Genomic DNA, 57,671 nt, shown 5'->3' with positions numbered 1-57,671 from the left:
ACGTTTGGGCTTTCCTTTTTTCTATGGTTATTCCAAACCTACCGGATTGTTGACGTCCCGCTTCAAGACGACCTTACGCTTGCCGCACTCTTCGCCGGCGTTTTTATCGGGACAGGTTTGGGAATGGTCTTCCGATACGGGGGGACGACCGGCGGTGCCGACATTATCGCCAAACTTATGTTTAACTATTCTGGTGTAAGTATGGGTCGGACGCTCTTCATCATCGATGCGATGGTCATTGTTTCCTCGCTCGTCTATTTAAATTACCGAGAAGCGATGTATACACTTGTTGCCGTATTTGTGGCGTCCAGGGTTGTAGATTTCATCCAGCAAGGTGCCTATTCCGGAAAGGCTGCCTTTATTATATCAGAAAACAGCGCGGCTATTGCAGATGCAATCCTGCTCGAAATGAATCGAGGGGCAACGCTCCTTAGCGGACGCGGTTCTTTCACCGGTACGAATAAGGAAATTCTTTATTGTGTCGTCAGCCGTCATGAAATCACCCGTTTAAAAAACATTATCGACAAAGTCGATCCTTTAGCGTTCGTATCCATCTCCAACGTTCAAGATATTGCCGGGGAAGGATTTACATTCGATGACGAACAAAAGCCGTTGCAATAACATAAAGGACTACAGGCTTTTTCTACTTTATCAGCCGAAATCGTTAAATTATCAGCCAAACGGAAATGACCCAGCTAACACACCCTCATTGTTACGCATAACAAAAAGCGCCGGGGCCGTGGGGCTCCCTGGCGCATGGTTTACAATTAATTAGTCGTTGTTCATCATCACATACATGAGGACGAAGCGAACAAGTTCCAATACGGCGACGAGCGCACCCGCCACGTACGTAAGAGCAGCGGCGTTCAATACCTTTTTTGATTCTTTTTCTTCGTCGTTGCGAATGATGCCGCTTGAGACCATCTGTGTCATCGCCCGGCTGCTTGCGTTAAATTCAACCGGCAAGGTAACGAGTTGGAACACGACCGCCGCGGCCATCGCGAAAATCCCGACGAGCATCAAACCGCTGAATTGCAGGAGCATCCCGCCAATAATCAAAAAGATTGCCGCGTTCGAACCGAAACTCGCTACGGGAACGAGCGAAGAACGAAGGCGCATAAAACTGTAATCTTCCGCATCCTGAATGACGTGTCCTACTTCGTGTGCCGCGACGGATGTGCCGGCAATTGAAGTTCCATAATAGTTATCTTCCGATAACCGCACCGTTTTCGAACGGGGATCATAATGGTCTGTAAGTTTTCCTTTGACTGGTTCAACATTGACATCATAAATACCATTATCTTGCATGATTTTCATCGCCACTTGTGCGCCTGTCATCCCCGAACTGTTACTTAGTTGCGAATATTTGCTGTACGTGGATTTCACACGCATTTGCGCATAAATAGGGATAATCATAATCAGGGCAAAATAAATCAAAAGCGTCATTAAATCCATGCTTTCACCTCCACACTTCTCTCCAACCCTACTTTTATTTTAATGAAAGTGCGTGTTTACGTCAACGATCACGCCTTCTCCGGTTCCGGCTTGCTTCACCCCGATATTTTTTCCATCCGGTATACGAGAGCGAAAGCAAAATCGCTCCGCTAATGATAGCAATGACCGCGATTAATGATGGATCATTTTCCTCGATGTCGCCTTCATATAAACGAATCATTTGCGCTTCCAGCGCATCAAAAAACGGCTGCGCTTCCTTTTCATCTTTCAAACGGTGGCTATGTTCTTCCATGAATGTAACGAGCGAACGCACTTCTTCGCGTTCGGACGGCGACAAACGCAACGTCGCCGCTGGATAAATCATTTCAAATGTTTTCCTCCAATCATTCCACGCATGTTGAAAAGAACTCCCGCCTTCTGACACTGCATCCCGTAACTGGGCCAATTGCTCTTCGACATCACGCCTTGTTTCTTTCCACTTCGGATTTTCCGGATGAAGGACGGCATCAACGGCATAATGAAAACCCAAAGCCTGCGCAAGTCGTTCATCCCGAGCAAGTGACACTTCCGTAAGCGCCCCTTGTAGGCGTTCATAACTCATTATAATCGTGCCCATATCGTGAACATCCAATGCCATTGTCTCATAATCTGCTTCTGTTAACTCATCGGCAAGTGCCTGCACCCGGGCCCGCCCTTCTTCATTATTTTCGGATTGAACGAGTGCAACGATTTCTTCGGCTTCGGCATCGATGTATGCCCATTCTTCATGTCCTTGTTCTTCCTGCTCCGCGCCGATACCTACAAGAAAGATCACCGCCGCAAGCATGATTAACCAGCCGCGCACCGAACAGCCCCCTCCCTTGTCCTCTTACCAAGAGCATATGAAAAAAAGGACAAGAGTAGACCAGGTGAACCTCTCCTCCTAAATCAAAGATTTTGATGGAGCTTCCCTTTTCATAGACGATAGCTTTGTTCTATGTGAACCGCGTCTTACATCATCTTCCGGGGCTTTGTTTTATACTGCTCGGACAGGGCCTTGGCCTACAGTCGAAACCATTTATTTAGGGATTGCTGAACAACTTGCAGCTATCAGCTGAAGCCGGGGGATGTCGCTTCCATGGCTGTGCTTTCCGCGGACGAAGGTCAAGCCTCCTCGCACAAAACCGGCGCTGCAGGGGCTTGACGCGTCCGTTTTAATGTCTATGCCATTGCAGCGTCATCCCTCCATACGTTGCCAGAAGTGCAAGGATTTTTATTTTTACGTAAAAATAAAAAGAGCCGATTCATCCCCCACCAAATCAAAGATTTGAAAGGGAAGAATCAGCAAATACGTTAACGGGGCAAAGAAAGACGATACCGATGGTGGCGCACATTGAAAATGTAAACAATAGCGATCGCTGCCAACCCAAGCCAAAAGGTAAAATAGCCGATATGATCGATATAGGGCATCAAAGCCGGGCTTACCCAAGGATGCATTCCAAAAACGTAGTCAATGATATCGTTATGGACGGTCCAAATTCCTACCACAACAAGATGCCAGAGTTTAATGCGGTAATAGGGCAAAAACAACACAGCTTGCAACGCCATCCCAAAGTGGGAGGCGATCAACATGTAATTTTGCCAATTCACCGGTCCTCCCATGAGATCGGCACCCAAATTCATGACTACTGCCCAAATGCCATATTTCATGAGCGTGACTGCCGCGAATGCTTCCAATAGCCCGATATGTTTACGCAAAAGAAATGCCGCCAACACCCCGGTAAAAAACAAGCTGGCGGTTGGGCTATCAGGAACGAAAGGCAGAAAATAAGCAGGCGTTTGCGCCAGCTGCCCTTCATACCAATAAAATCCATATAGCGTACCCCCGCCGTTGATGAATAACAACACCCATAGCATGGACGGACGGGCTAAAAAACCAATGACTATTCGCAAACCGGCCACTCCCCATTTGATATGCTGAAATGCTGCTGAGCAGGATGAAAAAAGCTGACATTGGTCAGCTTTTTTCTAACGTCACTATGCTTCCTCTTCTGCGTCTTCTTCACCGTTATCTTCATCATCGCCATTTTCGTCGTCTTCATCTTCTTCTGCGTCATCTCCGTCGGCGTCACCTTCATCCAGGTATTCCAGTTCTTCGTTCGTGCCACCGCCGTCAACAACGTATTCGGATAGAATTTGCAATTCTTCTTCCGTTCCATCAAACATATCCGCCGGCATTTCTCCGATCCCTTCTTGGGAAATTTCGGCAACGCCTTCCGCGTCATAAGGAAGGTCATATAGGGGAGGTCCATTGACACCGGGGTTCCCTTCCATGTTTTCCCCGTGACAAGAAATACACCCCTGCGCCTGATAGATATCGTAACCCTCGATATCTTGATCGACTTCCTGAATGTCTTCATCATCCATGGCGGCCTGTTCTGCATCTGCTTCCCAGTCATGTTGATCGACCGATTCCCAGGTTAGATAAATGACAGCCATAACCCCGAGCGTCATCATCCCGGTTGCAATCGGCCGCTTGGACAACCTTCGTTCCGGTCCATTATCGAGCCACGGCGCCAATATTAATGCGCCAAAAGCAAGTGCGGGAAGGATGACCGTACCCAGGACAACGTAATCGCCGGATGCATATTGATATTTAAGCAGTTGATACAAAAACAGGAAAAACCAGTCCGGTAATGGGATATAACTCGAATCCATAGGATCAGCTTCCCGTTCAAGCGGCGCAGGATGAGCGGCCGTTAAACAGAGAAAGCCGATGAGGAATACAGCGCCGACAAGCCATTCCTTCAGCAAATAGTTCGGGAAAAAAGCCTCTGTCTTGCCGGGGTATTCCGAATAATCTTTAGGTATGTTTTCCATGCGATGTTCGCGTTCCGGAATTCTGGAGTCCGTAACGAACTTCATTCCTTTTCCTCGATGCATCGGTTCCCCTCCTCAGAGTTTAGGAAAACCCGGAACTCGCCTTTAATGGCAAGCACCATAGGGTTTACCTCATTTCAACTTATTGGGGGCAATTTCCTATAGTGGTCCGGATATGCCCTGTTTGCGAATCATAATAAAATGAATGGCAATGAGCCCGAGCAATGCTCCCGGCAAGAAGAAAACGTGGATGGCAAAGAAACGCGTAAGCGTCTGTGCTCCGATGAACTCTCCTCCGGCCAACAAGTTGCTTATCAAGTCCCCGACAACGGGAACGCTTTCGGCAATCTCCAAGCCGACTTGGGTGGCAAAGTAAGCCTTCATATCCCACGGGAGTAAATAGCCGGTGAACCCAAGGCCTAAAATAATGAAAAATAGCAGCACACCTACAACCCAGTTAATTTCACGGGGTTTTTTGTATGAGCCTGTGAAAAATACCCGTAACGTATGTAGAAACACCATGACAATAACAACACTGGCTCCCCAATGGTGCATCCCGCGCACAATCATCCCAAACGCCACATCAGTCTGCAAATACTCCACAGACGCGTGTGCGTTCACAATATCGGGTACGTAATACATCGTCAAAAACATGCCGGATAGAATTTGGATAACGACCGTAAAAAACGTCAATCCCCCGAAGCAATATACAAATGCCGAGAAATGGTACCCGGGGTTTACGTGTTCGGGCACCTCGTGATCAGCCACGTCCCGCCATAGTGGGGTGACATCTATACGATCATCAATCCAATCGTAGATACGTTGTAACATTATCAATGCCCCTCCTAGACTTGTGGTGATGGATTACCCAGTAATACTCTGCCGTCGCGGACGTCGTGATCATAACGGTGTAGCGGTTCCGTCGGTGGCGTTCCAGGAACGTTCGTTCCGTCTCTTTCGAACCTTCCGAAGTGGCAGGGGCAAAAGAACTGTTCCGGATTATCCGCATCTGTCCCCCAGCTCACTGTACAACCTAAGTGCGTACAGGTCGGCGATAGTGCGACAACCTCTTCACCGTCCAAAAACATCCATACCGTTTCCGTCACCTGCTCCACATGCCATCCGTGATCCTGTTCATATTCCATATCAAAGGCTTGGGGCACATCCGTCAATTCATCTACTCCCGCTACGTCAATCATGTCCTCTTCTGCATCGGCTTGCAATATGGGATCCACGCCAAACCGAACCATAGGCATGATCAATCCAGCGGCCATAAAACCGCCCGTACCTAATAACGCATAGGTTAAAAATTGTCGTCTTGATACGTTGTGATTTTTCTCCATTTTACTCCCCCTACGTTCTTGAAAACTTTTCACGAAAGTTTCGCTCTCTATGATGCCGGGATATTATTGAACGGTGGTGCGATATTTGTACCTTTTCGCCGTTGCCGCTCGAATAAACGGACAAGATTAAGACATATACATAATAGCCTAGCGGCTCAGAGCATGTCAATCTTTTGCACAAAGGTACTTCCATAGGGACTGCTGAATAACGAAAAAAGACTGGCACATAAGCATTTTCCGTTGCTGTTGTCAAAACTGGATGCAAGGAAATCCATCCTATAAGCAAAAAACCCTTGCACTTCTGCAATGGCGAGACTCCAGCGGAAAAACGGACGCGTCAAGCCCCCGCAGCGCCGGTTTTGCGCGAGGAGGCTTGACCGTTCGTCCGCGGAAAGCGCAGCCATGGAAGCGACTTCCCCCCGGCTTCAGCTGATAGCTGCAAGTTGTTCAGCAATCCCTACATATGTTTTTATATGCCGTTTTCCTTTTGCCATTCCTTCATTACTTGCGGCAGAATTTCTTTCATTTGCTCGTTCATCGTCTTTTGTTGTAACTTCTTGTCCATGTGCTCGATGGGCAAATGCGGGAACCATAGCAAAAGACCGGGGAGGTCATTTTCATCATTTTTCCACGCAGGGTCTGACGTTATCCAGATCACGTGATTTTTTCCATTCGCTTTCAATTCATCGACCCAAACGCCCACGTGCCGAAGCAGCTCTTCCCGGGGTTCATTCTGCGGGTAGACGAGCGGAGGCAGTTGCAATAATCTCCCGCGAAACTGCTTTTCCATTTCCATCGCAATCAAAGATATATATTCCCCCATCGCTACGTGGTTCTTCATCTCCTCCCCTAGGGAAACGGATAAAAGAGGAACGAGAGCCGTGTCCACATAGGATTGGGATTGTTGATACGTATCAATATCTGCCGTTTGCCATCGCATTGCGGGAACTCCTTTTTCAACATCTGCATACAATTATAACGGATTTGCGTGAAAAAAAGCCAGTCCATAAAGAAAAAACATGCTATTGTTCACGGGATTGTAACTCTTCCACAAACATTGCCAATTCATGATTATCAGGCTGGTACTGCAGCGCATCGACGAGAACGGAAAGGGCTTCTTTTTGTCTGCCGTTTTCCAACAAAAGGTTTCCATACTCTTCCAATGCTTCTCCATTTGTTCCCAAATATGCAGCGGCTCGTTCATAGAACGGCAATGCTTCTTCGATTTCATCATCGATATAATGGGCTTTCCCCTCGTAATAAGTAAGCATTGGGTCATCTTCGCCTGCTTCCCGCAACTCTTCAATGGTTTTTTTTATATCATCGCTTCGTTCCATATCAGCATATATTTCCAACAATTTGGCGCTTGCATCCACATTCCCGGGATTAAGCGCAAGCGCTTGCCGCAAATGATCCTCCGCTTTTTCCAGCTCTCCGAAGGCATGTTGAAAGCGTCCCGCTTCTGCATAGAGATGTTCATTGTATTCGTCCGCTTCCAAACCAGCTTCAGCGGTTTTCAAAGCTTTTTCATACTGCCGCTCCGCCTCGTACGCCTCGATTAGCGGAGCATACAAGCTAGTGTATTCGGGATCGGCCTCCCGTAAAGCTTCGAGTTGTTCCATCGCTGTTTTATAGTCACCGAGTTGCAATGCAGTAAACCCGAACCCAAACAATGCGCGCGGTTCTTTTTGATCTTCGGTAGCTTGATCGTAATAAGTCATTGCCGTTTCAAATGCTCCCGTATTGCTGTAGGACTCGGCCAAAAGCAAGTGCAGATTCGATTCTTTCGGATCAAACCCTTCTTGAAGCGCTTGTTTTAAGTATGGAATGGCGCTTTGGTAACTCCCTTGTTCAACGTAGTAACTCCCGATGCCCGCCAATAAAACCGGTTCCTCCGGCGCTTGCTCAAGTGCCAAAAACAATTTCCTTTCCGCTACTTCCTCAAGCCCTTGGAGATGATACAAATCAGCGAGCAACATCTGCGCTTCCACAAAGGCATCATCAGCCGTATCAATCGATTCCAGCAAATCAATCGCTTCTTCTTCCCGGTCCAAGTCAATGGCCGCTTCCGCTTTCAGCGTCAACAGGCTTCCTTCAAACGGATACGTGGCCAATAGTTTGTCGGCAATTCGGAGCCCTTCCTGCGGATGGCCGAGCGATTGATAAAGCGTGGCAATTTCAAACAGTTGATCATCGTCGGCGTTTTTCTCGATCCCGCTTATTTTTTGCAGGCCGCCTTGCACATCCCCTTGCTCAATAAGGCCAAGCGCCCGTTCCATTTCTGTCTGCAAAAAAATCTCCCTCTCTGCGATAGGCTCCTATTCATTTAATGTCTAATCCCTCTCAAGTATAGCAAACGAAACGCATAAAAAAAACCTGAATGCATTGCGAGTAAACGCTTACATTTCAGGTCGAGCCAAAATTGCTCTAAGATTATGGATAGGAGTGGAGAGAAACCATACGCTGATTATTATTATAAAAGCACCCCGGGGCATTGTCAATGATTTTTTAGCAGGGTTATAAATTAACTTGCAAGGAAATCCATCCTATAAGCAAAAAAACCCTTGCACTTCTGGCAACGTACGGAGGGACGGTGCTGCAATGGCGAGCCTCCAGCGGAAAAACGGACGCGTCAAGACCCTGCAGTGCCGGTTTTGCGCGAGGAGGCTTGCCCGTTCGTCCGCGGAAAGCGAAGCCATGGAAGCGGCATCCCGGCTTCAGCTGATAGCTGCAAGTTGTTCAACAATCCCTAAATATTTTTCCCCGGGCGAAGGGTTTCGCCGTAAAAGCACCCTCTCATTTTTAATCATTTAGCAAACGTAACGTTGTATAAAATTTCGGGAAAGAGACGGCAGCCGCCCGAGCGCCATGGATCGTCGTTTCACCTTTTGCAATTAAACCGGCGATCGTAAACGCCATTCCGATCCGGTGATCATTGTAACTGCTGATTTCCGCACCGGTGAGGGGGGTCGGCCCCTCGATGATGAAGCCGTCTTCCGTTGCTTGTATTTGCGCCCCCAGTTGACGCAATTGCTTAGCCGTCGTATCAATTCGATTAGTCTCTTTAAACTTTAACTCCGCAGCATCCTTAATGACAGTACGTCCTTTTGCCTGCGTCGCAATAACCGCTAGAACGGGAAGTTCATCAATTAAACGCGGAATCAGCGACCCGGAGATTGTAGCGCCATGCAACGTTTTTTCCCGGACCATAATGTCAGCAACAGGTTCACCGCTGAGGGTGCGCTCATTTTCGAACGTCACATCTCCTCCCATCGCAACAAGGGCTTCAATGATGCCTGTACGCGTAGGATTTACACCGACGTTTTTAATGCGTAAACAGCTGTCTTTCACGATCGATGCGGCTGCGAGCAAAAAGGCAGCGGAAGAAATATCCCCGGGGATCTCCACGTCACGGGCTTGTAACGTCTGCCCGCCGGAGACGGAAACCTCGTTACCGGAAACATCAACCCTGGCTCCGAACGCTTGTAGCATACGCTCAGTATGGTCTCGCGAACGATATTCCTCCCGGACGGTTGTCTTTCCCTCTGCCTGTAATCCGGCCAATAATATCGCGCTCTTTACTTGTGCACTCGCAACCGGAAGGCTGTATTCGATCCCCGTTAATTTATTTCCCCCACCGGGAATCGCGATTGGCGTATACGTTCCGTTTCGCCGCCCATGAATTTGTGCTCCCATCGACCGTAATGGTTCGGTTATTCTCGCCATTGGCCGTTTTGCGATTGATTCATCACCGGCCACAACAGAAAAATATGGCCGCCCTGCCAAAATCCCGAGCATAAGTCGGATCGTCGTTCCGGAATTACCGACATCCAGCAGCTCCGAAGGTTCATTTAATCCTTCCATTCCTCGTCCGTCAATGACAACCGTCCCAAGGGTTTGATCATATTGAATGGCTACGCCCATTTTTTGAAAACAAGCAATGGTTCGCCGGCAATCTTCTCCGTCTAAAAACCCGCTCACAGTCGTACGGCCGTGAGCGATCGCTCCGAACATCACTGCGCGATGGGAAATGGATTTATCACCGGGTACCGTTGTGCTTCCGCGCAAGGCTTTTGAAGCAGTAATCGTTTCCTTGTCCATATACAACCCTCCGATCATTCACTGATGTAGACACTGAATTGTTCAGCTTCCAGGCAATCCATGCCTTTTTGCCGATCTGCCTCTTTTCGGAAACTCAATCGCAGCACCCCCATGATATCCTCGCGAGCTTCCATGATGCGGATATTCGTGATACTTATGCCTTTGTCCGCGAGTATTCCCGTTACTTCCGAGATAACGCCCGGGTGGTCCGCAACATCCACAAACAAATCATAAAAAGAAGGGATGGCCCCTTTCTTTTTGGACGGCAAACCGTCACGATGTTGCTTAGCTACTGAAAAAAATTGTTGTAATCCCGTATCGTTTTCTTCTTCGATCAAGTTTTGAATCGTTTGCATATCCGACTGCCAACGCTCCATCATTGGTAGGAGCACATGTTTGTTATGCATTAAAATATCTCGCCACATGACCGGGTTCGCCGAAGCAATGCGGGTGATATCTTTAAATCCGCCAGCGGCAAGATCTCCGAGTACCGGGTGGTCCTGTTGCAATTCTGCCAATTGATGGACGAGCGAGGCCGCAACGATATGTGGCAGGTGGCTTACGCTGCCTGCGAACAAGTCATGAAGATTGGGATCCAATTCGATAAAGTGCGCATTTGTCCCGTTTAACCACCGTTTCAAACGCTCGACCTCTGATGCATCTGCGTTTTTACCGGGGGTTAAACAATAAAATGCATTTTCGAACAAATCGCCCCTGGAACCTTGCACCCCACTTTTATGAGAGCCTGCCATCGGATGACCGCCGATAAATGTGGCTTCTTTCGTGTGAAACAGACGCTCACTTTCTGCCATCACCGTTCCTTTGGTACTGCCCACATCTGTAATGATCACGCCATCCTTCAAAGGAAGGCTGGCAATTTCATCTATCATTTCCAATGTCTTTGAGACCGGAGTGGCGATAATGATGACATCTGCATGTTGAACGCTTTCTTCCATCGTTGTATGCCCTTCATCGATGATTTCCAACGCTTTTGCCATGCGCAAAGAGGCTTCATGCACATCAACGCCGGTAATATGTACTTGATGGCGAGCGCGAATGGCGAGAGCCACCGAGCCGCCGATCAGGCCCAGACCAATAACTACAGCTTTTGGGCATTCATGCGGATGCGCAGGTGTATCATTTTCCATACCATTCACCTATTCCTTTCGTTAGCCGAGCCGCATGCACGTTTAGTTTGGATGAAGAAATCGGTTCTTTTCACCGATTTCGCCCAATCCAATTTCTTTCTTTATGCATTTTGCAAGTTTATCCATTCCGAGAAACTCGCCATAAATTGTTCGTTTTCTTTTTCCGTTCCGATTGAGACGCGAATGCAATTCGGAAAACCGAGCGCTTCCCCGGAACGCACAATGATCCCCCGGTGCAGAAGGGCGTCAAAAACACGATCCCCGTTTACTCCTACGTCCACGAGAAGAAAATTCGTTTCACTGGGATAAGGAGAACAACCAATTTCCCGGAAAAAGGTTTGCAGCTTGTTTTTTTCGCGCATATTCTTTTCCCGGCAGTCTTGCACAAACGCCTGGTCATTAAGGGCGGCGATGGCTGCTTTCTGGGCCAATGTCGTTGTATTAAAAGGCGGCCTTAACGGTTCCAATTTCGAAATCAAAGCTTGAGCACCGACCGCATACCCGACTCTTAACCCGGCAAGGCCATACATTTTCGAAAACGTGCGCAAAATTAACAAGTTCTCATACGTATCCAGCATCGCAAGCGTATCCGGGTAATCATCCGCCTCTACATATTCTCCATACGCCTCATCACTGACGACAAGCACATCGCTCGGCACCCGTTCCATAAAAGCGGAAAACGTAGCAGTGCTCACATACGTGCCGGAGGGGTTATTCGGATTGCAAATCCACACAATGCGGGTCTCATCATCGATGGCATCCGCCATCGCATCTAAATCGTGCACTCCGTCTTTTAAGGGAACCTCAACAATCTTCGCCCCTTCAACCGCTGCATTTTGTTTATACTGGGAAAACGTCGGTGCCGCCATCACGGTGTTCGTCTGTGCTGTTAACATTGCCCGGCAAAGGAGTAAAATCACTTCATCGGAACCGGCGCCAAATAACAATTGGCCTTCTTTTACTTGCAGATGGTCGGCAACGGCTAGCCGCAGTTCTCGCGCATGCCCGTCCGGATACAGGTTTGGCATCTCTGCATCTTGTAACTGTTTTTGCACGGTTCGGGAAGAGCCGTGGGGGTTTTCATTGGAAGCAAGCTTGATCACCGACTCAAGCCCTAACTCCTCTTTCACTACTTCTATCGGTTTCCCCGGTTCATATGGTTTTAAATCGTCGACAATGGGCTTCATTTTGAGATTCATAGTTTCGCTCACCTTTTCTTTTTCTTGCAATCATCTTACGACGAAACGAGCGTTTCCACAAATGATTGGATATTTTTCAATGCTTGCGGGCGCAAATCCGCTTGTCGCAAAGCTTCTTTATGTTTGCCGATTTCCCGTACAATCGCGCTTCCGACGATCACCCCGTATCCTTCTCCGTGAATCGCCATTACTTGCTCATTGCTGGAAACGCCAAAGCCAATGGCGAGCGGCACGTTGCTGTATCGTTTGGCTTCTTGCAAAAATGCGTCTAATCGACCGTCAAATGTTTTCCGAACGCCGGTGACTCCCAAACTTGATACGCAGTATAAAAAACCTTCCGCTTGCATAGCTATTTTTTGTATGCGTTCCCATGAAGTCGGGGCAACTAGGGAGACGAGCGCCAATTCATTTTGGTGACAACGACGGCGCACTTCTTCATTTTCCTCATACGGGAGATCCGGGATCAACCAACCGTCTGCGCCTGCATTAGCCGCTGCATCGACACCGCCGTCAATTCCATACCTTAATAAAGGATTAATATAACAAAAAAGAACAATCGGGATCGTTACACCCCGATCACGAATGGCGCGTACGAGTGAAAATGTTTTCGAAAGGGTCATCTCTTCTTCAAGCGCTCGCATACTGGCTTCTTGAATCACCGGACCGTCAGCGAGCGGATCCGTATACGGAACACCTAATTCCAAAATATGGGCACCACTCTCCTGTAGGGTGAAGGCGATCTCAACGGAAGCGTCAAAGGAGGGGTCCCCAGCCATCATGTAGGGGATAAACAACTGGTCGTTTGCTGCGCGAGCAGCTTGTTCAACGCTATTCATCTTCGTGGGCTTCCTTTCCTTTTTGCACATTGCTTATCGTTTCTACGTCTTTATCGCCTCGTCCGGACAAACAAACGAGCATTTGCTCCGTCGATGGCATCTCCTTCGCCTTTTTCATCGCTAATGCAAGCGCGTGCGCGCTTTCAAGGGCAGGCAAAATTCCTTCCGTTTTTGTAAGCAGCACGAGGGCATCCATCGCTTCTTCGTCGCTAATTGCTTCATAGCTTACACGCCCCGACTCGGACAGGTAGGCGTGTTCCGGTCCGATCCCGGGATAATCCAGCCCCGCCGAGATCGAGTAAGGTTCGCTAATTTGGCCTGCTTCATCTTGCAGCAAATACGTGAGTGCGCCGTGAATCACGCCCGGGCTTCCTTTGCTAAGGCTCGCGGCATGATCGTTTGTGTCAATGCCATGCCCCGCAGCTTCCGCCCCGTATAGCCGCACATGTTCATCAGCAAGAAACGCGCTGAATATTCCCATTGCATTACTCCCGCCGCCGACACAGGCAACGACGGCTGCAGGCGTTTCTTCCAGCTGAGCTTTCGCCTCGTCTCCGATGACACGCTGGAATTCACGGACGATTTGCGGGTATGGATGGGGGCCGACAACAGAGCCGATCAAGTACATCGTATCATCAACATTGGCGACCCAGTAGCGAATCGCTTCATTTGTCGCATCTTTTAATGTTTGGCTTCCGCTTGTTGCCGATACAACTTCGGCGCCTAATAATTCCATGCGAAAAACGTTGAGGCGTTGCCGTTCCATATCTTTCGCACCCATAAAAATCTTGCATTCCAATCCGTATTTAGCGGCGGCGGTGGCGGTGGCGACGCCGTGCTGTCCGGCGCCCGTTTCCGCGACAATTTTTTTCTTTCCCATCCGCACCGCCAAGAGCGCCTGCCCAATGGCATTATTGATTTTATGGGCTCCGGTGTGCAACAAATCTTCTCTTTTTAAATAGATTTTTGCACCGCCGACATGCTTCGATAGACGACTCGCATGCGTGAGTGGCGTACTTCTTCCTGCGTACGATTGCAACACCTCATGATAGTTTTCCATAAACGTCGGATCCGCCAGTGCCTCTTGAAAGCCGGTTTCCAGTTCCTCAAGCGCGGCCATCACCGTTTCAGGCACATATTTTCCGCCAAACTCTCCATATCGGCCGCGTATATCAGGATACGACATAGCCATCTTCTCTCACCTGCTTTGTGATGGTTTCCATTTTATTACGATCTTTTTGCTGTTCGGTTTCGATCCCACTGGATACGTCAATGCCATCGGGCTGAAAAGATAATAGTTCCGGCACATTTTCCGGCGAGACACCCCCCGCGATCCATAGAGGCCGATGCAATTGCCTCGCAAAGTGTACATATACAGGGACGGCTCTCCAGTCAAAACGTTTGCCGGTTCCCCCCTTTTGAATCTTTGTTCCGGCGTCCACGATAAATCCATCCGCAACAGGGGCAAAAGCGCTAAACAAGTCAAGCGTCTTTTTCTGATGGCGAAACGCCTTGATCACTTGTTTGCCTGTGCTTTTTTTGATTTCCCTTAAAAATTCCGGAGATTCATCCCCATGAAATTGCAATACGTCTACGGAAACCTTTTCCAGCATCGTCTTTATTTCTGTAGCATCCGGGTCCACAAAAACGGCCACCGTTTTTTGTTCAAGCAAATGAACCGAAGCAAGCCACTCGTTGACAGCTTCCGGTGCCACTTGGCGTTTGCTGGTTGCAAACACGAAGCCAAGAGCAGTCGCTCCCGCGGCAACCGCGTTTTCTACATCTTTCTTTGATTGCAGTCCGCAAAATTTAATGCCTGTCACCCGAGCAACGCCCCTTTCTTTAGATCCGGGATCGTTTTTTCGGGGTCGCCATCGGATACAAGCCTTTCTCCGATTAACATCGCTTTGGCACCTGCTTTTGCTACAAAAGTAACATCTCCGGCGCTGTGAATACCGCTTTCGCTTATGATAAAACTGCCTGCCGGAACAGAAGCGGAAAGCGCCCGAGTCTGTTCCGTGTCTGTTGCAAATGTTTGCAAATTGCGATTGTTAATCCCGATCATTGAAGGACCATACACATCGAGCAAACGTTCAAGTTCATCTTTGGTATGCACTTCCACGAGCGTTTCCAAACCTATCGCCTGGGCCATCTCGGCCATGTCTTTTAAATGGTCGGGCTCAAGGACCGATGCGATCAACAAAATCGCGTCGGCACCGATGCGTGCACTTTCTTCAATTTGCCGTTCATCAACGATAAAGTCTTTGCGCAACACCGGCACATTCACCGCTCGTTTTACCGCGACTAAATCCATGATGGAGCCTTGGAAATAAGGGCCATCCGTGAGCACGGAGATGGCATCGGCACCTCCCGCTTCGTACGCTTTTGCTCTTTCGACGACATCAAGGTCTTCTGCCAGTACGCCTTTTGATGGAGACGCACGTTTAATTTCCGCGATTAGACCGATCCCGTCACGATTGGCAGCATAAGCGAGGGCTTGCTTGAACGAATGACGCTTTATTTCTTCCCGGCGAGGGAGCTGGAAAAATTTTAAGTCTTCTTTTTTTCGGTCGACGATTTTCTCAAGCATGAATTTTCCCTGCCTTTCTTTGCAATTGCCTAAGATGGGCAAGAATCGCACCGTCCGTCAACGCATGACGCGCGCGTTTGTAAGCGTCCTCCCAGCTTTTTTCAATCTCGCTCACATACAGCCCGGCAGCCATATTAAGCAAAAATACTTCCGTGGCGCTCTCCGATGCACGATTGCTAAAAATATCCCGGATAAGCGTAGCGCTTTCGGCGACGGAAGACACTTGGATATCGGAAAGGGCGCCTCTTTGCACTCCGAACATCTCCGGTTCGATCGTATACGAACGTATACGGCCTCCATCTAATTCAGTCACATACGTTTTCCCGCTGATCGTAATCTCATCAATGCCGTCCTCGCCGGTGACAAACAACGCCCGTTCCGTCCCCAAGCGTTTTAACACCTCTGCCATCATTTTACCATAATCCTTATCAAACACGCCGACGACTTGCACGTCGGCATTGGCAGGGTTCGTCAAAGGGCCGACAAGATTAAAAATCGTACGGAATCCCAACGATTTCCGCGCTTTTGCCACATGTTTCATCGCTTGATGATACAAGGGGGCATACAAAAAAGAGAGTCCTTTTTCATTAATCGCCGTTTCCAAATCGGACGGATCGGTGTCAATGGGGACATTTAACTGCTCCAGCACATCAGCACTGCCGCTTTTTGAGGAAACAAAACGATTCCCGTGTTTTGCGACAGCGACCCCGCATGCGCTAACCCCAATGGCCGTCGCCGTCGAAATGTTAAAGGTGGAACGTCCGTCTCCTCCTGTTCCACACGTATCAAGCAAGCGTGTATGGAGCGGCCTGGAAACGGGAACGGCGTTTTTGCGCATCGCTCGCGCAAATCCCGTTAACTCCTCAACGGTTTCATTTCGATAGCGAAGAACGGTTAATAAGCTCCCGATTTGGCTCTCTTCCACCTCTCCACTCATCATTTCAGTCATGACCGACTCAGCCGTTTCTTCCGAAAGAGTTTCTCCCTCGAGGAGGGACTGTAAAACACGCGTTGTCATCATTTGCTCATCTCCCCTATACTCATCTCTTCTGCAATTTCAATGGCACTAAAAAGCGCCGCTGCTTTATTCATCGTTTCCTCGTACTCTTCTTCCGGCACCGAGTCGGCAACGACTCCGGCTCCGGCTTGGATGCGAACGCGATTGTTCTGTACCACCATGGTTCGAATTGCGATGCAGGAATCGACATAGCCGTTATAAGCGATGTAGGCAATTCCCCCGGCATAAATGCCGCGGTTTGTCGGTTCTAACTCCTGGAGAATTTCCATTGCCCGCACCTTCGGAGCACCTGACACAGTCCCGGCCGGAAATCCGGCAAGCAAAGCCGTCAGCGGATGAACATCCGCATGCAATTCGCCTCTAACCTTTGAAAGAATATGCATCACATGGGAAAATTTCCCGACTTCCATAAAAACCGGTGTCCGCACTGTCCCGTAGCGTGCCACACGTCCAACATCATTTCTTGCCAAATCAACCAACATTTGGTGTTCTGCCCGCTCTTTCGGCGACGCGAGCATTTCTTCGGCAAGCACGTCATCTTCTTGTTTACTTTTGCCTCGTTTTCTCGTACCGGCAATTGGGTGGATTTCCACTTCGCCTTTCTTTACTTCCACAAGACGTTCCGGTGAACTCCCGACAATTTCTTTCTCTCCCAGTTTCAGAAAAAACATATACGGAGAAGGATTTAATTGGCGCAATACCCGATAGATCGTAAACGCCGATGTGTGAATATCACACTCAAACCGTTGGGAAAGGACGGTCTGAAACACATCACCTTGTGCAATATACGCTTTAATTTTTTCCACGGCTTCCAAAAAAGCTTCGCGGGTAAAATTCGTTGCCACTCTTTCAAAAGAAGGAGCGCTTTTCTCCGGCAATTTACCGGAAAAACTGGATTGATTGCTTTCTTGCATACGCTTCACAAGCGCATCAACATAATCCTTTCCTTCCCGGTAAACATCCTCCGCCACTCTTCCCTCGCAATCTTTGTAATGGACGATCGTAATGGTTGCATGATCATGATCAAAGGCGATCATCGTCTCACAAAACAGAAAGTGTACCGATTCGATTGCCTCTTCTTTCGGTTTGTCAATCGTTTTTTCCTCATGCACGATCGCATCATAAGGAAGGGCGCCAACGGCTCCCCCCGGAAAAGGGACATCACTATCAGCAGCCGGGGATGGCCTCAAAGCTTGAAAAGCCTGTTGGAACGCTGTTTGCATATCCGATTCCGTGACAAGCACTGTTCCGTCCGCTTTTGTGAGTTGAAATCCTTGTTTGTTTTCCATCATCTGATAAGCAGCGTGTAAACCGACAAATGAATAGTGCGACCACTCGGACGTACGGTCATTGCTTTCCAATAAACAGACGGCGCTATCCTGCAATTGCCGGAACATTTGAATCGGCGTCGTCGTATCAGCAAACATGCGCTCAATGATGGGAACAAGTCGGTAATCTTCGCATTCTTTTACAAAGGAATCAAAGGATGTGACCATGCATCGATACACCTCTCTCCTGAAAAAGAGAAACGCGGGAAGGCACCGGAAGATGGCAATCGGAGGTTTTCATAGTTTCGTTATTAATAAACACTCATCCCGGGGTAACGGGATGAGTGGCTGAAGGACACACTAAACCTCAACTGGTCTCAACTCTTCTCGACGCTTGCTCTTCTCCACTCATCTCATTTTCATTCTATATTTCTCGACTATCCTTTACTCTTTTTTAGCATAATCCCCGCCGGCTTGTTTTGTCAAATCCGGCCTTAGTTTAATGGCATCTTCCTGAAAGACATGCCGGATCCCTCGCGGGGAAACTTTCGTATTTGCCGTTACCATCACACGAATGCATCGCGGCAAGCTGTCCGGCACCGGAATTTCCGTCGCACACATCACGGGCACATATGACCAGTCTCCCGGAAGCATGCGGACGGCTTTCGCAGGGAAGGCTGCATCAATGTCGGATGTTACGGTAAACCACATGTGAACCACTTGGTCGGGACGGACATTGTTTGCCTCGATCATTTCCGCGAGTAACCTTCTCGTCCGTGTCCATATATGTTCTGCTTCATTATAATCAACCGTTGTTGCTCCGCGAATGCCTCTCATGTAACCTCCATCTCCTTCTTGAAAGCATCCATGTATGTTAAAAGTTGTTCATCGTCAAGCGTAACGATGATCGGTTGTTGGGCATCAGCGAGCACCACATAGCGAACGCTGCCTCCGCGATTTTTTTTGTCATGCTTCATTGCTTGCAAGATTCGAGCGGAATCCATTTGCTTCAAAGGCGTAAATGAATATCCGAATGCGCGCAACCACCGCAGTTCCTCAGCAGCATCAGGGCCGTCATATCCGAGTCGGCGGCCGACATACAAGGCAAAAACCATGCCGTTCACAACCGCTTCTCCATGGGTCAGCATCCCATAACCTGCTGTTTGTTCCAAAGCGTGGGCAAGGGTGTGCCCAAAATTCAAATACGCGCGGATGCCTTGCTCCCGTTCGTCTTCGTGAACGATCTCTTTTTTTACGGCTATCGAGGAGGCCAGCAGTTTATCACTGATTGTAAGGGCAGCGCATTGATTCAATTGTTTAAGTTGTTCAAGCAACTGTGGATCTGCGATGTACCCATGCTTAATCATTTCACCAAACCCGCATAGCCATTCCTTTTTCGGCAAGGTATCAAGCATCTCTATGTCATAGATCACGGCCTCGGGCTGGTGAAAAGCGCCGATCAAATTTTTGCCCTCCGGATGATTGATTCCGGTCTTCCCGCCGATGCTGCTGTCGTGGGCAAGCAACGTCGTCGGCATTTGCACAAGAGAAATGCCGCGCATATAAGTGGCAGCCACAAATCCTGCCAAATCACCAATCACACCGCCACCGAGGGCAATGATCGCACTCTCGCGATCCAATCCCGTTTGCAAACAGGCGCTTAATAATTCCTCATATCCGGAAAATGATTTCATCTCTTCACCCACGGGAAGCACGTACGTATGCACAGGCAGCTTTTCTGCGTATGCCGTGCGCACATCTTCCAAATAATAGGAAGCAACCGTTTCATCGGCAAGAATGAGAAGCCGATTTTTTTTTCGGGGGAAATTGTCCGGCAAATACTTGTACGGGGACAATCTCAATTGCTTTCCAACCGTAATCGTATACGTGTGCGAAGAAGAAGCCACATCAATCGTTTGCATTAAAACTCACTCGCTTCACCGCGATGGCGATCAACCGCTTCTTGGATGCGATCAAAACGATCATGGCCGAACATATCCACGATGGCATCCGCAAGTTCAAACGCAATGACATTTTCACAAACGACTGCTGCCGCAGGAACAGCACAGCTGTCCGAACGCTCAATAGACGCGGAAAAAGGTTCCTTTGAAGCAATATCCACACTTTGCAACGGTTTATAAAGCGTAGGGATCGGCTTCATCACCCCGTTGATCTTAATCGGCATGCCATTTGTCATCCCGCCTTCAAAACCGCCGAGACGATTGCTTTTGCGGTGATAGCCTTTCCCTTCGTCCCAAGCAATTTCATCGTGGACTTGACTGCCGGGAAGATTTGCTGCTTCGAAACCGATACCGACCTCGACGCCTTTAAAGGCATTGATGCTCATTACCGCACCTGCAAGTTTTCCGTCCAGCTTGCGGTCATAATGAACATGGCTCCCGACACCGATAGGAACTCCTTCCGCCACAACTTGGACGACGCCACCGATGGAATCGCCATTTTTTTTGGCTTCATCAATCGCTTCTTTCATTTTTTCGCTTGCCGCTTCATCGACACAGCGGACATCGGAGTTTTCAGCTCGCCGGATTAAATCGTGGACATCACTGTAATTTGCGTCCGCTTTGACCCCGCCAATGTTGAGCACATGGACGCCGACGGTAATGCCCAGAGCTTTTAACAGCTTTTTCGCCACGCTTCCGGCTGCCACGCGCATCGTCGTTTCACGTGCCGAAGAACGTTCAAGCACATTGCGCATGTCACGGTGGTTGTACTTGATTGCCCCATTCAAGTCCGCGTGCCCCGGGCGGGGGTGCGAGATTGTTTTATTTCTGACCATTTTTTCATCTTCGGGATGCAAGGCATCTACACCCATCACCTTTGACCAGTGCACAAAGTCATCGTTTGTCACCGAAAGTGCTATGGGCGCGCCCGTCGTTTTCCCGTGGCGTACGCCGCTCGTAATTTCCACGAGGTCTTTTTCGATTTTCATGCGCCGGCCGCGGCCATATCCGCCCTGGCGTCTCTTTAGTTCATCGTTGATGTCGCTTTGGGCAAGCGGAAGATGTGCCGGCACCCCTTCTATAATCGTTGTCAGTCCCGGACCATGAGATTCACCGGCCGTTAAATAGCGCATGTTCTTCCTCCTGTCTCTATGTATATATAAAGTGAAACTTCCATCAGAGGGGTTTTTCCCCTGATGGTTTTAAGGAACGCCGGCTAAAACCGCCACGTCTTGTGGCAACGCCGACACTAGCACATCCTGTGCGTCGCAATAGGGGTTTAGCGCCCGCTTTTCCGATCATTCCTCGTTTCCGGAAAAGGTCTTTTCTGACTTCTGAGATTACGGGCGCTTACCACCGGGATAAATATTCTTTAACGCTTTTATGCAGTAAATTATATCATAAACAGCCTCATCAAGAAAGGGTTACAGATTCTTTCGTTTGCGGTAAAAAAAGTTTCCAACATGCTCAAATCCATAGGTTTCGGGTGAAAAAATTTGCTCTGTGTTCCCGACGAAAAGAAAGCCGCCATCCTTAAGCGCATCGTTAAAACCGCGAAGAATTTGATCTTTGGCGGGAGTGGTGAAATAGATGAGAATGTTTCGGCAGATGATTAAGTCATTGCCGCAAGGATAAGGATCCGCCAACAGGTTGTGGTTTTGGAATCGAACCGCTTCCTTAAACATTGGTTTGATGCGGTAACCGTTTGCTTCTTGGTCGAAAGCACGCCTCATCTCCTCCGTTGGCACTTCCCGTAACGAGGTTTCTTTATAAAAACCGGCATCTGCCTTTTTCAAAGCCTCCGCGTCTATATCTGTCGCTTTGATTGAAACACCCGAGAGACCACGATGTTTATTCGCGATGATGGCCGCCGTATACGCTTCTTCCCCCGAGGAACAGGCTGCCGACCAAAACTTCAACTGTTGTCGCGTCTTCAGCAACTCAGCCAAAATCACTTCTTCAAAGAAATCCCAACGGCTTTTATTTCGGTAAAATTCTGACACGTTGATCGTCATTTTATCGAGAAAAGCTTGCAAAAGAGCGGGGTCATTTAGCATCCCTTCATGGAAAAAAACACGAAAAGACGAAAAACGATGCCGTTTATACAGCGATTCAAGCCTCCGCTTCATTTGCCGTTCTTTGTACAACGCTAAATCAATTCCTGTCCGTTCCAAAACCGCAGATTTGAAATAATTGTAATCTTCTTCCATGTCCCTCTCCTCACATAACAAAGCGACCGGCCATAATGGCCGGCTATATCGAATCAGAAAAATAAACCAATCTCTCTTTCAGCACTTTCCGTTGAATCTGACCCATGGATAATATTTTGGCCAACGTTCACTGCGTAATCTCCCCGGATGGATCCCGGTGCCGCATCTTTCGGATTTGTAGCTCCCATCATCGTCCGAGCATTCTCCACTACGTTTTCGCCTTCCCAAATCATTGCAAAAACAGGTCCGGAGGTAATAAAGTCTACCAACTCTCCGAAAAAGGGTTTATCGCTATGTTCACCGTAATGGTTTTCTGCTGTTTCGCGGCTGATCGTCATTATTTTTGCATCCGTTAACAGATAGCCCCGTTTTTCAAAACGGCTGACGATCTCCCCAATTAATTGTCGCTTCACGCCATCCGGTTTCACCATTATAAATGTTTTTTCCATGAAATTTTCCACTCCTCTTTCATCCATCATTTTTTTGGCAGGTAAGAAAGTATACATCAACTTTCTTATCTGCATAAGTGCAACTAAGGCTTTCGCCATTGAAGCTGGGCGAAAAGCCAAGTTTACTAAAACACTTGTCCGCACCCTAGTATACCATCTCTTTTCCCTGAATTGAAACTTCTCGTTAATGTTCGCGGGAACTAATAAAGTTAGCGATATCATAAAGGGATCGGCGAGCGGGGATATCCGGCAATGCTTCCAGGGATTCATACGCTTTTTGCAAATAGCGCTCGTTTATTTGCCTGGAATGTTCAATCCCGCCGCTTTCAATGATTTGTTCAAGCAATTCGCCCATTTTCTCCCTCGAAGGTAGCCCACCCGCAAATGACCGGATCAGTTCATTTTTAAAAGAAGGGCGCTTCTCCATGGCAAAAAGAACCGGAAGCGTAATATTCCCTTGTAACAAGTCGCCGCCGGCCGGTTTCCCGAGTTTTTCCTCCGAGCTCGTAAAATCCAAAATATCGTCGGTGATCTGATAAGCCATCCCCACTTGATGCCCAAAGTGGGCAAGTGTTCGTTGCTCCCGGCGGGAAACGCCGGCAGCTTGGGCTCCTATTTTGCAACTGCTCGCGATCAATACAGCTGTTTTGCGCTTAATTCTACGGAAATACGTTCTCACATTCTGGTTCCATTCATATTTAAAACGAATTTGTTCGATTTCGCCGAGCACCATTTCATGCATCGACTGGGACATAGCTTCGTGAATGCCTTGCTCTTTGAATAGAGAAACGCGGCTGATGGCTTTCCCGAACAAATAGTCACCGGCATACATAGCCACACGGTTATCCCATTTTGCCTTCACCGTTTCTTTGCCGCGGCGAAGATCGGAATCATCAATGACATCATCGTGTACGAGCGACGCCATATGAATGAACTCCAAAGCGACACCGGCATCTTTAAGTTTTTGAATGTCATAATTTCCGAATTTGGCACACAGCAGCATAAATACAGGCCGAATTCGTTTTCCTCCTGCTTCGAGCAATTGCAACGTCGCTTCTTCAAGAACGGGAGAAGCTTCTAAAACTGCATCGCCCATCTCCGTTTCGATACGATGAATATCCCCTCGTAGATACATGTAAAGGTCCTTTAATTTCATGGCGGTTTCCCTTTCAATTAATGGAATGAATGCCTATGTCGATGTCCCACACGTTCAAATGATCGACATCGTAAGGCAAATACCCTTCTTCAAAGCCCAGTCGGTAAAAATGAAGAAGGCCCCGTTGTTCCCTGGGTCCGAATCGGTACTGCAATTTCCGGAAATATCCTTGCCAAAAACGAACGTTTCCGCCATGATCTTTCACGACCGAATGAGCCAATTGTTCATAGTCGTCCGCACGGGCCTGTTCCTCACTTTGCTTCCAATCATAATATAGCGCTTTTAAAGCTTCCGGTTCCTGCTCAAGCGCTTGTTTTCGCATCGCGAACACGGCAAACGTCATCGGCATCTTTGTGAAATGATACCATTTTTCCCCCAAGTCATAAACATACATCTGCCCTTGTTCGAGCCAACTCGCTTGGATGGCATCATCCCCGATCAACAAACAAGCATCATGTTCAGCTATCATATCCTGGTATACGGGCATCATCGTTGTATAGCTGAGTTTTTCGTGCCCATAGAAACGTTGCAAAATGATTTTCAAAAGATGCGTGGAAGTTGCTGAACTATGGGTAAGCGCGATTTTTTTTCCATCCAATTCTTCAATGGGAACCTTCGAGAAAAGAAAGATCGATCCGACGGACCCATGGGACGTAACGGCCAGATCAGGCATAAGGACCAAATTCTCGGCGTCTTTCCCGTAAGCGAAAGACGAGATCGCGCCAACGTCGATTTCCCCCCGGCTCATCGCATCATTTAACCTCGCCGGTATGCTTGGGATGAACCGGCTATGAGCGCTTAATTTTTCCCGATCCATGTAAAAAAAGAAAGGGTGTACGTTTGTATAAAGGATTTCACCGACACGTACCATTCAATCATCTCCCCAACGTGTAAAGAGCTGATGTTCGACATCCAATCGATCCAGTATTTTTCCGACAACAAAATCGACGAGATCATCAAGCGTCTTCGGTCTGTGATAAAAACCGGGCATTGCCGGAATAATAACCCCACCCGCTTCTGCAACGGCCTTCATATTTCCGAGATGGATAGCATGCAAAGGTGTTTCGCGGGGAACGATCACTAGTTTACGCCCTTCCTTCAGGGCAACGTCGGCACTTCGTTCAAGAAGACTCCCGGAATTGCCGTTGGCAATTTTTGATAACGTCCCCATCGAACATGGGACGATAACCATTCCATCATTCCGATAGGAGCCGCTGGCGACCGGCGCAGAAAAGTTTTGCAATCCATGAACATGCAGATCGCCTTCCGGAAACAGATGATGCAAACAAGCTTCTTTGTCCGTTACATCCAACTCAAGTTCCTGCTCAAATACTTGCCAGGCGGCGCCGGACATAAGAAAGTGAACCTTCACTCCTTGTTTTAACAACGTTTGGACGAGACGAACCCCATAAATCGATCCACTTGCACCAGTCATCCCTACCGTATAAATCGGCTGTCGTTGCTTCATAGAATAAAATCTCCAATCGTAAATGCCAACATCACCATACTGACGATGCCGTTCATTGTAAAGAAAGCCACATTTACATTTGAAAGATCACTCTCGGATACGAGTGAATGCTCGTAAATCATAATCGCTGCCGATATACAAGCCCCGATTAAATATACAATACCAAGCTCCGATAAGAAAAAGAGGGAAAAAAGCGCAACAATGCTCACAATATGGCTCCCTCTGGCTGTTTGCAAGGCACGCTTAATGCCAAAGCGGGCCGGTACGGAGTAAAGGCCTACCGATTTATCATGCTCAACATCTTGGGTTGCATAAATAATATCAAAACCGGCCGTCCAAAACATAACGGCCAAGAAAAGCAAAAAGCTTTCGGGGTGCAATCCGCCTGTTGCTCCGACCCACCCCCCTAAAGGGGCAATGGCAATCGTCATGCCGAGAATAAAATGGCATAGCCACGTAAACCGCTTCGTATAAGAATAAAACGTCAAAAAGAAAACCGCGATCGGCAGCAAGTACACAGCGAGCATGTTCAATTGAAAAGCGGCCGTAAAAAACAAAGCAAAAGAAACAATGATAAAAGCAATGATTTCGAGGTAAGTAATAAGACCGGCAGGTATTGCCCGCTCAGCCGTACGCGGATTGCGTTTGTCAATGGTTGCATCAATCAGCCGATTTAAACTCATGGCTGCACTTCTGGCTCCAAACATGGCGACGGTTACCCAAATCCATTGCGAGAGGGTTGGCCAACTCCCGTTAATTTCAAAGCTCCCGAGAATCATCCCCATATATGCGAAAGGAAGCGCGAAAATGGTATGTTCAAATTTTATCATTTCGAATATGATCCTAATTTTCCGTATCACACAAGTTTCCCTCTCTTTTCTAGATGTGGGACGTGGGGATCTGCAGACCCTTTTCTCCCTGGTTTATACCCCCAGTGCCCGGCAGCTGCCCCGCAAGCATAGCTACAATAACCGACATTTTCAAAACCGGCACCGGCAAACCAATCGGCAAGCGTTTGTTTGTTTGGGAAATTCATCGTAGATTCATTCAACCATTCATATTTATCCGTACCGGTAAACCATTTCCCGAGTTTTGGCATGATACGTTGAAAATAAAAGCCGTATAGAGGACGAAAAAACACGTTTTCCGGTTGGGATGTTTCCAGGCAAAGGACTTGTCCACCCGGTTTGAGCACACGCAGCATCTCTCTTAACGCCAAGTGCGGGTCCGGGACGTTCCGTAATCCAAATCCTATGGTTACGACATCAAACAAATCGGCACTGAAAGGCAGTCGGCTGGCGTTCCCATGGATTAAACGAACGTTTTCCAATCCGGCTTTCCGGACTTTTTCCCTTCCCACCTCCAACATTCGTTCACTGAAGTCAATGCCGATCGCTTCTCCGCCTTGAAGATGGCCGCCACTCGCAATCGTCCAATCTGCAGTCCCCGCGCACACATCCAATACATTTGAAACAGGGGGAAAATGGATGCGCTTCATCATGTCATTTCTCCATCGGGTGTGCATCTTTAAACTGATCACGCCATTCATGCGGTCATATCGGTTTGAGATCGACTCGAAAACGTCATGCACGTGGTTTTCTTTGCTTTTATTCATTTGAATACACCCTTTTGTACAGTGATCACCGATCAGGGGAGGACCGCCATTATTCGGTCCGAAAGAAGAGCGGGCAGGTTATCTCTAACGTTTTCCAGCCCTTCTTGCAGAAGTGTTTGCTGCTTCGTTAACACCGTTTTGAGGTTTTTCTTCAGGAAATGTCTTTCTTCATATGGACGTTGTCCCGACAACAATGGAGAGAGCGGGATCGGCGATTCTTGACCCTGCGCGCCTCCTTCCTCAATTGTCTGTATCGTCTCTTTCATTCTTTTTATTGCCAAAAAATGGGGAGCGGTTCGAAGGATCATCTCTTGACGGTAAAATTTTGCCAAATTAACAATCAGTGTGGATTCCATATCCACGATTAATTGCTCAAGTTCCTCCGCAGTTTTCCAATTGTGGGAGTGTAAACACGCCTTGGCATCGTTCATTGTTTGGATGGATTCGCTGAACAAACGGATGAGCGGTATATCCGCCATTTTTGCCAGCCGATAATAGTACAAACTGCTGTATAAATCCCCAGCCAACACCGTTAATTGATTTTTTTTTACTTCTGCGGTGTCGTTGTTATGTAATGGAATATGTTCATGGGCAGTAAGTGCGGCTTCGACAAGCATCGCGGTGGTGACCCGTTCCGATTTATCCACCCAATCAAAATCATGGTTCTCAATCGCGTGCAATAATAAAATTGTTTTATCCTCATCATGATTTGGTTCGATTCCGTACGTAACCAAAAACGGATGATGGGAAAGTTTATTAAATTTCTCCGTCGCACACTTCAGCTGTTTTTGCTCTGTCCGCACACATTCCATCGTTGTTCCTCCGTTCCGGATGACCTCGCAGGCGTTTGTCGCCTTTCTAGATTAAGATAACCGTTGTTATTATAGCACAGTTCCCTCATTCTCCCGAAGAAATCCACGCTCAAGAACCTTCTGTTTTCATTTCCCCATGGCTGGTTTGAATCGTGGCTTTCCCCCGGACTTTTACGGCAGAAGTATGCTCCGTAAATTGAGCAATCATTACTTCCCCCGCATCAAGCTTTTCGGAATGGTGAAAACGGGTAGTATTCCCCCGTGTAAGTCCTATCACGTTAACGCCGTCTTCCTCTGCCTTGACAACAAAAAAATCGTTTTCGCGCAAACGTCTACACCTCCTTATTTTAATAGAGCCAACACTTCCGAACGAGAAGAAGCGTCTTTTTCAAAAACGCCGCGTACTGCAGAAGTAACGGTTGTGCTCCCCGGTTTTTTGATGCCCCGCATCGTCATGCACATGTGTTCAGCCTCAACGACAACGATGACACCGTGAGGGTCAAGGGTTTCCACAAGGGCATTGGCAACGTCGGAAGTGATCCTTTCTTGTAACTGCGGCCTGCGCGCCACCGTTTCCACCGCACGGGCAAGCTTGCTGAGTCCTGTTACCATCCCGTTCTTCGGGATATATCCAATATGTGCCTGTCCAAAAAAAGGAAGAAGGTGATGTTCGCACATAGAATAAAAAGTGATATCTTTCACGAGTACGAGCTCCTCGTGTTCTTCACCGAAAATTGTGCGCAAATGGGTTTCCGGATCTTCATGAAGACCGCTGAAAATTTCTTCGTACATGCGCGCAACACGCGCGGGCGTTTCCAACACACCTTCACGGTCCGGGTCATCACCAACTGCTTCAAGCAATTGCCGAACCGCTGCTTGTATTTTTTCATGGTCCATTTTTGAACCTCCTACCACTACTGGTTAATCGCTAGAGATTTTAGCACAGCAAATGCTTAAAAGCAATCGATTCGCGCTTTTCGCACGCTATTATTATTGTAACACTATGGCAGGAAAAAGAAATATTTTTTGCTCGGGGATGAGAGTATAATTAAAAAAAGCCCCCACACGGCGGCTTGAATTCGACTATGGGAGAAGTGGTGTGAAATATGTCAAATTTCGGGACAAAACAGTATCCGCGATCGAATTTGCGATTCTATTTTCTTCGATTGGCGAGCTAACGGTTTTTTCCTTCCTGCACTCCCTTGGCAAAAAAAACGAACCCCCGATGAACGGAGGAACGTTATTAAAGAATTATCGCGATCAAACCACCCGAGCCTTCATTAATAATTCGCTCCAGGGTTTCTTTCAGCTTATAGCGTGCGTTCTCGGGCATGAGCGATATTTTTGCCTGGATCCCTTCTCGTACAATGGAATTCAACGATCTGCCAAAGATATCGGAATTCCAAATCGAGAGTGGATTTTCTTCAAAATCTTGCATGAGGTAACGGACAAGTTCTTCGCTTTGTTTTTCCGTACCGATGATCGGAGCAAACTCTGACTCGACATCCACTTTAATCATGTGAATCGACGGGGCAACAGCACGCAAGCGGACCCCAAAGCGTGACCCTTGCCTAATGATTTCCGGCTCATCCAAACTCATATCGGCAAGGGCCGGAGCCGCAATGCCATAGCCGGTTTGTCTTACCATTTTCAACGAATCGGAGACAAGATCGTATTCGCTTTTTGCATGGGCGAAATCTTGCATCAATTGCAAGAGATGATCTTTTCCCCGTATTTCTACACCGACAACTTCTTTTAGAATCCGGTCATAAAGATCGTCCGGTGCAAACAAATCGATATCTGCAACGCCCATCCCCATTTCCATCCCTGCGAGGGAAGCTGAATCAATAAATTCGTAATCCTCACCAAAATGGCCAACGACACGATCGACATCGCGAAGCCTTTTAATATCTCTCACCGTATCTTTTACCGATTCTTCATACTCCCTGCGCAACCAGTGATCTTCATTGAGAACCATAACCCAGCTGGGTAGGTTTACGTTCACCTCGTGCACCGGAAATTCAAAAAGCACTTCTCTGAGCACACGGTAAATGTCGTGTTCGGACATGGACTCCACACTTAAAGGAAGCACGGGAACATCATGGGTCTCTTCGAGATGATGTTGGAGCTCCCTTGTATCCGGATGATGGGGCTGCGTTGAATTCACGATCACGATAAACGGTTTACCCACTTCTTTTAATTCTTCGATAACACGTTCTTCCGCTTCCACGTATTCTTCCCGTGGCAATTCGCCGATTGTTCCATCCGACGTTACGACGACACCTAGGGTTGAATGCTCCTGGATGACCTTGCGTGTGCCGATTTCAGCTGCTTCTTGAAACGGGATCGGCTCTTCGTACCACGGGGTATTGATCATACGAGGGCCATGCTCATCTTCGTACCCCTTTGCCCCGGACACTGCATATCCGACACAATCAACAAACCTTACATTGACGTCTAGACCTTCATCTACATGCAGTTCTACAGCTGTATTCGGGACAAATTTCGGTTCTGTTGTCATAATCGTTTTCCCCGCAGCGCTTTGCGGCAATTCATCCTGCGTTCGAATTCGATCCGTTTCATCATCCATGTGCGGAAGGACGGCAAGTTCCATAAATTTCTTGATAAATGTAGATTTTCCCGTCCGCACAGCACCGACTACGCCTAAGTAAATATCCCCTCCTGTGCGTTCCGCGATATCCTTAAAGATATCCACTTTTTCCACGAGATCCCCTCCGTTCTAAAATATACACTTCCGTTCCTAGAAAACTTGGTTTTTCGCCAAGCTTTTACGGCGAAATGCCTTAGTTGCACTTATGCAGGTAAGAAAGTTGATTTATACTTCCTTACCTGCCAAAGAAATGTGTGATTGCTACTCCATCATATGATGTTGTCCATATCTTTATGACGTTCATCATTCGAATTCCTTGGCTAAGATGCCAATCGCTATTGGATGAAGTCCATATTTTTATTTTCATAAAGGGAGATCAATCGCCATATAAAAAACCCCTTTCTCTCTATATATAGATAGAAAAAAAGAGGTTTAGAACAATACCTTTAATCTCTTTTATCCGTAAATGCCGGTTCTCCATTTTCAATCGTGTAAGGCCTTGATAATACAGGGGATACGGCAAACTCATCCGTCAAAATCGAACGAATATCATCTTCATCCCCGATTTCCGGCTCTCCTTCTTGAAGGATGCGGTTCAAATCGCTGCTGTAATCAATGATGACTTCCCCGCTCTCGTCAAGATACAGGGGCAGTGTCGTCGCAAAATAAGGACTCTCTACCGTTGGCGGCTCATCATAGCCTAAACGTTCATAATCCAATGAAAATACACCCGGGCCTACCATATCTTCGATCGGCGGAAATTCATTCGCCCGCTCATATTCACGAATGTCTCGCTCAACATCCCGGGCTTCTTGTAAGATTATCGCATCAATGACCCGCACTTCCGGATCTTCCTCCACATTAATCAATGTATAATGATAATTGCCGCCATTTTCATAGGAGCTGGTAGGCGCTTCCTGCATATAGCCGGGAATAAGTGCTTGGAAATCAACTTGATAACGTTCGTACAGATTGGTATCCCCTTCGAAATCATCAATCGGCGGTACCCCGTGAGCAGATTGATACTCCTCTACGGCGGTTTGCACCGATTGAAGTTGCTCCGCCTGTGGATGGCCCTGGTGATCTTCGGATTCGGTATCTTGGGGATAAAAACAACCGCTGACAATGAGTAAACAAACAGCAAAGATCGCGAATCGTCTTAATTGCCGCAGCAAGTGAGACACCTCCACTATAAATCAGCCCTTGAGCCCGGCAATACAACAACGAGCATGATAATCCCGGCCACCAATAAGCAAATGAATGAAAAAGCAAGGACGAGAAACCGAAAAAAACCGGACAGTTTCTGGCGGCCAAGCAATGCAGTGATGGAGGAGACGAACATGAGAAATAAACCGACAAAAGAAAGCCACATTGTATCTAACGCGCTCACAAAGTTACCCTCCTTTAAACCCTGTCACATTATAGCACAGCGAGTCGCTCCATGGCGACCGTGACAGATGGTTCATTCCGTTTATGGCGGCTCCATGCCGACCGTGCAGAGCGCACTTCTCCAATTTCGGGCTTCATGAATGGATTGCGCATAGGCATGAGTGACAAAACGGAAACAGGGTTGTCCAAATGACAGAAACCGGAGACGAAGATCTCCGGCTAACTAAACCTTTCTTCCAAAAAAGGTGGAACCCTTTGAGGATATGGTTCTTGATATCCTATGCGTAACATCCCCGGAACGCGCTTGACGAACGCCCAGTTAGAAAACTTGGCTTTTCGCCCAAAAAGGACTAATCCCGAAATAGTTCGCTTAATGATGCAAAATCTAGGGGAACCTGGTTGTTGGTAATCGCATGCACCAAGTATTCTTCTTTGTCTTTTGACACTCGGACACCCGCCATTTGCGCCACATCATGGATGAGTTGTCGAACCGTTTCCTCATCTTTAAAGTTCGCGCCTTGGGCCGCGCTTGCCAAATTTTGCAAATCTCCTTGATCTACATTTGTTTTGTTTTGAATATGATCAAAGATTGAATCATGACGACTCATATCCGCTCATCCCTTTCCATATTAATAACTCATCCCCATTATATGAAGATATGAAAAAGGTGTGAGCGTTTCTGGAAGTGGGAGGTGAGAGGTGGGAAATGGGCATTTCGTTAATGTTCCGTTTCTTTTTTAGGGTCTCTGTCCATTAGTAATTGTCCGGCTCGGACCGGCGATTGGCCGTTAAATAGACAATCATAAATCGCAGTTGTGATAGGGACTTCGACACCTTCCTTTTTTGCCAATTGCGAGACGGCTTGTGTCGTTTTCACCCCCTCCACGACCATTCCCATCTCCTCAAGCACTTGATCGAGTGAGACCCCCCGGCCCAACCGATATCCGGCGCGCCAATTTCGGCTATATTTGCTTGTGCAAGTGACGATCAAATCTCCAAGTCCCGATAAGCCTGCAAATGTTAACGGATCGGCCCCGAGTTTTGTTCCAAGGCGTGTCATTTCGGCGATTCCTCTCGTCATGATTGCCGCCTTGGCGTTATCTCCATACCCCAAGCCTTCCGCAAGTCCGACCCCGAGGGCCATCACATTTTTTAACGCTCCGCCTAATTCTACCCCAACCATATCTTGACTCGTGTATACACGAAACTGGGTATTCATAAACAAATCTTGGCTCATCTTGGCAGCATTCATCACTTGTGATGAAACGGTGACCGTCGTCGGTTGCCGCCTGGCCACTTCCTCGGCATGACTCGGTCCGGACAACACGGCCAAATTGGAACTCAATTTGTGTATGCCCTCCTCCTCCATCATTTCCGACACCCGCAAAAGCGTATCCGGTTCGATCCCTTTTGTAGCGTGAACGACAAGTGGGATTTTTCGATTAGCTTCCAGCAATTGGCGTGTCATCTCGCGAATGCCTGAGGTAGGAACACTGATGATAACCGCATCGCGCTCCTTAACCGCCTCTTTCACATCCGTCGTCACCGTTATATTCTCCGGAAGAGTGACGTCGCTCAAATATTGTTCGTTCGTTTTGTGCTCATTCATTTCTTTCGCCTGGGAATAACGACGCGCCCAAATCGTAACGTCGTGTCCGTTATCAGCGAGCACAATCGCGAGGGCGGTTCCCCAACTTCCTGCTCCCAAAACAGCCACTTTTTTTGCTCCCATACATAGCCCCCCGTTGGTTGAATTACGCCTTATTGTCCAAGTTTACTTTCATCTCCATTGACCAACCGTTGGATATTCGTTCTGTGCCGCCACAAAGACATTGCACCTACGACACAAGTAAGGTAAAAATAAGGCCACGGATGTCCATAATAATTCATCGTAACGAAAAGGAGGAACGGGGTAGCAAACGCAAAAATGATGGAGCCGAGTGATACATAGCGCGTAATCACTACTGCCAAAATCGCGACAATTCCTACATAGATGGCCGGAAAAAAAATCAATGCCGCGATTACACCAATGGTTGTGGCCACCCCTTTCCCGCCGCGAAAACGGTGATAGATCGGCCAATTATGACCGAATATAGCCAACAGTCCGCTAATTGCCGGAGCCCACCCTTCATATCCTTCGAAAAGGGAAAGGCCCGTCCCCCTAAATAAGCTTTCAGCCCAGAAACCGAACCAAACGGCGATCACACCTTTCAAACAGTCTAGTGCGAGCACCAAAATTGCAGGACCTTTTCCAAGCACCCTTAACGTATTCGTCGCTCCCGCATTTCCGCTCCCATATTGGCGGATATCGACTTTCTTAACTTTTTGCGTAATGATATAGCTGACACTCAACGATCCCAACAAATAAGCCATCACACCGGCGATAAGTACATCCATCGCTAAGGCTCCCCCTCCCCTCTCCGTGTTAGAAAACTTGGCTTTTCGCCATAAAAGCTTGGCGAATAGCCTTCATTGCACTTATGCAGGTAAGAAAGTTGATTTATATTTTATTACCTGCCAAATAATGGAAACAGCTTTAAAAACTATGGGTCATTTTTTTTACGGGCAATCACTTTTATAGGTGTCCCTTCAAATGCGAAAGCTTCTCGCAAACTGTTTTCCAAAAAACGCCGATAAGAAAAATGAAGCAACTCCGGATCATTAACAAATACGACAAATGTGGGCGGACCAACGGCCACTTGGGTAGCATAATTAATGCGCAATCGTTTCGTCCCGGAGGTTGGTGTCGGGTTCATGGAAACCGCGTCAAGAATGACATCATTAACTACATGGGTCGGCACATGCATTTGATGGTTTTCCGAAATGCGCTGGACGACAGGGAGAATTTTTTGAACGCGTTGATTCGTTTTGGCCGATACGAAGGCAATCGGCGCATAGGAAAGAAAAGCGAATCCTTTGCGAATCTGATCTGTAAATGCGTCCATTGTGCGCTCGTCTTTCGAAATCGCGTCCCATTTATTTACGACAATAATGACACCCCGGCCCGACTCATGGGCATAGCCTGCAATTTTTTTATCTTGTTCAATGATGCCTTCCTCGCCGTCAATAACAACGAGAACGACATTCGCGCGTTCCAACGCTCTTTGCGCCCGTAACACGCTGTATTTTTCCGTCTTTTCGTATACTTTTCCCCGTTTTCTCATTCCGGCCGTATCGACAATGCGATATTTTTGCTCATCCTTCGTAAAACCGGTATCAACCGCATCCCTTGTTGTGCCTGCATCCTCACTTACAATCACCCGTTCTTCGCCGAGAATCGCGTTCACCAAAGAAGATTTTCCGACGTTCGGGCGGCCAATCACGGCAAAATGGATGGTGTCAGGCTCAAGGTCACCGTCATCTTTCGCGGGAAAATAGCTGAAAACTTCATCCAACATATCACCGATTCCGCGACCATGTGCACCGGATATTGGAAAAGGTTCCCCAAGCCCCAATTGATAAAAATCATAAATTTGCGGCTGCATCTCGAGGTTATCTACCTTATTTACACCGATCACTACCGGTTTGTTCGAACGGTACAATAGATTCGAAACATCTTCATCGGCAGCTGTCACCCCGTCACGCCCGTTCACGAGCAGAAGGATAATGTCCGCTTCTTCTATTGCAATTTCAGCCTGTTGGCGCATTTGTTCCAATAATGGCTCCTCATCAAACGTAATCCCGCCTGTATCGATTAAATGAAACATGCGGTTGAGCCACTCTCCTTCTCCATATATACGATCACGGGTGACCCCCGGTATGTCTTCAACAATAGCGATCCGCTCGCCGACAATACGGTTGAAAATCGTAGATTTTCCCACATTTGGGCGACCCACGATCGCAACGGTCGGTTTTGACATTTTTGCCTTCCTCCTCGTTCTCAATCTGTACGCGCTGCACGCGTCTTCTCTCCCATTCAGCCACATCTCATCTATAACGGCAGGCTACTTGATCGTTTGGCATTGCTCATACCAATCAGTCTCCATGTTAATTGCTCTAACCAATGCCAACACACCAGGAAGACAAGTACGGTGGCCAATGTATTATAAAAAAACGCATCTGCCAAGTATAGGTTTCCCGTTAACGGCATAACGGTAACGGCAGCAATCAGTTCACCGAAAGCAAATGCCAACAGAACCAACGGATACCGACTTTCCGAATGTCCATGAAAAAATACCGTTACAAAGGAAAGCACAACAGCGGGTATCCATGTTTCACCAAGCAGAAAAATAACCGGATTATACCAAACCATGAGCTGAAAACTTGCATATAAAAGCATGAGTGCAGCGGCAAGTACAATGACTTTCCATTTATGAGCAACCGGTAAAACTCCGGTCCATACACATGCAAGCGTGATAACAATCCCATACGCTGCCGATAATTCCACAACGCCGAGCGATAATGTTATTGGCACATGGATGATCGCCAGCAAAATAGCAGCGGAAAGAAAGGTCTGTCCCTTAGTCCTTTGCATAAAAAACATGGCAACAATCCAAAGCATCCAAGCGAACCAAAAAAATAACACATACTCCATATGAATCCTCCTGTCCGGACATCCTCCATTATGGACAGGAACAAAGATTCATAGACAGGGGGCTGCCAACTTAAAGACGTTAGATAAATTTGGATTTTCGCCAAGCTTTTATTGAGGAAGGCTTCACCCAACTTATGCAGATATGAAAGTGTCTTATTTTCCAAGCGGAAAACAATCGGCGAATCCAACGATTCGCCGATTGCTTTCGCTTCACTTTTGTGTCCTAAAACAATTGTTATTTACGATATTTATCGAGTTGGTCACCAATCATGTCTCCAAATGAAAAACCAGTATGGTCTTCCTCCGGCTCTTCAAATTCCCGTTGAACTTTGCTTTCAGTAGTCCCTTCTTCTTCCAGCTCGCGAATACTGAGCGAAATTCTTTGATCCGATGGGTTAATATCAAGTATTTTCACTTGAACCGCTTGTCCTTCTTCAAGCACTTCGCCAGGTGTTCCGATATGACGGTTGGCGATCTGAGAAATATGGACAAGCCCTTCCACTCCCGGAGCAACTTCTACAAAAGCCCCGAAAGAGACAAGCCTTTTTACTTGGCCGTCAATAACATCTCCCGGTTGAAACTGACCTTCAATAAGTGTCCAAGGCCCGGGAAGCGTTTCTTTAATCGACAAAGATACACGTTCTCTCTCCGGGTCAACGCCCAAAATCTTAACTTGAACTTCTTCGCCTTCCTTTACGATCTCTCCCGGAGATTCTACGCGGTGATGGGCCATTTGCGAGATATGAACCAATCCGTCAACCCCGCCGACATCGACGAATGCACCGAAAGAAGTCAACCGTTGAACTTTCCCTGTCACTTCTGCGCCGATTTCGAGATTATCAAGCACTTCTTTTTTCCGGTGACCTTCTTCTTCGTCAAGCACCGCTCTTCTCGAAAGGATCAGTTTGTTATCTTCCGGATCAATTTCAATAATTTTAAGTTCCAACTGTTTCCCTTTATATTCGGAGAAATCCTCGACGAAATGCTGCTCAACGAGCGATGCGGGAATGAAACCGCGGACACCTACATCAACGACAAGGCCCCCTTTGACGATCTCCGCTACCTCTGCTTCGATCAAGTCTTCTTGTTCAAATGCCTCTTGCAAAGATGCCCACGCTTTGTCGGCACGTGCCCCGCGAAGAGAGAGGACAAGCTCGTCATCTTCCAATTTAATGACTTTCAGCTCCACTTCGTCGCCTTCGTTTAAAACGTCCGATACTTTTTCCACGTGCAAGCTGGAAATTTCACTAATCGGTATGATGCCGTCTACTTTGTATCCAGCGTCTACAAACGCTTGTTTTTCTTCCACTTTCGTTACATTTCCGCTAACGATATCGTCCACGTTGAACTCTTTCACATTAGCCATTTCGTTGTTCATTTCTTCGTCCATTGCCGATTTGCCTCCTTACCCTTGTCGGGAACAAAACTCTTTTTTGCAGGTAAGAAGTATAGATCAACTTTCTTACCTACCTAAGTGCAACGAAGGCTTTCGCCTATAAGCTTGGCGATAACCCAAGTTTTCTTATACAAAACCCTTTCAGTAAAAATGAAAGAATGATGTTAACGTTTTTGCAACCCTTCCATTTCATCCCTCAGCATCCGGATGTGGGTCATAATTTGTTCGGTTACTTTCCGGGATGATGCTTTTTCATTTCGTAAATCCTCGAGTGGAACCGGCTGCCCATAACGAAGCCACATTCTGCGAAAAGGCTTGTAAGTCCCCCGTACATACGCAGGGATGACAATTGCTTCACTTTTCAATGCAAAAAAGCCGGCGCCGGCAAGCCCTTCTTCTTTCATTTCACCCGTCTTAGTACGGTTCCCTTCCGGGAAAAGCAGCATCATTTCCCCGTTCCCGAGAACGTTTATTCCTTTCCGCAGGGCTCCGCGATCGCTCCCCCCCTTTTCACCGGAAAGGCTCCCAACTTTGTAAATAAAAACGCGGACCTTTTTGAGGCGAACATTTCTTCTTTCGCCATGAATCGGAGAGGGCGTTTGATGTAAGATCCGAGCAACGGAGGGTCAAAGTTGCTCTTATGATTGCTGCAAATAATGACGGGTCCTTCTGCGGGTATATTTTCTTTTCCCTCAATTTTGGCGAAAAAAACCAAGGATAGAACGACACGGCTAAGCAGCTTACCGATCCTGTATAACATCAACCTTCATTCTCCTTCTCTCGGGCGATGAGACAAATGCGTTCGACCGCTTCTTCGATCGTTGCGTTTGTCGTATCGATGAGCATCGCATCCTCCGCCTGCTGCAAAGGAGCGATCGGCCGCTCCCGGTCAAGCTCGTCACGCCGTTTAAGCGCTTCTTTCGTTGTGGTGATATCCGAAGGGCGCTGCTTCTCTATATTCTCCAAATGCCTTCGTTTCGCTCTTTCTTCCACTGATGCATCCATGTATATTTTCAATTCGGCACCGGGAAGTACGTAAGTACCGATATCCCTCCCATCGAGGACGACCCCTTTCTGTTTCGCTAACTGTTGCTGCCTGGCCACCATTTCTTCTCGAATTTTTCGATGGGCAGAAACTTCAGAGACTTTCGCTGTAACCGTTTGTGTGCGAATTTCCTCTCCGAGCCGCTTTCCGTTCACAAGCACCTGCACTTCGCCATCACGTTGTTGCTTGAGGGTGATCTCCATCTCTTTTAATAATTGGATAAGCGATTGTTCGTCTTTTTCGGATACTTGCGCTTGTAATGCACGAAAAGTAAGAGAGCGATACATCGCCCCTGTATCGATGTATAGATACGATAGTTTTGCAGCTACTTCTTTCGCGACTGTGCTCTTTCCCGAACCAGCCGGCCCATCAATGGCGATGTTTATCTTGTGCATATTGTCCCCCGTATGTAGAAGCTGATATCATTATGTCGGGGCGACCCGAACACTGCTTTAAGCTTACCATACAAGCGTATACAAGACAAACGATTGGCTATTATTAGCCGAAAAAAAAGAATATTAAATTTTATATCCGACATTGAAACTAACAACGGGGTTGTTGTAATAAAACCGACGAATAGCCATCACCATTCGCCGGTTCCTTTTTACAATGTATCGTAGACAGGTTCTGCCCCTTGCATGCGCTTGACGTCTTCTTCCGTCCCGTCATTCGCGTTGATAAACAATTGATACGTGTCATCGTTCATCGTTCCATACAACTCATACGTTAATACTTCTTCGCCGGTTTGGTTTTCAATCACTGCCAAATGCTCTTCTCTAACTTCCACATTCTCGTGTATTTCATCTAATGCTTCTTCCAATTCAAGCTCCGGCTCCAAATCGTGGCGTTCGCGATGATTCGCCAAGTAATCGGTTCCTTTATAGCCAACGACATCTCCATCGTCAAGCGCCACTTTCATAATGATCGCGTCCGGATACAAACGCACATCATTCACAGTTGGAACAAATTGAAAGGTTCCGATCGAATCATATTGCTTGCTGTCTACAAGCTCTACATCATCGAATCCTCGTTCATCGAGAAAATCAGCGGCAATTTCGGATGCTTCATTTAAGCTGATATTCGTCTCCGTAATCGGGCGGTCTTGCATCACCGACGTCGGCAACCCGCCTCGTGCCGTCATTTCCACAGCGTAATTGCTCTCCCCGTCCGGATCTTCAACATAAACTTTATATCCTTCATAGGGAAGCCCTTCCCCCTGTTCATGGACCTCTGCATTCGCCTCATCCGGGGTATTTAGAAATTCACGTGCGCATTCAACGGCTTCTTCTTCATCAAATTTTTCTTTATCCTCCACCACATTCGCAAGTCGTTCTCCTACGTCGACAGGAAATCCGGTATCGTCGTTCCAATTATTTTCGCCAAAACCTTTCGCTTTTTCATCGATTTGTTGGATGCCATCGATGGCTGTCCCTTCCCCGGGGTCTGTGTTGGCCACCAAATCCGCTTCGATATCTGCCCAACGAATATCATCGGCGAGGACATTGGCTTGTACGCCGCGCAGATCCCCGGATAGTTCGCCCGCTTGTTCATAAAACGTTTCCAGTTGTTCATATTCGTCATCGGATAATGGTTCATCGGCCCGATCCCGAATAGCGACATCATGGGTAAAGTCAGCAACATTGGACAAATATTCTTCTGTTTTGTCTATCGGAACGATACCCATCGGCAGGTCACCCATATCACTATGTGCCAATGATGAAATTCGCCACACCTCGGCCATCGATCCGGTCATGTTGGAAAGGCCGTTTGTTGCCAAGGACGCTCCTAACTCGTCTTGCATATGATCCAGGTGAAAGGCGAGTTGGTGAAATGCTTTTTGATAATTGTTTTCATGGCTAATCGCCAGTGCTTCCTTTTCCTGGTGTTCGTTATACGCGAACACGCCGGTCCCAATCAGGGCAACCGATAAGACAGCAATGAGAATTGCTCGAAACATCCAATCACCTCCTATTAATCTGCAAACACGTGTTTTCCGATTTCTGTGTGCACATCACGGCTAAAAATCCATTCCGATGTGGCCGTTTCCGGGTTGTAATAATAAGCGGCTCCGTTCGATGGATCCTGGCCATTAATCGCATCCAAAACAGCCTCGCGTGCTTCTTCTTCCGGCTCTAAATAAATCTGCCCATCCGCAACCGCCGTAAAAGCTCTCGGTTCAAATATAACTTCATTTGCCGTGTCCGGAAATTCGGGATCATCGGTACGGTTAATAATAACGGCCGCAACAGCTACTTTTCCTTCGTAAGGCTCCCCTCTCGCCTCTCCATGAACCGCATTTGCCATAATCTGTATATCATTGTCCGAGTAACCGTCCGGAGCATTCATTGCTTTTTGAACGTTCGCTTGGTCGTCCTGTCCTTCATTAGGCTGCTCATCACCTGTCTCCGGTTGTGCACCTTCTTCTGCGTCCGGTTCAGGGGCTTCTTCATCTGCCGTATCTTCCGGAGCGGGTGGTTCTTCATCGGTAGGCGCTTCTTCCGGCGGCGCTTCTTCAGCTTCGGGAGCCTGTTTTTCTTCTTCTGCTTCGCCGCTTCCTTTCGGTCCTTTTTGTATCTCGTTCGGCGTGCTTCCATAATGGGTGAATTCACGCGCATTTTCCAACGCTTCTTGTACGTGTTGCTCGTCATATTCCGTTGTTTTTTCCAAACGTTTTTTCATTTGCGAACCGACGAGTCCGTCCACCTCCATTCCAAATGCCTCTTGGTATTCACGAACTCCCCAATACGTGCCCCAGCCAAACACACCATCAATGGTTTGATCAAAATAACCGATGTATTGAAGTCTGGCTTGCAACTCTACAACATCATCTCCGGTAGCACCTTGCTGGATGATTTGATCACTAAAGGCTTCACCCCTGTCAGTGGCAAATCCCAGAACGCCACCTGCCACGATTAGCGTTGCAAGGAAGTAGCGAACGCTCCCTTCCATTTGCCTTACCTCCTTCTTTTCACTTAAACTTACTTTCATTGCCTTTATTTTTCGAGAAAAACCGGAATTTATACGTACAAAAGAAAAAAGTCTGCCATTAAGGCAGACAAATAAAAAAGAAGGTTGTTAAACGTTAAAAGATCTAGCTTTAACATCATTGGTAAGCGCAGCCGTGATGTGATAGCGCAAAAACGGGGTAATTAAGTATAGACGACCAAACAAGTCAAGACTGGCTTCCAGTAATTCTTTTGCGATTGCCAATCCCTCTTCTTCTCCTTTTTGGACATCTCCTTTGCAAGCAGCCATACGCTTTCGCACCTGCTCCGTAAGTTGAATGCCCGGGACCTCATTGTGCAAGAATTCAGCATTTCGTTCATTGATTAAAGGCATAATGCCAATGTAAATAGGGATATCCAGATGGGCAGACGCTTCTTTTAAACGTTGCAAAGTCTCTACATCGTAGATCGGCTGTGTCATCACGAAATCGGCCCCTGCCACGATTTTTTTCTCCAATCGTTTCACCGCTTTATCCATGGAACTTACATTTGGGTTGAATGCGGCACCGACGGTAAATTGCGTTTGTAACCCTAACGGTCGCCCGGAATGGCTGAAACCTTCATTCATAGACTTAATCAGTCGAATGAGGTCAAAAGAGGTAAGATCATATACTGAACTGGCTCCCGGGAAATCCCCCACCTTCGTCGGGTCGCCGGTAACCGCGAGCACATCTCTGATTCCCAACGCATGTAATCCAAGCAAGTGCGATTGCATGCCGATTAAATTCCGATCCCGGCAAGCGATATGAAGCAAGGGATGGGCACCTGCCTGCTGTTTGATTAGCGTCGATGCGGCAAGGTTATCGATGCGGGAGGTGGCCAGGGAATTATCCGCGAGCGTAACCGCATCGGCACCTGCCTCGTGAAGCGCCTTCGCCCCTTTTATAAATTTATCGATTTTCGTCAATGACTTGGGCGGATCAAGTTCCACGATGATGGAGGGATCCTCCTTATCCAGCCGAAGGGTATTTCCGACCTCGGCCGAGGCTTGTTCGCGTACAGTCGATCCTTTCGCACGCTCCTTTACGAAAGGGGCTTGATGCTGCAATTTATCCTTAAAGGAACGGATATGTTCCGGAGTTGTGCCACAGCAACCGCCCAATAAGCGCACCCCTTGATTCCGGAATTCCTCTGCTTGATTTTTAAAATAATCCGGATTTGACTGATAAACGAGGCGGCCATCTTGAATGCCGGGTAAGCTTGCATTCGGATAAGCAGAGAGGTACGCCCCTTCCGGCAAGGAAACTTCTTCCAATGATGCAATGGTTTGGGCAGGGCCCATCCGGCAATTAATTCCGACAACATCCGCACCTTCATTTAACAAGCGCAAGAGGGCATCATTGATAGGGATCCCCCCGTGCAAAACACCTACATCCCCTAAAGAAACGTTCCCAATCACCGGCATATCCGGCGATAACCGTTTAATGATCCGCACAGCTTGTATGAGTTCGTGTAAATCATAGTACGTTTCCAAAAGAATGGCATCGGGATCCTCAGCCATAAGCGCTTCCGCTTGCGATTGGGTTGCTTCCTTTATGTCTTGATTGGTAAAAGAGCTTGCCCTTCCGTCACGAATCCCGCCAATGGTCCCTGCTACATACACATCTTTTCCGCTCGCCGCTTGTTTTGCCAGTCGCATTCCCTGGGTGTTGATCCGATCCGTTTCCTGCTCCAATCCATAATTCCCCAACTTAAGCTGATTGGCGGCATACGTGTTTGATTGGATAACATTTGCACCCGCTTCAATATATTCTTGATGTGCGGATACAACGATCTCCTCCGCGCGACGATTGGCATCTTCGATCGAACCACTATACCCCCGTTCATACAACAAAGTGCCGATCGCTCCATCTCCGATTAAAATCTCATCTTTCAATTTTTCCAGAAATTTCACCTTTATCCCTCTCCCTCTTTTCCGCCATGGCTATACTTGCGTCTTTCGTTCAGCTTCCTGTAAGGCCCATTCAATATCGGCGATAATATCTTCGTGATTTTCAATGCCGCAAGATAAACGCATTAATTCATTTGTCACGCCGTTTTTAATCCGCACATTTTCAGGAATATCCGCGTGGGTTTGCACACTTGGATACGTCATTAAACTTTCGACGCCTCCCAAACTTTCGGCAAATGTAACGAGCCGTAAATGGCGAAGCAATGGGTCGACGAGCTTCTCATCCTGAACTTTAAACGAAAGCATTCCTCCTTTGCCCGGATAGAGAACTTCCGTGACAAGCGAATGCTTTTTTAACATTTCCCAAACAGCGTGGGCATTTTGTTGATGTTTTTCCATTCTTAACGCCAACGTTTTCATTCCGCGAACGAGCAGCCAGGAGTCAAAAGCTCCAAGTGTCATTCCAATCCCATTTTGAATATTGAAAAGGTGTTCCCCCAACACGTCATCGTCGGTAACAACGAGCCCTGCCACGACATCGTTATGGCCGCCCAAATATTTGGTGGCGCTATGGATCACGATATCCGCGCCAAATTCAATCGGACGTTGCAATAACGGGGTGTAAAACGTGTTGTCAACGATCATAAGTAAATCATGTTCCTTGGCTAGTTGACTGAGTGCATCTAAATCCGCTTCCTGCATTAAAGGATTTGTCGGTGTTTCAATGAATAACGCCTTCGTATTTTTTTCAATTGCTTGCTCAACGGCTTGTAGATCTCTCGGGTCAACATAACGAACGTCTACCCCCCATTGCGGCCAGTATTGGCGAAACAATCGGTATGTACCTCCGTACAAATCCACGGAAGCGATGATTTCGTCTCCTTGAGAGAACAAACTGAGCACAGCTTGAATCGCTGCCATGCCAGAACTACAGGCAAAACCGTGCGTTCCCCCTTCCAATTCGGCGATCGTTTCTTCAAGCACCTCACGCGTTGGGTTACCGGTACGGGCATAATCATAACCGGTTGATTCACCGACACCCGTGTGCTCAAACGCAGTGCTCATGTAAATCGGCGCATTGACGGCACCGGTGCGTTTATCTCTGCGATTGCCGGATTGAACAAGCTTTGTCTCTTTCGTATATGTCCGCTCCATCATTCCTTCTCCTTCCCATGCTACTGAATATGCATGATCTGTAAAAATAAAAAATGCCCTCTTCTTGTGAATCGAATAAGAAGAAAGCACTGCCAGTGATGAATGCATCTTCTTATCGTCCGGAACCACCGTTCCGAAGGAAGTAGCACCTGACTCCGATGAGCTGGTTGCTGAGACATCTTTGGACCTTTCCCTCCGTCTCTCTTGATAAGAAAAAATAATTATTATTTTTGCTGTTCCATTATCCTACAGGAATTTCCGTCATGTTTCAAGAGGGACAGATATAGAGCTTTTTGCGTTGTAACGATTTTTGCGATTTAGGCGTAAAAACGGGACCAGGTTCACTCCTGGTTTTTTGTTGAAAACGCCTTAAAATTTCCTTCCACGAACCAAAATCGCTACTATTCGAATATCATTCGTTTTTATACCTCAAAAAAGACACACGTACCCTGTTATCCACAAAAACTGTTTTAAAATTCGGTTTCCCACATGTGGATGCTTTTAGGAAACCAAGCTTCGCATTTTTTCCGGGCGGCCTTCTTGGATATGGCCTAAAGCCATCGCCAACATCGTGCACAGAGCCAACCTAGTTTTCATTTTCATCTTCTTTTGCCCGCGTGTGGTATGCTGTTCGAAGCCAAAGGAGACGTCAAGCCGGCTGTTCACACGTTCCACGGCCGTTCGTTTCGCGTATGCCTTCGCCCATGTGTAACTGGCTCGATCGATCGGTGTGAAGATCCGGCGGTCCTCCTTGAGCGGAATCCGAATTCCTTGGGCAATCGGACACTCCGCTTGTCCTTCACAGGTGATGCCATATTGTTTGGCCGGACAACGCTTTTTGAGGGTGGCTCGATCTTTCTCAAAGCCCCCATTCGCCATTTCGCGCTCTTTCCCGGTCATCGGGCAGTGACAGTACACGGTGCCTTTATAGTCATGCGTGACATTTTCAATGTCCATCAGTTGGCGCGTGTCCTCGCCATCTTTCCACATGTCCCGGATATCAATGACAGGCTTGGTTTGATGGTCATCCCACAGCCGCTCAAGCATTTTGGTGTCATCGTAACCGCGATCACCGGCGAGTGTTTCTGCTTGTCCCAAAAGCCAAGGGCGTTCTTTTTCAAGCTCATTGATCATATCATGACCGGCGTTAATATCGGGCACCGATGCTTTCGTAACTGAATAAGCCACAGGCAATTCATAGGCCGCGTCGACGATCAGGTGGATTTTATAGCCGAACCATTTGATCACTTTGTTCCAGATCGTCCCGTCTTTGTGTTTCCCCTTATATTCTTTCTTCCCATAATCGGCATCGGTATCACGGCGTCCGTCAGGATCCTCATCCTTATGTTTTCCCTTCGCAAAAGAGTCTACTGCCTTACCATCGATCGCAAGGGCCTTCCCGAAATCAGGGAGGAGCTCGCTCAATTGTTCCACCATCGTTTCAAAAATCGCTTCAACCTTTGATTCGTGCGCCCGCAGCTTTTTTAAAAAGCGCGTATATACATAAGCAGGGGGCACGATCACGGTGAGGCCACACAATTCGCGTAGCTGTCCATTGCGGCTCAATTCCCGACGCAATGATTCAATCGATGTGTGCTCAAAGACAACCCCTGCAAGCATCGTATTCCACATCGCGCGAACAGGGTATTCATTTCGCCCTTTATATCGTTTTTTCTCCAACGTTCGCATCAACGCTTCATCCGGTAAATAATCGAGCACCAAACGTAAGCGTTCCAAATCTCCAAGATCCGCAAGATCTTCCCATGAAAATAAGCTCATTTGTGGTATAATAGCCATAACAGGTGACCCTCCAGGGTAATAGTTGGTTTTTTGTCTATAACTATTCTAACCCACTAGTGGAGCGGTTTCACCTGTTTTTTTATGATTTGGGGTCGATGTATCAGGATCCGTGCTTTTGACCTTCGCCAAGCCTTTAATTCCGTTTGATTTTGGGAGAAAATATTTTTTTACGTCACTCGCACCCCTTGTGCGGCAACGGTTTTGAAACAGCGCAATTAGCTCATATAGGTTTGATAGGAAAGAGGGTCACTCCGGAGATGCTTCAATGACAAAATCATCTTCATTGCCGCACACGCACCGCTTAAACCCTGTCTCATATTGCCCGTCCCCTTTTTGGCGGCCTCGCAAAATATATTTTTCGCCGCAATCCTGGCAACGGATTACGATGCGATACCTTGTATCCGTCGTCACTGACGCTTCCCTCCTTCGCCGGAATATGCCGGCACTAACGTTTTCGACGCCCAGGATGGGCTAGTGTCGGCGTTGTCACAGGACGTGACGGTTTTAACCGACTTCCTTCATTCAGAGGAAGAGCCCCTCTGGTGGAAGTTCTTCTCTATTATTTACTGAACGCTTCCTGAATCTCCGTAACACCGGTTTCCAAAAGCACATGCAGTTTTATTTTTGCTTTTCGGCTACTATAATCCTTCCCTAAAATGACCCCATGATTCATCAGGTCATACGTGCTTCCTTCATATTCATACGCAGGATAGACCTCGCCTTCGTTTGCGCTCGTCGTAACGACCATCGGGATCCGGGCATTCGCAATCAACGGCATGAAAGCCGGTGGAACTTGTCCTCTTCCCAACCCTTCAAGGACGACACCATCCGTCGCCCCCATTTCCAGCAAAAGCCGTAGCAAAGACGGCGACGAACCTAAATGGATTTTGATAATTTCTACTTGGGATCGAGAGTTCCCCCTCTTGGTTTTCGGCTTATAAATATCGCGATAAAGCGGCCGTTGATAAAGATTGACGCGGTCATTGTCAATCATGCCGAAGTATCCGTATCCCGGTGCATGAAACCCTTGTACATTAGAAGCATGCGTTTTTTGTACATATTTTGCAGAAAAAATATGGTCATTAAAAACGACAACCGAACCAAGCCGGGTAGCCTGTTCATCGGCAGCGACGATCATGGCATTTCGCAAATTAACAAATGCATCACTTCCCACTTGATCCGGACCTCGTTGTGAACCTGTAACGACAAGAGGCTTTTCGTTCTCCACCGTCAAATCCAGAAAATAAGCGACTTCTTCCAACGTATCTGTCCCGGAAGTAACGACCGCACCATCGATTCCTTTCTGTAGCAACAAATCTTCAATATGCGCCTTTAATTGCCATAAATCTTCATAACCGAGATGGATGGATGGTTTGTTAAACAATGAAACAATTTCTAACTCCAACTTAAAAGGGACGTCACACATATCGACGAGTTCTTCACCGCTTCTTTCCCCGGCACGCAAGCGTCCTCCGTCTGTCTTTTTGCTTGCGATCGTCCCCCCGGTCGTGACCAATGCAATTTTTTTCATCGCTCGAAGCCCCTTACGTTCGCTTTACATTTTCTCTGTTTGCAATTTTATCCACAATCCGATAACCGTGAAATCTTCCTGTTTCAATAAAAATCTCATTCGCATTATTGCCGGCTGCCAACACACCTGCGATAAAAAGACCCGGGACATCCGTTTCGTAACTTTCCGGATCATAAAATGGCCTTCCCGTATCTCCGTCAATCCCCACACCGGCCGCTGTTAAAAACGGATGATCAGGGTGATAACCGATCATCGCGAACACGAAATCGGCGTCCAGTTCATTTTCCCGGCCGTCTTTCTCAAAATAAACGCTTTTTTCGGTTATGCGGGTCACCTTTGCACCGAATACCATCCGTATGCTTTCTTTGCGGACAAGCCCTTCGAACTCAGGCAAAATCCACGGCTTAATGCTTGATGAATACGTCTCTCCCCGGTATAGAACGGTGACATTTGCTCCCGCTTTTTCCAGCTCCAATGTAGCATCAACCGCTGAATTTTTCCCTCCGATCACGACAACATTTTGTCTATGGAAAGGGTGGGATTCTTTAAAATAATGGTAAACATGGGGGAGGTCCTCCCCTTCGCAACCAAGTTCATTCGGACGATCATAGTAGCCTGTCGCCATTATTACATAGTCGGCATGATAGGCTTTCTTTTTCCCTTTAGCCGTTGTTTCCGCCACAAACGTTCCATCCTCTGTTTTTCGGATGCTTTTTGCGGCTTCATACGTATGGATACGCAATTGTTTTCGTTCGACGACTTCCCGATAATATGCAAGTGCCTCGCTTCGCCTAGGTTTACGGTCTACCGTAATAAAAGGAACTTCCCCGATCTCCAGTTTATTGGCAGTGCTGAAAAAGGTTTGATGCGTCGGATAGTGATAAATGGCGGAGACAATATTTCCTTTTTCAATGACAAGGGGATCATATCCTTTTTCCCTGCAAGCGATTGCGGCCGCCAATCCACATGGACCGGCGCCAATGATAACAATTTTCTCTTGTATCAACTGCTATTCCTCCAACTTTAACACTTTCCAAAACTAAATGGGCCTATACATCTCATCCGCTCATCCCGGTGGTGAACGCCAGCTTTTCCGGAAGTCAGACATCGGAAGCCGGAAATCGGAAGACCCTGAAAAAAGCCTTTTCCGACCTCAGGCCTCTGAAATCTGATCTCTGAAATAGCGGGTGACTAACACCCCGATTGGTTCCGCAGGATGTGCTAGTGCCGGCGTTCCTTAAAACCATCAGAGGGAAAAACCGCCCCCTGATGGAAGTTTCACTTTATACCCATCCGCGCAAACGGCTTGCTGCCGCCATTTTTTGAATTCCGATCATATGGGCGGCTTCGTGCATATTTACACTGCGGCTGTGCGATGCGTCAACAATCAATGTCAATGCCCGTTCCAATATCTCTTCCAATTTGTGATTCACTTCTTCTTCTGTCCAAACGTAGCCTTGGTTACTTTGGACGCATCCAAAATAAGAGGTGGCAGTGTTAGCGGCACTCGTCAAAAGATCAGGGATCACGCATGTCCCACGTTGATGCAAACGGGCGCTTGCTTCTCCCGTTATCTTTCCCTTGCCGGCTTCGATAAAAATACCTGCTTTTATTGTTTCAACGTCTTGAGACGTTAACTTCTTTTGATCTCTGGAAGAATCAACGATTATATCGCAATCCTTTGCAAGCAGTTCATTTTTGGAAATCGATTTTTTAAAAAGGTTCGTAACCATCCCAAAGCTATCGCGGCGATCCATTAAGTAATCCACATCAAGCCCATCAGGATCGTACAGCGCGCCATGGCCGTCGGAGATACCGACGATCGTTACTCCGGCATCGTTCAATGTTTTGGCAACATACGTCCCTACATTTCCGAAGCCATGAATAATGGCACTGGCCTTTCCCAACGAAAGTTTCCTGCGCTTGACTGCTGACTTGGCTGTGATCGAGATCCCCTTCCCGACAGCCGCTTCCCTTCCGGGCGATCCGTCTAAAATCAGCGATTTTCCGCTCATAAACCCGGGAGAGTGATCTGTTTTTAACTGGCTGCATTCATCGAGCATCCATGCCATCATTTGTGTATTGGTTCCGGCATCGGGAGCAATGACATCTTTTGTCGGTCCGATAAAAGAGATAATGGCCCGAACGTACCCGCGACTCAATGCTTCAAGTTCACGAAAGGACAATTCCATTGGATTGCACACAATTGCGCCACTCGCTCCACTATATGGAATATCGATGACCCCCGCTTGCAGAGATGTCCACATCGCCTGTGCCTGAACATCTATTTCCGTCACTTCGGGATGAAATCGCACTCCTCCGATCCCCGGTCCAATCGCATCATTATGTTGGACACGGAAACCGGTGAAGATCTTGGTTTTCCCGCTATCCAATTTTATGGGTATTCGAACGGCAAGCGTTCGGAGCGGCTCTTTAAGCAATGCATGAACTTGAGATCCATACCCCCATTTTTTTAGAGACGAAACCATAAGCTCTTGCATGATTGTTAAGCGATGATGGCTTTTTTCTTCATCGGAATCAACCACCGATTCTTCCCCCATCAGGGTCACCTCCGTGCGGTTCATTGGATTGGGAGTGATTGATCCCCAATCACAATTCATAAATACTTGCTCGCTTGTAATGGTTCATCTTAACTATATTAAAAATCGGGTTCGATTTCCACAGATTCGGTTCCGAAACCAAAGGCACTTGCCAACACAGCTACCGCCTCTTTTTCAATAAGCAATGACCCGTGTTCTTTCACGACGACGGGCGAATGAGGACAAGCTTCCCCGAACTCGGAGATGAGGGCGACGAAACGGTCATATCCTAAAAAATAGCGCGTGCTCACCGGAAAGCAAAGATAATATTGCCCATCCATGGACATGAACGAACCGTTTTTAACGCCAATTCGGGTTAATAAAGCAACGAGTTGCAATACTGCCTCTAGATCATGAAATTTATAAAATAAATCCTGCCGTTCATCTACGGTGATATCCATTTCAATCATATCATCATCTTCATGATCGTTTTCCGTCTTGGAAATATGAATGACCATGCCTTGCGCCGGCAAAGCAAACACTTCGACGGACAGCGTTCCGTCGGCCTTAAAGCCGAGTGAAGCATCAGCCTCCATCACAAGATCACGAAATAGTTGATGGACGCGAGGGCGATCCATCCATAAATCATCTTTCGTTAACCCGCGTTCTTTTAAATCATCAAAGGTTAGAAACACTTTTATTTTATTAGCGGCGATCCGTTCCAGGCGCATAACCGCCCCTCCTTTTGGACCCAGCCTTTCCCGGCCTTTTCTATACGTTATTCAACAGGTCTTATTCTCGTTCTTTAAAAGCGCAAGTCACTTGCCCTTTTCGGTTAGAAAACTTGGCTTTTTGCCAAGCTTTTATGGCGAAAAGCCTCAGCCCAACTTATGCAGGTAAGAAAGTTGATTCATACTTATCTTATCTGCCAAAAGAATCATTCATATGTATAGCGGAAGTTCCCCTTTACATTTGCCATTCTTTGGATAAGTTTTGCAACCCTTCCCCTGCTTTTGCTTGGATCGTTCGCGTGAACGGAACGGGCGTGTCGATTTCTTCATTGATGTAAATACTTTCGCCCTGTGCCAACTCCGGCAATTGATTAACGGGAGCTACTTGCAGGCTTGTCCCAACAACGAGCAATACATCTGATTCCCTTATGCACCGGGCCGCATATTCCCAAGCTTGCATCGGTAACTGCTCTCCGAATAATACAATGTTCGGACGGAGTTTTCCACCACAACGATCGCAGGTTTTTTTCGCGATAAAATCTTCCTGTTTTGCAGCTTCCTTGCAATCGTAGCAACTAAATTCTCTCAGATTTCCGTGCAGTTCGGCAACGTTTTCGCTGCCGCTCTTTTGATGTAACCGGTCAACATTTTGGGTAGCAATGACAGAGACAATTCCTTTCTTTTGCCATTCCGTAATGGTGGCATGGCCGCTGTGCGGTTCGATCGACTGCAGACGTTCCAGCCGGTTGCCGTAAAAAGCATGAAAATGATCGTAATGATCTTCAAGGGCTTGAACAGTCGCCGTTTGCATCGGATCATGCTTGGCCCACAAACCTGTTTGTGAGCGAAAATCAGGTACGCCGCTTTCCGTAGACATTCCGGCACCGGTTAAAATTGCCAATCGTTTCGGATGTCCATCCATTTCAACATACCTCCGTTTTCGACAAATTGCCATGAAATTCATGGCATCCTCATTTCATTTTATTTATAATAGTATACATGATTAATACGTCAATGAGGTGGAATATGGATTATATCGTTTTCATTTTAGGTGCTGCCTGTTTTGGAGCCGGTTTTTTTTTGCTGCTCATTTTTCTCTATTTGAAAAAAAAGCTTGTGCTGCCCTTTGTTTTTATGACCCTTGGCATCATTCTTTGTTTTATCGGTCTCATAATTGCAGATCCTTTAACCCATGAGGCTTCCCGCTCATACTTGAATGGATTCCGGGGCCGGTAGGGAAAAAAGAATGGATGACTCCTATAAGCGAGTATCATCCATTCTTTCCTTCTTGGCAGGTAAGAAAGTATACATCAACTTTCTTACCTGCATAAGTTGGGCGAAGGCTTTCGCCATAAAAGCTTGGCGAAAAGCCGAGTTTTCTAACATCACACTTATCGATGGTATAAATTTACATCATGTTCCCTCTCCAACCATTCGAACAATGGATAGCTATATTCGCGCAATTGTTCCGTATTCCAAATTTCTTCGTATCGGTCTACGACTTCATTTCTTAGTTCGGTGTATTCTTTTTCCGCCTCGTCGCTTTTTTTCTTTTCGATGATGAGAAAAGCGGAAGCCGCGGCGCATATTGCCACAAGCACGAATCCATAAGGAGAAAGAAAAAATTGCATCATTGAAGCCCCGAAGCTTGATTCAGCCATGGAAAACAATAAAAACAACAGGAGAGCAAACATTGCCGTCGTGATCCAACCGGCGACGGTGACCAATCGTTCCCGCTTTTTTTCTTCTTTCTTTCTTTCAATTAGTTCCCGAATCAGGCGTTCTCCAATCGGTGTCATATACGCTTCCTTGTAAACAGCCATACATACACCTCCGTTGGTGAAATATACGCCCGAACCTTCGCCGATATGACGGACTTTTCGAACAACCTCTTTTATGAAAACAATGCCATCCACAAAATAACGACCACGAGTACGATGAACAAGGACAAGAGTACCCGGGCAATTACTGGATTTTTTTGATAATCGTTCCTTGCCGTGGCAAGGTTTTCCTCATTTGATTCGGTTTCATCTTCATGTGTTTTGCGTTTCTTTCGTGTGCCGTGTGTATCCAATCTTGACGGCAGGGGCGTCGTCGCCGACTCTTCCCTGCTGCGTTGATTCGCATAATGTTCATCTCGATTTTGTTCTTCTGTCATCATGCAACGCTCACTCCTGGTATTCTATAATTGTACATTAACTGAACAATGCTACTTTGACAACAGAAAACGACAATCTTCTTTTCATAATTCACTTGTGGTTGCAATAAACGTTTTCAAGTCATACAATAATAGACAAAGAAGATTCTTGGATGTAAGCGGAGGCATATAGGCATGGAAATGTATACGATCGTGGATAAAGATACATGCATTGCTTGTGGCGCCTGCGGTGTGTCTGCTCCCGATTTGTTTGATTATGACGAAGAAGGTCTGGCAGAAGGAATCCTTGATTGTAATCGGGGGACACGCAACGTTCCCGCCTCGCTTCATGAAGATTTGCAAGATGCTTTTGAAGGATGCCCATCGGATTCGATTAAAATCGCAAGGGAAGCCTTTCACGGTGATGCCTTAGCATTCGAAAAAGACAAAACAACGATTTGATGGGAACCCCCTACGCTCGGGGGATTTTTACATACGCTAGGCTTTGATACATCAGAGCGTTTAGAAAACTTGGCCTTTCGCCAACCTATAATGGCGAAAGCCTTCGTTGCACTTATGCAGGAAAGAAAGTATAAATCAACTTTCTTTCCTGCTAAAAAGAGGAGTTGGAGAAATTGATTGTACAAGCAGATGTAGAGACGAGTTACGCTGTGCTCGTTTCCGACACAATGAGTGAAGACGGTTTGCTGCCATTGGTACAAAACGAAAAAATTGAAGTAGTGCAAGGTAAGCCCGATGAGATCGATGATCTCTCACGCTTTTCTGCCCTGCTCGTCCGAAGTGCCACGCAAGTGGATGCTGCTTTGCTTGAACAAATGCCTGAACTGAAGATCGTGGCCAGAGCCGGTGTCGGGATTGATAATATCGATCTCCACGCAGCCACAAAACACGGCGTCATTGTAATTAACGCCCCGGATGGGAACACGATCTCAACGACCGAGCATACCTTCGCGATGATGATGGCTTTGTTTCGGAATATCCCACAAGCCTATACGTCGCTCAAAAACCATGAATGGAACCGAAAAGCTTTTCAGGGCACAGAGCTTCGCGGCAAGACCTTGGGAATTATTGGGTTGGGACGCATCGGCACTGAACTTGCCAAGCGCGCCGCCGCATTCCAAATGAACACCGTCGTTTTTGATCCATTTTTAACCGCAGAACGCGCGCAAAAAATTGGCGTTAAACTTTTGGAACTGGAAGACCTTTTACAGATCGCTGACGTCATTACCGTCCACACGCCACTCACCAAAGAAACAGAGGACCTTCTCGGAAAAGAGAACTTTGCAAAAACCAAGCCCGGTGTCTTCATATTAAATTGCGCGCGCGGTGGAATCATTAATGAAGCGGCTTTGAAAGAAGCACTGGATAGCGGCCACGTTGCCGGTGCCGCACTCGATGTTTTCGAACATGAACCTGCAGACAATTACGGCCTGATCGACATGCCGCAAGTAGTCGCCACCCCGCATATCGCCGCATCTACAGTGGAAGCGCAAGAAAGTGTAGCCATTCAGGTTGCCGAGGAAGTGATCCAAGTGTTAAACGGCGCACCTGCGGCCCATTCCATTAATTTGCCGGCGATATCGGAAGAATTATATGAAAAAATACGTCCGTATTATGAGTTGACAAATACAATGGGGCACTTTGTCAGTCAATGTGTCAAATCAGCAGTACAGCATATTGATGTTTCCTTTAGCGGAACGATCGCCCATGAGGAGACATCCGTGCTGTCGCGCAGCTTCATGGCCGGATTTCTGTCTCCGCGCATCGATGCCCCGGTCAACGTCGTCAATGCCGGTGTGATAGCAGAAGAACGGGGCATTACTTATCGACAAGCCCATACCTCCGAATCTTATGGGTATGCGAATCTCGTCGAGGCCCATGTAAGCGGAACTAACGGTGATTTCATCGTACAAGGTACGTATATCGATGCCTACGGTCCTCGCATCACAAAAATCAACGAGTTTAACATAGACTTGATTCCAAACGGCCATTTGATCTATATTCGCCACAGCGATCAGCCCGGTGTCATTGGCAAAATGGGGCAATTGCTCGGCCGGCACGATGTGAACATCGCAACAATGCAAGTAGGAAGAAAAGAAGAAGGCGGGGAGGCCATCATGATGTTGGCCGTAGACAAGGAAGTTTCCGATGCGGTTATCAATGACCTCACTGCCGTTGAAGAAATCCACGCTGCCGATCCGATTGAATTCCATTAGAACAATTTATCCTTTCGGATAGCGTTAGAAAAAGTTGCCGCCGATTAAAGGCGGCAACTTTTTTGGCCTTAACCGTATGAAAATGTCCTTACGGACTTTTTCCCCTTCATTTTTTTTCAAACCCTGTAAGCATTGCTCACCATAAACGCTAGCGCATCATCCATGGCCGGTCGCAGATCCGCTTCATTGGCCTCCAGGCCTGAAATGGCAATGGTTAATCCATTCATGATTAAAAATAATACGAATGAAAATAGGAAGACAACAGCGATTCGTTTCGCATAATCAATCATCATTCAGCAAGTACCCTCCCTTTCCTTCCCCACCATTTTGAACCTATGCGACAAAACAAACATCTAGAACGGCAACCACTTAACAGGGCTTCTTCTTTACGGGCTAACCGTTCGAATCTGCTGTAAGAGCTTTTGTAATTCAGCACTAACGGTTTGGCGAGCACCTTGCGTTTTACCTCTCTCTCCTTGCGGATTACTGCCAATCGTAATGGTGCCCAGTTCGAGATCCGGGTGTAAAAAAACCGCCAATTGTTTTGTGAGCTCCATGAGCAAAGCCATCAAAGCATCATCCCGTACCTTTGATAACAGAAGAACGATAATATCAGCTTTTTGATTCGCATGTAACGCCGCTCCCATTATGATCTTCTCTCCGTTAACGTCTTCGATGCATTTTAATCGAATTCCCGCTCCCGGATGCCAATCAAAATGCCGGTCAATGATCAAAGGGCCGGAAACCTTTGTGTCAAACACTTTCCCGGGGAGGCAGACGTTTATTTGCTTTTTCCATGTATGCGTGAATGTTTGGCCGGAAAATACGTTAAACGGTACAGGGAGTTCGATGACGGCTGCTTGTTCCTCAACCCTAACTTGAGGGTTTCCTCCGGACTGTTTTTCCGTCTGAATACCGGGGGAGTGCAACAGTTGTTGTTTTGGCATAACCGGATGTTGGACGGCGCTTACGCGAGCTCCGTAATGTGTTTGAATTTGTTCTTCCGTAAGCACCTGCTCCGATTCTCCGTAGGCTTTGCGCTCCCCTTCCCCCAAAAGAAGAACCCGGTCACAATAGAGCGACGCCAAATTGAGATCATGAAAGATGATACCAACAGCTCTGCCTTTGGCATCGTTCCATTGTTTTAATGCGTCCAAAAAATTCATCTGATAAGCAATATCCAAATGATTCGTCGGCTCATCCAATAAAATGACTGCCGGACGCTGGGCAAGTGCCCGGGCAAGGTAAACACGTTGTCGTTCTCCGCCGCTCAACGTTTGTAGCGATTGATCCCGGTAACGATCGACATCCATCTCCGCCATCGCTTGTGCAATCGCTTCTTCATCTGCTTCGTTAAAAACGGATAACCACCGCCGTCTGTGAGGATAACGGCCTAAAGCCACGAATTCTCGTACCGTATAAGAAAAATAAACAGATGCCTGTTGGGTCACGACAGCTAACAACCGCGCCCGTTCCTTATCTTTGTATGTATGTAACCGATGTCCGCTAAGCCAAACCTCGCCGTCCATTAACGGCAAGGCGCCGATACAAAGCTGCAGCAATGTTGATTTCCCGCTCCCGTTCGGGCCAATGATCCCGAGCATCTCTCCTTCGCCAATCCTAAACGAAACATCTTGAACGACAGCCCGCCCACCGTAACCGCCCGTAATCCTTTCTGCCCTTAACACCGTTATCCCCCTGTACACGTTGTTGCCTGATGAGTAAATAAGCAAAAATCGGAGCGCCAACGAGTGCAGTTATGACCCCAATGGGCAACTCCATGGGTGCAAGCGCAAGACGAGCGATGATATCCGCCGCGATCAAAAAACCTCCGCCGATGAACATCGACACCGGCAAAAGATGACGATGATCAGGGCCCGTTAATATCCGTACAAAATGAGGGACAACAAGTCCCACGAAACCGATCGTCCCTGCAACGGAAACCGCTGCGCCCGTTAAAACGGCAGCGCCCGTCAATATCAAAAGCCCGCTTCTTTTCACACTGACACCGACATTGCGCGCAAAATCCAAGCCGAACGAAAAAGCATTCAACTCCTTTAGATGTCCTATCAACACCAATGCACCGATAAGGAAAAAAGGGACCATTAAATGCACATAACTCCATCCGCGCATACCGACGCTACCCAGCAACCACTGCACGGCTTGTCTCAATTCTTCGCC

Annotated in this window: 61 protein-coding genes, 1 pseudogene and 1 riboswitch (2 of these 63 running past the window's edge); of the genes and pseudogenes, 5 read left to right on the top strand and 57 right to left on the bottom strand. The window is 47.4% G+C overall.

Annotation, left to right across the window (positions count from 1 at the left end):
- Positions 1-621: the 3' portion of a YitT family protein gene (locus HUG20_RS08285; RefSeq protein WP_246476686.1), read on the top strand. The gene continues 192 nt to the left of window position 1, outside the view; only the last 621 of its 813 coding nucleotides appear in the window; its start codon lies beyond the left edge, outside the window; it ends in the stop codon at positions 619-621.
- A gap of 150 nt (positions 622-771) precedes the next feature.
- Here HUG20_RS08285 and HUG20_RS08280 read toward each other — a convergent pair whose 3' ends face one another.
- The 6 genes from HUG20_RS08280 to HUG20_RS08255 form a co-directional block, all read right to left on the bottom strand.
- Positions 772-1,446 (bottom strand): zinc metallopeptidase, encoded by a 675-nt coding sequence (locus HUG20_RS08280; protein WP_200090437.1) that lies wholly within the window; start codon positions 1,444-1,446, stop codon positions 772-774.
- A 70-nt stretch (positions 1,447-1,516) separates the two neighbouring features.
- The gene (locus HUG20_RS08275) at positions 1,517-2,299 is read right to left on the bottom strand and encodes a sporulation protein YpjB (RefSeq protein WP_200090030.1); all 783 of its coding nucleotides are present in this window, start codon (positions 2,297-2,299) and stop codon (positions 1,517-1,519) included.
- A gap of 488 nt (positions 2,300-2,787) precedes the next feature.
- Positions 2,788-3,387 (bottom strand): DUF1405 domain-containing protein, encoded by a 600-nt coding sequence (locus tag HUG20_RS08270; protein ID WP_246476580.1) that lies wholly within the window; start codon positions 3,385-3,387, stop codon positions 2,788-2,790.
- An 84-nt stretch (positions 3,388-3,471) separates the two neighbouring features.
- Positions 3,472-4,377, bottom strand: coding sequence for a menaquinol-cytochrome c reductase cytochrome b/c subunit (locus HUG20_RS08265; RefSeq protein ID WP_200090029.1), 906 nt, complete (start codon positions 4,375-4,377; stop codon positions 3,472-3,474).
- Between the two features lie 96 nt (positions 4,378-4,473).
- Positions 4,474-5,145: a menaquinol-cytochrome c reductase cytochrome b subunit gene (qcrB, locus tag HUG20_RS08260; protein ID WP_114370398.1), complete on the bottom strand. Its 672-nt coding sequence runs from the start codon at positions 5,143-5,145 to the stop codon at positions 4,474-4,476.
- Between the two features lie 14 nt (positions 5,146-5,159).
- A complete protein-coding gene (locus HUG20_RS08255) occupies positions 5,160-5,657 on the bottom strand; it encodes a Rieske (2Fe-2S) protein (protein ID WP_200090028.1) in 498 nt (165 codons plus the stop codon).
- 259 nt (positions 5,658-5,916) lie between these two features.
- Between HUG20_RS08255 and HUG20_RS08250 the strand changes: the two genes are divergently transcribed.
- A complete protein-coding gene (locus tag HUG20_RS08250) occupies positions 5,917-6,090 on the top strand; it encodes a hypothetical protein (RefSeq protein WP_200090026.1) in 174 nt (57 codons plus the stop codon).
- A gap of 36 nt (positions 6,091-6,126) precedes the next feature.
- On the opposite strand, the gene HUG20_RS08245 is transcribed toward HUG20_RS08250, so the two are convergent.
- Together HUG20_RS08245 and HUG20_RS08240 are read right to left on the bottom strand one after the other, a co-directional pair.
- Positions 6,127-6,597, bottom strand: coding sequence for a YpiF family protein (locus HUG20_RS08245; RefSeq protein WP_200090024.1), 471 nt, complete (start codon positions 6,595-6,597; stop codon positions 6,127-6,129).
- Positions 6,598-6,679: 82 nt separating this feature from the next.
- Entirely contained in the window at positions 6,680-7,948 is a 1,269-nt protein-coding gene (locus tag HUG20_RS08240) for a tetratricopeptide repeat protein (protein ID WP_200090022.1), read from the bottom strand.
- Between the two features lie 302 nt (positions 7,949-8,250).
- Here HUG20_RS08240 and HUG20_RS19440 point away from each other — a divergent pair, with 302 nt between their 5' ends.
- The gene (locus tag HUG20_RS19440) at positions 8,251-8,382 is read left to right on the top strand and encodes a hypothetical protein (protein WP_281392536.1); all 132 of its coding nucleotides are present in this window, start codon (positions 8,251-8,253) and stop codon (positions 8,380-8,382) included.
- Between the two features lie 77 nt (positions 8,383-8,459).
- Here the strand turns inward: HUG20_RS19440 and aroA are convergent, their stop codons facing one another.
- The 46 genes and pseudogenes from aroA to HUG20_RS08010 all read right to left on the bottom strand — a co-directional run bounded on the left by aroA (position 8,460) and on the right by HUG20_RS08010 (position 53,277).
- Positions 8,460-9,758, bottom strand: a complete 1,299-nt coding sequence (gene aroA, locus HUG20_RS08235; protein WP_200090020.1) for a 3-phosphoshikimate 1-carboxyvinyltransferase — start codon at positions 9,756-9,758, stop codon at positions 8,460-8,462.
- A 14-nt stretch (positions 9,759-9,772) separates the two neighbouring features.
- Positions 9,773-10,906, bottom strand: coding sequence for a prephenate dehydrogenase (locus HUG20_RS08230; protein ID WP_200090018.1), 1,134 nt, complete (start codon positions 10,904-10,906; stop codon positions 9,773-9,775).
- Positions 10,907-11,007: 101 nt separating this feature from the next.
- Entirely contained in the window at positions 11,008-12,105 is a 1,098-nt protein-coding gene (gene hisC / locus HUG20_RS08225; protein WP_200090016.1) for a histidinol-phosphate transaminase, read from the bottom strand.
- A 35-nt stretch (positions 12,106-12,140) separates the two neighbouring features.
- The gene (gene trpA / locus HUG20_RS08220; protein ID WP_200090014.1) at positions 12,141-12,941 is read right to left on the bottom strand and encodes a tryptophan synthase subunit alpha; all 801 of its coding nucleotides are present in this window, start codon (positions 12,939-12,941) and stop codon (positions 12,141-12,143) included.
- Complete coding sequence (gene trpB / locus HUG20_RS08215) at positions 12,934-14,133, bottom strand: tryptophan synthase subunit beta (protein WP_200090012.1); 1,200 nt, start codon at positions 14,131-14,133, stop codon at positions 12,934-12,936. Before trpB ends, trpA begins: the two co-directional genes overlap by 8 nt.
- Positions 14,114-14,764, bottom strand: a complete 651-nt coding sequence (locus HUG20_RS08210) for a phosphoribosylanthranilate isomerase (RefSeq protein ID WP_200090010.1) — start codon at positions 14,762-14,764, stop codon at positions 14,114-14,116. The genes trpB and HUG20_RS08210 overlap by 20 nt, the downstream gene beginning before the upstream one ends.
- On the bottom strand, positions 14,761-15,531 hold the full coding sequence (gene trpC / locus HUG20_RS08205) for an indole-3-glycerol phosphate synthase TrpC (RefSeq protein ID WP_200090009.1): 771 nt from the start codon (positions 15,529-15,531) through the stop codon (positions 14,761-14,763). Before trpC ends, HUG20_RS08210 begins: the two co-directional genes overlap by 4 nt.
- The gene (trpD, locus tag HUG20_RS08200) at positions 15,524-16,552 is read right to left on the bottom strand and encodes an anthranilate phosphoribosyltransferase (RefSeq protein WP_200090008.1); all 1,029 of its coding nucleotides are present in this window, start codon (positions 16,550-16,552) and stop codon (positions 15,524-15,526) included. Before trpD ends, trpC begins: the two co-directional genes overlap by 8 nt.
- On the bottom strand, positions 16,549-18,045 hold the full coding sequence (gene trpE, locus HUG20_RS08195; RefSeq protein ID WP_200090007.1) for an anthranilate synthase component I: 1,497 nt from the start codon (positions 18,043-18,045) through the stop codon (positions 16,549-16,551). The genes trpD and trpE overlap by 4 nt, the downstream gene beginning before the upstream one ends.
- 216 nt (positions 18,046-18,261) lie before the next feature.
- The gene (gene aroH, locus HUG20_RS08190; RefSeq protein WP_200090006.1) at positions 18,262-18,654 is read right to left on the bottom strand and encodes a chorismate mutase; all 393 of its coding nucleotides are present in this window, start codon (positions 18,652-18,654) and stop codon (positions 18,262-18,264) included.
- Entirely contained in the window at positions 18,651-19,739 is a 1,089-nt protein-coding gene (gene aroB / locus HUG20_RS08185; protein ID WP_200090005.1) for a 3-dehydroquinate synthase, read from the bottom strand. Before aroB ends, aroH begins: the two co-directional genes overlap by 4 nt.
- Positions 19,739-20,911, bottom strand: coding sequence for a chorismate synthase (gene aroC, locus HUG20_RS08180; protein WP_200090003.1), 1,173 nt, complete (start codon positions 20,909-20,911; stop codon positions 19,739-19,741). Before aroC ends, aroB begins: the two co-directional genes overlap by 1 nt.
- A gap of 291 nt (positions 20,912-21,202) precedes the next feature.
- A complete protein-coding gene (locus HUG20_RS08175; RefSeq protein WP_200089997.1) occupies positions 21,203-21,988 on the bottom strand; it encodes a CheR family methyltransferase in 786 nt (261 codons plus the stop codon).
- A 53-nt stretch (positions 21,989-22,041) separates the two neighbouring features.
- On the bottom strand, positions 22,042-22,437 hold the full coding sequence (ndk, locus tag HUG20_RS08170) for a nucleoside-diphosphate kinase (protein ID WP_200089995.1): 396 nt from the start codon (positions 22,435-22,437) through the stop codon (positions 22,042-22,044).
- A gap of 184 nt (positions 22,438-22,621) precedes the next feature.
- The gene (locus tag HUG20_RS08165; RefSeq protein ID WP_200089993.1) at positions 22,622-23,593 is read right to left on the bottom strand and encodes a polyprenyl synthetase family protein; all 972 of its coding nucleotides are present in this window, start codon (positions 23,591-23,593) and stop codon (positions 22,622-22,624) included.
- Between the two features lie 13 nt (positions 23,594-23,606).
- On the bottom strand, positions 23,607-24,464 hold the full coding sequence (locus HUG20_RS08160; RefSeq protein WP_200089991.1) for a menaquinone biosynthesis protein: 858 nt from the start codon (positions 24,462-24,464) through the stop codon (positions 23,607-23,609).
- On the bottom strand, positions 24,465-25,061 hold the full coding sequence (locus HUG20_RS08155) for a UbiX family flavin prenyltransferase (protein WP_200089989.1): 597 nt from the start codon (positions 25,059-25,061) through the stop codon (positions 24,465-24,467).
- Entirely contained in the window at positions 25,058-25,891 is an 834-nt protein-coding gene (locus HUG20_RS08150; RefSeq protein ID WP_246476579.1) for a UbiA-like polyprenyltransferase, read from the bottom strand. Before HUG20_RS08150 ends, HUG20_RS08155 begins: the two co-directional genes overlap by 4 nt.
- 26 nt (positions 25,892-25,917) lie before the next feature.
- Positions 25,918-26,676, bottom strand: a complete 759-nt coding sequence (locus tag HUG20_RS08145) for a demethylmenaquinone methyltransferase (protein ID WP_200089985.1) — start codon at positions 26,674-26,676, stop codon at positions 25,918-25,920.
- 32 nt (positions 26,677-26,708) lie between these two features.
- Positions 26,709-27,488, bottom strand: coding sequence for a heptaprenyl diphosphate synthase component 1 (locus tag HUG20_RS08140; RefSeq protein ID WP_200089983.1), 780 nt, complete (start codon positions 27,486-27,488; stop codon positions 26,709-26,711).
- Positions 27,489-27,597: 109 nt separating this feature from the next.
- A complete protein-coding gene (mtrB, locus tag HUG20_RS08135) occupies positions 27,598-27,816 on the bottom strand; it encodes a trp RNA-binding attenuation protein MtrB (protein WP_200089974.1) in 219 nt (72 codons plus the stop codon).
- Between the two features lie 14 nt (positions 27,817-27,830).
- Positions 27,831-28,385, bottom strand: a complete 555-nt coding sequence (gene folE / locus HUG20_RS08130; RefSeq protein ID WP_200089973.1) for a GTP cyclohydrolase I FolE — start codon at positions 28,383-28,385, stop codon at positions 27,831-27,833.
- 346 nt (positions 28,386-28,731) lie between these two features.
- Complete coding sequence (spoIVA, locus tag HUG20_RS08125) at positions 28,732-30,213, bottom strand: stage IV sporulation protein A (protein ID WP_200089972.1); 1,482 nt, start codon at positions 30,211-30,213, stop codon at positions 28,732-28,734.
- Positions 30,214-30,545: 332 nt separating this feature from the next.
- Positions 30,546-31,274, bottom strand: a complete 729-nt coding sequence (locus HUG20_RS08120; RefSeq protein ID WP_200089965.1) for a hypothetical protein — start codon at positions 31,272-31,274, stop codon at positions 30,546-30,548.
- A 14-nt stretch (positions 31,275-31,288) separates the two neighbouring features.
- Positions 31,289-31,489, bottom strand: coding sequence for a DUF2768 domain-containing protein (locus HUG20_RS08115; protein ID WP_246476578.1), 201 nt, complete (start codon positions 31,487-31,489; stop codon positions 31,289-31,291).
- Between the two features lie 349 nt (positions 31,490-31,838).
- Entirely contained in the window at positions 31,839-32,096 is a 258-nt protein-coding gene (locus tag HUG20_RS08110) for a stage VI sporulation protein F (protein WP_200089963.1), read from the bottom strand.
- A 110-nt stretch (positions 32,097-32,206) separates the two neighbouring features.
- Positions 32,207-33,220 carry an NAD(P)H-dependent glycerol-3-phosphate dehydrogenase gene (locus HUG20_RS08105; RefSeq protein ID WP_200089961.1) on the bottom strand — a complete coding sequence of 338 codons (1,014 nt, stop codon included), beginning with the start codon at positions 33,218-33,220 and terminating at the stop codon, positions 32,207-32,209.
- 29 nt (positions 33,221-33,249) lie between these two features.
- Positions 33,250-33,885, bottom strand: coding sequence for a glycerol-3-phosphate 1-O-acyltransferase PlsY (plsY, locus tag HUG20_RS08100; RefSeq protein ID WP_200089959.1), 636 nt, complete (start codon positions 33,883-33,885; stop codon positions 33,250-33,252).
- Positions 33,886-34,031: 146 nt separating this feature from the next.
- The gene (gene der, locus HUG20_RS08095; RefSeq protein WP_200089955.1) at positions 34,032-35,348 is read right to left on the bottom strand and encodes a ribosome biogenesis GTPase Der; all 1,317 of its coding nucleotides are present in this window, start codon (positions 35,346-35,348) and stop codon (positions 34,032-34,034) included.
- A gap of 71 nt (positions 35,349-35,419) precedes the next feature.
- A complete protein-coding gene (locus HUG20_RS08090) occupies positions 35,420-36,022 on the bottom strand; it encodes a YphA family membrane protein (RefSeq protein WP_200089953.1) in 603 nt (200 codons plus the stop codon).
- Positions 36,023-36,257: 235 nt separating this feature from the next.
- Positions 36,258-37,412 (bottom strand): 30S ribosomal protein S1, encoded by a 1,155-nt coding sequence (gene rpsA / locus HUG20_RS08085; RefSeq protein WP_200089951.1) that lies wholly within the window; start codon positions 37,410-37,412, stop codon positions 36,258-36,260.
- A 170-nt stretch (positions 37,413-37,582) separates the two neighbouring features.
- A pseudogene (locus HUG20_RS08080) lies at positions 37,583-38,178 on the bottom strand (lysophospholipid acyltransferase family protein).
- Positions 38,178-38,858, bottom strand: a complete 681-nt coding sequence (cmk, locus tag HUG20_RS08075; RefSeq protein ID WP_200089949.1) for a (d)CMP kinase — start codon at positions 38,856-38,858, stop codon at positions 38,178-38,180. The pseudogene HUG20_RS08080 and the gene cmk overlap by 1 nt, the downstream one beginning before the upstream one ends.
- A gap of 209 nt (positions 38,859-39,067) precedes the next feature.
- On the bottom strand, positions 39,068-40,420 hold the full coding sequence (ypeB, locus tag HUG20_RS08070; protein WP_200089947.1) for a germination protein YpeB: 1,353 nt from the start codon (positions 40,418-40,420) through the stop codon (positions 39,068-39,070).
- Between the two features lie 14 nt (positions 40,421-40,434).
- Positions 40,435-41,412: a spore cortex-lytic enzyme gene (gene sleB, locus HUG20_RS08065; protein WP_200089945.1), complete on the bottom strand. Its 978-nt coding sequence runs from the start codon at positions 41,410-41,412 to the stop codon at positions 40,435-40,437.
- Between the two features lie 126 nt (positions 41,413-41,538).
- Positions 41,539-43,362, bottom strand: a complete 1,824-nt coding sequence (locus HUG20_RS08060) for a bifunctional homocysteine S-methyltransferase/methylenetetrahydrofolate reductase (RefSeq protein WP_200089943.1) — start codon at positions 43,360-43,362, stop codon at positions 41,539-41,541.
- Between the two features lie 30 nt (positions 43,363-43,392).
- Positions 43,393-44,514 (bottom strand): methionine biosynthesis PLP-dependent protein, encoded by a 1,122-nt coding sequence (locus HUG20_RS08055; RefSeq protein ID WP_200089942.1) that lies wholly within the window; start codon positions 44,512-44,514, stop codon positions 43,393-43,395.
- A 109-nt stretch (positions 44,515-44,623) separates the two neighbouring features.
- A riboswitch (SAM riboswitch) is annotated at positions 44,624-44,728 on the bottom strand.
- Between the two features lie 287 nt (positions 44,729-45,015).
- Positions 45,016-46,311 (bottom strand): transposase, encoded by a 1,296-nt coding sequence (locus tag HUG20_RS08050; RefSeq protein ID WP_200089940.1) that lies wholly within the window; start codon positions 46,309-46,311, stop codon positions 45,016-45,018.
- Between the two features lie 249 nt (positions 46,312-46,560).
- A complete protein-coding gene (locus HUG20_RS08045; RefSeq protein ID WP_200089935.1) occupies positions 46,561-46,725 on the bottom strand; it encodes a hypothetical protein in 165 nt (54 codons plus the stop codon).
- Positions 46,726-46,873: 148 nt separating this feature from the next.
- On the bottom strand, positions 46,874-47,845 hold the full coding sequence (locus HUG20_RS08040) for an asparaginase (protein WP_200089929.1): 972 nt from the start codon (positions 47,843-47,845) through the stop codon (positions 46,874-46,876).
- 13 nt (positions 47,846-47,858) lie between these two features.
- The gene (locus HUG20_RS08035) at positions 47,859-48,851 is read right to left on the bottom strand and encodes a YpdA family putative bacillithiol disulfide reductase (protein ID WP_200089927.1); all 993 of its coding nucleotides are present in this window, start codon (positions 48,849-48,851) and stop codon (positions 47,859-47,861) included.
- Positions 48,852-49,128: 277 nt separating this feature from the next.
- Positions 49,129-50,406, bottom strand: coding sequence for a Glu/Leu/Phe/Val family dehydrogenase (locus tag HUG20_RS08030; RefSeq protein ID WP_200089925.1), 1,278 nt, complete (start codon positions 50,404-50,406; stop codon positions 49,129-49,131).
- A gap of 98 nt (positions 50,407-50,504) precedes the next feature.
- Positions 50,505-51,116, bottom strand: a complete 612-nt coding sequence (locus HUG20_RS08025) for an adaptor protein MecA (protein WP_200089923.1) — start codon at positions 51,114-51,116, stop codon at positions 50,505-50,507.
- A 235-nt stretch (positions 51,117-51,351) separates the two neighbouring features.
- Complete coding sequence (locus HUG20_RS08020) at positions 51,352-52,038, bottom strand: SIR2 family NAD-dependent protein deacylase (protein WP_200089916.1); 687 nt, start codon at positions 52,036-52,038, stop codon at positions 51,352-51,354.
- 469 nt (positions 52,039-52,507) lie between these two features.
- Positions 52,508-52,939, bottom strand: coding sequence for a DUF2663 family protein (locus HUG20_RS08015; protein ID WP_200089915.1), 432 nt, complete (start codon positions 52,937-52,939; stop codon positions 52,508-52,510).
- 71 nt (positions 52,940-53,010) lie between these two features.
- Positions 53,011-53,277: a hypothetical protein gene (locus HUG20_RS08010; RefSeq protein ID WP_200089914.1), complete on the bottom strand. Its 267-nt coding sequence runs from the start codon at positions 53,275-53,277 to the stop codon at positions 53,011-53,013.
- A gap of 171 nt (positions 53,278-53,448) precedes the next feature.
- On the opposite strand from HUG20_RS08010, the gene HUG20_RS08005 reads away from it, so the two are divergent.
- Entirely contained in the window at positions 53,449-53,715 is a 267-nt protein-coding gene (locus HUG20_RS08005; RefSeq protein WP_200089913.1) for a ferredoxin, read from the top strand.
- A 227-nt stretch (positions 53,716-53,942) separates the two neighbouring features.
- Positions 53,943-55,490, top strand: coding sequence for a phosphoglycerate dehydrogenase (serA, locus tag HUG20_RS08000; protein ID WP_246476684.1), 1,548 nt, complete (start codon positions 53,943-53,945; stop codon positions 55,488-55,490).
- 116 nt (positions 55,491-55,606) lie between these two features.
- Here serA and HUG20_RS07995 read toward each other — a convergent pair whose 3' ends face one another.
- The 3 genes from HUG20_RS07995 to HUG20_RS07985 form a co-directional block, all read right to left on the bottom strand.
- Complete coding sequence (locus HUG20_RS07995; protein WP_200089911.1) at positions 55,607-55,783, bottom strand: hypothetical protein; 177 nt, start codon at positions 55,781-55,783, stop codon at positions 55,607-55,609.
- Positions 55,784-55,876: 93 nt separating this feature from the next.
- On the bottom strand, positions 55,877-57,178 hold the full coding sequence (locus HUG20_RS07990) for an ABC transporter ATP-binding protein (RefSeq protein WP_200089907.1): 1,302 nt from the start codon (positions 57,176-57,178) through the stop codon (positions 55,877-55,879).
- Positions 57,111-57,671: the 3' portion of a FecCD family ABC transporter permease gene (locus tag HUG20_RS07985; protein WP_425504114.1), read on the bottom strand. 522 nt of this gene lie beyond the right edge of the window; only the last 561 of its 1,083 coding nucleotides appear in the window; its start codon lies off the right edge, out of view; the stop codon is at positions 57,111-57,113. The genes HUG20_RS07990 and HUG20_RS07985 overlap by 68 nt, the downstream gene beginning before the upstream one ends.

This window comes from Salicibibacter cibi, from assembly GCF_016495865.1.
GTDB classification, from domain to species: domain Bacteria; phylum Bacillota; class Bacilli; order Bacillales; family Marinococcaceae; genus Salicibibacter; species Salicibibacter cibi.
This window is presented reverse-complemented; position numbering and strand designations above follow the sequence as displayed.

What these genes read in the sequence shown, in the direction of transcription:
- HUG20_RS08280 (WP_200090437.1), bottom strand. Translation starts at nt 1,446, where the DNA reads ATGACGCTTTTGATTTATTTTGCCCTGATTATGATTATCCCTATTTAT.
- HUG20_RS08265 (WP_200090029.1), bottom strand. Translation starts at nt 4,377, where the DNA reads ATGCATCGAGGAAAAGGAATGAAGTTCGTTACGGACTCCAGAATTCCG.
- qcrB (WP_114370398.1), bottom strand. Translation starts at nt 5,145, where the DNA reads ATGTTACAACGTATCTACGATTGGATTGATGATCGTATAGATGTCACC.
- HUG20_RS08255 (WP_200090028.1), bottom strand. Translation starts at nt 5,657, where the DNA reads ATGGAGAAAAATCACAACGTATCAAGACGACAATTTTTAACCTATGCG.
- HUG20_RS08250 (WP_200090026.1), top strand. Translation starts at nt 5,917, where the DNA reads ATGCAAGGAAATCCATCCTATAAGCAAAAAACCCTTGCACTTCTGCAA.
- HUG20_RS08245 (WP_200090024.1), bottom strand. Translation starts at nt 6,597, where the DNA reads ATGCGATGGCAAACGGCAGATATTGATACGTATCAACAATCCCAATCC.
- aroA (WP_200090020.1), bottom strand. Translation starts at nt 9,758, where the DNA reads ATGGACAAGGAAACGATTACTGCTTCAAAAGCCTTGCGCGGAAGCACA.
- HUG20_RS08230 (WP_200090018.1), bottom strand. Translation starts at nt 10,906, where the DNA reads ATGGAAAATGATACACCTGCGCATCCGCATGAATGCCCAAAAGCTGTA.
- hisC (WP_200090016.1), bottom strand. Translation starts at nt 12,105, where the DNA reads ATGAATCTCAAAATGAAGCCCATTGTCGACGATTTAAAACCATATGAA.
- trpA (WP_200090014.1), bottom strand. Translation starts at nt 12,941, where the DNA reads ATGAATAGCGTTGAACAAGCTGCTCGCGCAGCAAACGACCAGTTGTTT.
- trpB (WP_200090012.1), bottom strand. Translation starts at nt 14,133, where the DNA reads ATGGCTATGTCGTATCCTGATATACGCGGCCGATATGGAGAGTTTGGC.
- trpC (WP_200090009.1), bottom strand. Translation starts at nt 15,531, where the DNA reads ATGCTTGAGAAAATCGTCGACCGAAAAAAAGAAGACTTAAAATTTTTC.
- trpD (WP_200090008.1), bottom strand. Translation starts at nt 16,552, where the DNA reads ATGATGACAACGCGTGTTTTACAGTCCCTCCTCGAGGGAGAAACTCTT.
- trpE (WP_200090007.1), bottom strand. Translation starts at nt 18,045, where the DNA reads ATGGTCACATCCTTTGATTCCTTTGTAAAAGAATGCGAAGATTACCGA.
- aroH (WP_200090006.1), bottom strand. Translation starts at nt 18,654, where the DNA reads ATGAGAGGCATTCGCGGAGCAACAACGGTTGATTATAATGAAGCAGAA.
- aroB (WP_200090005.1), bottom strand. Translation starts at nt 19,739, where the DNA reads ATGCAAACGATTGATGTGGCTTCTTCTTCGCACACGTATACGATTACG.
- aroC (WP_200090003.1), bottom strand. Translation starts at nt 20,911, where the DNA reads ATGCGCTATTTAACGGCCGGTGAATCTCATGGTCCGGGACTGACAACG.
- HUG20_RS08175 (WP_200089997.1), bottom strand. Translation starts at nt 21,988, where the DNA reads ATGGAAGAAGATTACAATTATTTCAAATCTGCGGTTTTGGAACGGACA.
- ndk (WP_200089995.1), bottom strand. Translation starts at nt 22,437, where the DNA reads ATGGAAAAAACATTTATAATGGTGAAACCGGATGGCGTGAAGCGACAA.
- HUG20_RS08165 (WP_200089993.1), bottom strand. Translation starts at nt 23,593, where the DNA reads ATGAAATTAAAGGACCTTTACATGTATCTACGAGGGGATATTCATCGT.
- HUG20_RS08160 (WP_200089991.1), bottom strand. Translation starts at nt 24,464, where the DNA reads ATGGTACGTGTCGGTGAAATCCTTTATACAAACGTACACCCTTTCTTT.
- HUG20_RS08155 (WP_200089989.1), bottom strand. Translation starts at nt 25,061, where the DNA reads ATGAAGCAACGACAGCCGATTTATACGGTAGGGATGACTGGTGCAAGT.
- HUG20_RS08150 (WP_246476579.1), bottom strand. Translation starts at nt 25,891, where the DNA reads ATGATAAAATTTGAACATACCATTTTCGCGCTTCCTTTCGCATATATG.
- HUG20_RS08145 (WP_200089985.1), bottom strand. Translation starts at nt 26,676, where the DNA reads ATGAATAAAAGCAAAGAAAACCACGTGCATGACGTTTTCGAGTCGATC.
- HUG20_RS08140 (WP_200089983.1), bottom strand. Translation starts at nt 27,488, where the DNA reads ATGGAATGTGTGCGGACAGAGCAAAAACAGCTGAAGTGTGCGACGGAG.
- folE (WP_200089973.1), bottom strand. Translation starts at nt 28,385, where the DNA reads ATGGACCATGAAAAAATACAAGCAGCGGTTCGGCAATTGCTTGAAGCA.
- HUG20_RS08110 (WP_200089963.1), bottom strand. Translation starts at nt 32,096, where the DNA reads ATGAGTCGTCATGATTCAATCTTTGATCATATTCAAAACAAAACAAAT.
- HUG20_RS08105 (WP_200089961.1), bottom strand. Translation starts at nt 33,220, where the DNA reads ATGGGAGCAAAAAAAGTGGCTGTTTTGGGAGCAGGAAGTTGGGGAACC.
- plsY (WP_200089959.1), bottom strand. Translation starts at nt 33,885, where the DNA reads ATGGATGTACTTATCGCCGGTGTGATGGCTTATTTGTTGGGATCGTTG.
- der (WP_200089955.1), bottom strand. Translation starts at nt 35,348, where the DNA reads ATGTCAAAACCGACCGTTGCGATCGTGGGTCGCCCAAATGTGGGAAAA.
- HUG20_RS08090 (WP_200089953.1), bottom strand. Translation starts at nt 36,022, where the DNA reads ATGGAGTATGTGTTATTTTTTTGGTTCGCTTGGATGCTTTGGATTGTT.
- rpsA (WP_200089951.1), bottom strand. Translation starts at nt 37,412, where the DNA reads ATGGACGAAGAAATGAACAACGAAATGGCTAATGTGAAAGAGTTCAAC.
- cmk (WP_200089949.1), bottom strand. Translation starts at nt 38,858, where the DNA reads ATGCACAAGATAAACATCGCCATTGATGGGCCGGCTGGTTCGGGAAAG.
- ypeB (WP_200089947.1), bottom strand. Translation starts at nt 40,420, where the DNA reads ATGTTTCGAGCAATTCTCATTGCTGTCTTATCGGTTGCCCTGATTGGG.
- sleB (WP_200089945.1), bottom strand. Translation starts at nt 41,412, where the DNA reads ATGGAAGGGAGCGTTCGCTACTTCCTTGCAACGCTAATCGTGGCAGGT.
- HUG20_RS08055 (WP_200089942.1), bottom strand. Translation starts at nt 44,514, where the DNA reads ATGGAGCGGACATATACGAAAGAGACAAAGCTTGTTCAATCCGGCAAT.
- HUG20_RS08050 (WP_200089940.1), bottom strand. Translation starts at nt 46,311, where the DNA reads ATGGCTATTATACCACAAATGAGCTTATTTTCATGGGAAGATCTTGCG.
- HUG20_RS08040 (WP_200089929.1), bottom strand. Translation starts at nt 47,845, where the DNA reads ATGAAAAAAATTGCATTGGTCACGACCGGGGGGACGATCGCAAGCAAA.
- HUG20_RS08030 (WP_200089925.1), bottom strand. Translation starts at nt 50,406, where the DNA reads ATGGGGGAAGAATCGGTGGTTGATTCCGATGAAGAAAAAAGCCATCAT.
- HUG20_RS08025 (WP_200089923.1), bottom strand. Translation starts at nt 51,116, where the DNA reads ATGCGCCTGGAACGGATCGCCGCTAATAAAATAAAAGTGTTTCTAACC.
- HUG20_RS08020 (WP_200089916.1), bottom strand. Translation starts at nt 52,038, where the DNA reads ATGGATGGACATCCGAAACGATTGGCAATTTTAACCGGTGCCGGAATG.
- HUG20_RS08015 (WP_200089915.1), bottom strand. Translation starts at nt 52,939, where the DNA reads ATGGCTGTTTACAAGGAAGCGTATATGACACCGATTGGAGAACGCCTG.
- HUG20_RS08010 (WP_200089914.1), bottom strand. Translation starts at nt 53,277, where the DNA reads ATGATGACAGAAGAACAAAATCGAGATGAACATTATGCGAATCAACGC.
- HUG20_RS08005 (WP_200089913.1), top strand. Translation starts at nt 53,449, where the DNA reads ATGGAAATGTATACGATCGTGGATAAAGATACATGCATTGCTTGTGGC.
- serA (WP_246476684.1), top strand. Translation starts at nt 53,943, where the DNA reads ATGAGTGAAGACGGTTTGCTGCCATTGGTACAAAACGAAAAAATTGAA.
- HUG20_RS07995 (WP_200089911.1), bottom strand. Translation starts at nt 55,783, where the DNA reads ATGATGATTGATTATGCGAAACGAATCGCTGTTGTCTTCCTATTTTCA.